The organism is Pseudoalteromonas sp. A757 (genome assembly GCF_004103285.1).
Taxonomy (GTDB): Bacteria; Pseudomonadota; Gammaproteobacteria; order Enterobacterales; family Alteromonadaceae; genus Pseudoalteromonas; species Pseudoalteromonas galatheae.
The window spans coordinates 115,344-173,014 of sequence record NZ_QNQN01000069.1; the positions used below are offsets into that span (position 1 = coordinate 115,344).

Genomic DNA, 57,671 nt, shown 5'->3' on the forward strand with positions numbered 1-57,671 from the left:
TAACGCGTTTTATCAGCAGCTTCGACTAATCGATACTGCTGTGCATTCTCTGGTTTGCCTTGTGCCATCAACTTTTTATATCGCGCCTCCATGGCGATGATTGCAGCGCGTGAGTGACCAGGCATATCTAATGAGGGTAACACCTCAATATGATGCGCCTTGGCATAGCGCAGGATCTCAATATAATCCTCAGCAGAGTAAAAGCCATTCACTTGCGCGTTTTTATCATTTCCTGCGCCTAATTGCGGCAATAGGCAGCGAGTTTCGGTCAAATCAAAACAGCGATAAGCGCCGACAGAGGTGAGTTCATCAAGACCGTCGATGGCTAAGCGCCAGCCTTCATCATCCGCTAAATGAAGGTGCAGTTTATTTAGCTTATACGCCGCCATCTGTTCAATGGTTTGTAAAATAAAGGCTTTGGAGCGGAAGTTGCGGGCAACATCGACGTGTAAACCACGAAAGTCATACCTTGGTGTATCAATAATATCCACCATGGGAATACTTAAATCATTAATATCCAACAGTCCCGCAAGGCTTTGTAGCGCATAAAATGCAGCAGCGCTGTTATTGGCTTGGATTGAGATATTATTTTCGGCGACCGTCAGTTGATAATGTGGGCTTGATTGCTGATTTGGCTTTACAGCGACATTAACTACAAGTCCGTCCTTGGTGCTTTTTACCCCGAGAGTATTGAGTCGCTGTTGTGCCATGGCGATAGCATCTGCTGAAACGCCTGAAAGTTGCAGATTAATACCGGCCGCTAGATTGAGTCGTTTATCGGACAGCACTGTCAGTTGTTTAGGTTTTGGTATCAGCCCAATTGCAGCATCAAGCGTTGGCTTCACTTGATGTTGATATAAGTATTCACTGCCCATCCACGGCGTGTCATCTTTACTGCTGGTTTGCAGCTGATTGAGCGTATCAAATGGCACCAGATAAGGTTGTAGCTCAAGTCCTGTGTCGTTATCGCGCTGGGTTTGCGTGCTTTTGATCACTTGTGGGGTGAGCTTAAGCTGCGCGTCCGTTACAACATAATTTGGCATAAATTCCGAGCGCGTAACCTGAGAATCCTTGGTATAAAAGCGCACTGTAGTGGGGACGCTTGAAAACCCGCTAAACCCCGCCGCAGGCGTGATTTTGTGAATATCACCATTGATATGGGTGATGGCAAAGTTATCGCCCTCAACATGGTAAATCGGCATCAGTTGGCTAAAAAAGATAGCAAAGTCATTATTTGCCTTGGTATTTTCTTTAGCTACGCTAAAACTCAGCGCCGAGTAATAACACTTTTGTTGTGCCTTGGGGCAGGTGCTTGGCTTGCTATCAAGTAAGGTGTACTTTACATCAAGATTTTGGCCTAACCAGTTTACTGCGGTTTGGTCGAGCGCATAAAGGGGTGACGACACCCCAAAAAGTAGGGCCATAAGCCTATTAAACTTCATTGGCTAGTTCCTTGTAATCATAGTTAATTTTATTGTGTTGAAACAATCCGTATACCCCTAAAAGTGGCGCGTGATTTAAGGTGCTTGGAATGACACGAACGGATTGATATAAAGCATTGCCAAGCAACTGCTGCATCTTGGCTTCAAGTGCAGCGTTAAAATAGTCATATGAATGCGTCACGGAGCCGCCAAGTACAATGACATCTGGATTCAGCACCATGACTACTTGCGCGAGTGCATGACCAACGTGACTGCCAAAAGTCTCAAATTGTTGTAGTGCAAATGGGTCGCCACTACGTGCTTGCTCGGCCAACCACCTCCCTTCAACTCCTTGTCGCCCAAAGAACTGTCCTGAAGCATAATCTTCAATAATTCCATCAAGATAGCTTAAGTTGCCCAGCTCTCCAGCAGCACTATGGTTACCCGTATATAAACTACCGTTAAGCACAATACCGGCACCAATGCCTGTGCCAAGGCATACGCCAATTAGGTTGTTGGCATGGTGCTCACCATATAAGTATTCACCAAATGCAAAGCAGTTTGCGTCATTATGGACGACAACTGGCAATGAAAAGCGCTGTTCTAACAATCCCTTCAGAGGCACATTTTGCCAATTTGGAATATTTTGTGTTGTCAGCACCGTGCCGCTGTATACATCCAGTGTGCTTGGTACGCCAATCGCAATACCGGTTGTTTCGGCCGTTAGGTTTTCTTCGATTAAACGAATAACAAAGGCATTAACTTGGTTCAAGTTGGCCTGACTAGGCACCGCATATTGGCGTACCTGCTCGACCTGAGTGTGTGCAACCGAAGCCACAAGCGCTTTGGTGCCACCCAAGTCAATACATAACAAAGAGTGATTCATCGTAATTTAACTATTTTCATTTAGAGGTTGAGACAGCGTCTTTCGGCTATTGCCAAAAGTCTTATTTTTAATCAAAGGATTAGCCCATACACCAACACTCAGAATATAGCTAAGTGGCAGTAGGAGTAGCAGGGCAGCAAGCTGTAAGTTGTTACTCAATTCAGCCGCAAAACCTATGATGGGAGACATAAATGCACCGCCAATGATCCCGGTACATAAAATCCCCGTGATTGCGCCATGGCCGGTTTTGAATGAATTTAATGCCAGAGCAAAGATGACCGACCACATAATGGAGAGAAAGAATCCCACAACTGGAAAAGCAATAAGCGCCACGGTAGTGTTACCGAATAACGCACTTAACAGTGCGATAGCGGCGCCAGAGCTGAATAAAATCAAAAGCTTTTGTGCATCAATGAGTTTAAGTAGTGCCAGCCCAAGTAAACAACCTAAGGTTAGGCATAACCAGAATTCGCTCACCACTTTTGCGCCTTCGGTGGTTGGATCTAGGCCATGATACTGCTGCAAAAAGACGGAAATCAGGTTAGCTACACCTTGTTCTAGCGCGACATAAGCGGCGATGGCGGCAAAAAATTTCAGTACGGTTTTATCTTTAAAAAAGCCGATACTTTGTGACCAGCTCAGCTGCTGCTGTTTCTGCTCGGGTACCGCGCTAAATGGTGTAAATTGCGACAGCAATAGCATCACGACGCTCAGGGTAGCGAATACCGCATAGATACTTAGCCAAGTTTTATCTGCTGGGATAACACCAGACAGCGCTCCGCCAAATCCCTCTGCGGTGGTGACTTGAGACTGTAGTTTGCTATACATCAGAGGCGCGAGTGTCGCGGCAGCACCAAACATCAACTGCGCAAAAACTGAAAGTACGGCAAAGTGTTCTGAACCACCGCTAGCGCGTAATAGTGGATTGATAGCCACTTGCAGCAATGCCATGGCACTGCCGAGCATAAACAACGCAACCATGGCAATGGCAAACGTTGGCATTAGCACAAAGGTCGTTGCGCCAATTGCAGCAAGGGTAAATGCGAGCTGCATAACAGTTTTTTCTCCAAAACGTTGAACTAGTAGTCCCGCTGGAATAGACATCACACCGTAAGCGATAAAAAAGGCGAACGGGAAGAACCCCGCAAGCGTTAGACCTATGCTGTAACTTTCAATTAATGCTGGAAAAATCGCGCCTAAAATATTGGTGATAAAGGACACCGTAAAAAAGGTTGCCAATACTAAGGCAATCACCAGGTAGCTTTTTTTCATGTTGTATTTCCACCTTCATTAGAGAGCGGGTGATGGCGTGGCGATCTCGCTTGTGGGCAGACAAACAAAAAGATCAAGGGGAATCTCTCCACCACCCGCAATTGGGTTATGCACGGAATGCTTGTGCTCGCTGTAATTGTTCCAGTGCAGTTGTATGGGCAGTAAAATGCTCATCACTAAGCTTTGTAAGGTAGGCCTTAGCCGCCTGTTCAATATGCTGTGGCGCTTGATCAAAGGGCATTTGGCAGGTGCTATCGCGATGATCCATGCCGCCAAGTAAGCAATACCAACTGGGACGAATATAGGGAGAGTGCTTCTTGTGTTGGTTGAGCCAAGCATCAAAATCAGCACCGCTACGCCAGTGTGTGAGCAGCTCATCAAGCTCGTTTAAGCTCAATGCTGCGACTTTCGCATCTTGCCAATACGGTGAATCTGCGCGATTGCTGGTGGCGTAATGTGCCAGTACATACTCTTTAATACCGAGCACCAGTTCTGACAGTTGTTGATTGATGGCTTGTGCCTCAAGCTGTTGCGAAAGCAGCCTACTCAATAACTCAATGCTATAACCTGTGACCATCAGCGCGGTGGCTTCGAGTGGTTCAATAAAGCTCTGCGCGAGGCCAATAGCAAACACATTGCCTTCAACACTGCGTGCCATCATGCCCACTTTCATGGTGAGATGTTTGGCTTGTCCTTTATCGAGTTGCGCGGCTTGACGCAGTTGAGCCTCAGCCTCTTCGGGGGTGGTATGAGCGCTGCTGTATACGTAACCATGTCCGGTTCTGCCTTGTAGCGGGATCTGCCAGCGCCAGCCGCACGGCATCGCGATAGCAGAAGTGCTTGAAGGTAGCGGGTTTGTTTTAGCGCCAGCAATCGCGACCGCTGAATCATTGAGTAACTGATCGGCGAAGGAAATAAAGGGTACTTCGAGCGTTTTCTCTATCAGTAGGGCGTTAAACCCTGAGGCATCGACGTAAAAATCGCTTTTCACCTGCTCACCCGACTCAAGTGTCAGTGCCATAATTTCCCGTGCATGATGCTGTACGCTACTCACCGTACTTTGAATATGTTTTACGCCTCGCGCTAGGCTAAATGCTCTTAACCAATCTGCGAGTTTTTGCGCATCAAAGTGATAGCCGTACTCAAGCGCCCTTGGTAATGGGCGCTGTGGCAGTGGTGCTTGTTGCTTGCCGGCCAGTACTGCCGCTAAAAAGTAATGTTCGGGCTTATCTATATATTCGTTACCACGACGTCTGGCGTTGGCGTTGACAAAGTAGACTTCCGCTGTTTTGGCATCCATTTCAGAGAAGAAAGGATGGAAGTAGCTACCATTGTCGCCATTCCAGTTATCAAAGTAGATCCCGGTTTTATAGCTTGCTTGGCATGCGGGCATCCAATCGCGTTCTTTCACACCAAGACTTTGCATAAAAAGCTGCAAATGCGGCGTTGAGCCCTCGCCAACGCCAATTCTGCCAATCTTTGATGACTCAATCACCGTAATTGATAAATTGGGTTGATGCTTTGCAAGGTAGGCTGCGCACATCCAACCGGCTGTACCACCACCAAGGATGGTGAGTGACTGTATTGTTTTCATAGGCACATGACCCCAGTCGCAAGGGACTGGGGCTCCGAGGTTAGAACTTATAGCTGACGCCAAGGTAATAGCGCGTACCAAATTCGATGGTGTTTTGCGTTAAGTTATATTTGGTGTCGTAAGATTGAATAACCTCATTGGTCAGGTTAACACCCTCTAAGCTGACATCCAGATTTTCCATCGCATGCCACACCAAAGATGCATCCCATTGTTGGTAGCTGTCGTTGCGTACGGCTTGTGCTGCACCTAGGCCAACCCACTCACTACGCCAGTTGTAGGCAAGACGTGCACTAAATTGCTCGTTTTCGAAAAATAGTGAGCCGTTAAATGAGTTTTCAGATACACCTGGCACCATTTCTTTTGCATTATCTGGTGTGGTGGTTTCACTATCCACGTAGGTGTAGTTAGTAATAAAGCCAAAGCCATTATCAAAGCTATGTTGAAGCTGCAGTTCTATCCCTGTTACGTCACCGTCTCCGTTACTACGTGGGCGTGTGACTCGGCATTGATCATATTTAGAAGGGTCGGTACCGCATCCGTCTACATATTCGATCGCTTCGGTAGAAAAGACAACGTTGTCAATTTTCTTCACAAAAATGGCTGCTGAGAACAAGGAAGCTTCGGTAAAGTAATATTCGACGCCAATATCCGCTTGGTCTGCTTCATATGGTTTAAGATTCGGGTTACCACCGGTGGCAGAACCAAAGTTGGCATCAATCGCTAGACCTGGCTTTAAGTCGTTGTAGTTAACTCGAGACATCACGCTAGAGGCGGCCGCACGGATGATAATATCGTCGCTGTAGTCATAAGCGAAGTTGATGCTCGGTAGCCAGTTGTCGTAGTCAACCGTTTCATCGAATACCGTGTTATCGACATAACCGGTGGACTGTTGCTCTGTATCCACATAACGCAAGCCGATATTACCGCGGAAGTTTTCACCACTGAAGTCACTTTGCACATAAATAGCGAGCATATCTTCTTCAACATTGTAAGTCTTACCAAGATCTTGTTGCTCGATTAATTCACCCGCCTCATATTTGCCAGTGATAAAATCCCACCATTTGTCTTCATCGATCTTGGCGTATGAGTTAAGGATATGTCCGCCCGTTTGCGAATGAAGATTGGTAAAAATACCATCACTCCAATTAGCTAAGCTGTTACCATCAGGAACAAAACCAATTACATCTGCTGGATTTCTTTGGAGTGCGATACGTGAAAATTCGTTTTTGTTTACTTTCACACCCGCTTTGATGTTCTTGAAGTAATCGTGTTCTAACATCCACTTGATATCGGCTTGTGCATAACTTACTTCATGCTCTTGAACTGTCGTTTGGAAGTTTGATTCATGAGCAAATTTGAGCTGGGAGGCATCGGTCGGATCTAACGAGTCAAACCAAATTTGATAAGGGCCTGTGGCATCATAAGTAAAGCCACCATCGGTACTATTTTGACCATTAGGGAAAGCTGGATCGCCAATTTTGTCTCCTTCATCGGTTGCTGGGATCCACCAACTTGAGGAGCCAAACTGCGTACCACCATCAGATGTAGATCGACCAATAACACCGCTTACCTCGAAAGTATCGCCGACGTATTTACCACTGAAGTTTAAGACATCGACTTCCATATTTACGGCGTTACGAATAGTAGGGTTGTAGATAATTGATGCGTAAGCAGGTAATACTCTGGCACGCTGAGCGCCGCCTGCATCATTGGTTGCCACATCAGTCGTCCCTGCGCCACGACCAGTAACGGTAAGAAAGTTATGGTTAACATGTGGGTTGTCGAATTCAAAGTTGAAATAATCTACCGCAAATTCGATGTTATCACTTGGCGCAAATTGTGCGGTGAGCTGTGCGCTGGTGCGCTCTCGCTCAGCTCTAAATGCTTGTGAACCAATGGCCCATGCAGAAATATGATCGACTTGATTGGTATCAGGGTTAGCTTCAAACTGCTTAGTATATGAACCGATGGATTCTATTACATGGCGACCAGACGTTAACCGCTCAAGTGAGTAAGCGGCCAAAACACCAAACTTTTCATCGTCACTCTTCCAACTACCTAAAAACGATCCGCTTAAATCATTTTCATCATACAAGGTAGAGCGGCCCATCTCTGCCGACACCATGTAAGTGTGTGCATCTAGGTCCAGTGGTTTACGCGTGACGAGGTTTACCGTGCCACCCAGCGCACCTTCTTCAATGTTTGCTTCAGGTGTTTTGTAGACGTTAACTGCCGAAACTTGCTCTGCAGACAGCAACTCCATGTTAAAAGTACGTGTGGATGGCCCCAAATCATACCAGTCGGTACTGGCAACGGATTGGCCATTTAACAAAATGCGCGACTGCTCTGGTGCTGTACCACGAATAGTAACGCCGCTGACTTCGCCATATTGGCGGTCTACCGTGACCCCTGAAATACGTTGTAGCGCATCACCAATGTTTTTGTCGGGAAACTTACCAATATCTTCCGAGGTGATAGCATCAACAATACCGTCTGCAAAGCGCTTGGTATTCATTGAAGCTTCAAGCGAGCGGCGAATGCCTCTTACTTCAATCACTTCGACTTTTTCTGTTGCGCTTTGTTCTTCGGCTAATGCTGATGGTGCAGCGGTGAGTAATAGGGGTGAGAAGGTACTTGCTGTCACGATGGCGGCAAGTTTATTCAATTTAAATTGCTTCAACTTAGTTGTTTTCATTGTTCTGCCCATTGTTCCTATTTGTTGTTGGCAGAAGCTAGGGTATCGTCTTGAGTGTTTTTTAAGCGGTATATTTCTATCTACTAGTGATACTTTTCACGCTTAAATGAGCGTAATTTGACAAAAATACTTCACTGTACTCTAGGCAATCGCTATATTTCGATAGATTAGTATTGTTGAATGATTGAATTTGCATGATGTGCAATTAGGTGTAATGAACGGTGGTTATAAAAATTTATAACATACCGATTTTAAATAAGTTTATTAATGTAAAAGGAAATTGCTATGCGCGCGATGTACGAGAAAGTTCTGCCATCCCCTGGATGCTCATGGCGTTATTGTCTGTATCAATTGCCCGAAATTCCCTTTAATTGGCACTATCATCCGGAATATGAGATTTGTTTGACGCTCAACAGTGTCGGTGTATGTCATGTGGGTGATCATATTGCCCCTTACGAAGACTTGGATTTGGTTATCCTAGGGCCTGACTTACCACATACTTGGCAGTCAAAACCGAATCCCGATCACTCCGCTCATGTTGTCCATGTTGCACAAATACCTGCGCACTGGTTGGAGTCTTTAGTGGCTCAGCACCCTGAATTACAAGGCTTATCTGAATTGTTAAATGCTGCGCGCCGTGGCGTCAAATTTCCTGTGGAAGTCGCAAGACAAGCGAAAAAGTGGTTCGAGCAAATCGCGGATGCCGAGCCGTTAATGCGCTTTGTGCTTTTGCTCGAAATGCTAACGCGGATGACGACATCGAACTATCAACATTTAGCCAGTAGCGGCTTTCGCTTTGACGCCCGCCATGATCCTGCGAAAGACAAGTTCGACCGGGTCATTGCCTATATCTATGACAATTACACCGACAAATTAAGCGCCGATGAGCTTGCACAGCAAGTGCACATGAGCACCAATCACTTTCATCGTTTCTTTAAAAAGCGCACGGAGCGTACTGTGACGGAATTTATCAATCAGCTGCGTATTGCCAAGGCCTGTAAACTATTAATTAGCTCAGCTTCTCCCATTAGTGTGATATCGGATCAATGTGGTTTTAATAATATTTCTAACTTTAATCGTCGTTTTCAAGCGTTGAAGGCGTGCACGCCTAGTGAGTTTCGCGCACGGCTGCACCAAAAGGCATTGTATTGATCTGAACGTGGGCTTGTTTATTATACGTTTTAATCAAAACTCCAATTCAAACCATGAATATTTCGTAATGCTATGATATTCATGCTTATTCCTGAATATTCAACTTGGTATTTATCAAGGAATTGCCAAGAATGTGCCGGGTCACAACAACAATAAACGAGGATGACCGTGATGACACTAGGACACTTTATAAAACAGATCCGGACACAAAAAGGCTTGAGCCAACCCCAGTTAGCGGAGCAAATGTGTGTTGAGCAAAGCTATTTATCTAAACTAGAAAACGACAAGTCTGTGCCTTCTAACGAGGTATTTAGAAAGTTACTAACGGCGCTGAATTTATCTTTAGACGAGTGTATGCAAACCCTTTCAACACAAGGAAAGCGTGAAGAACTAAGTCAAATACCAGACATCGAATATTGGTATAAGCAACACCAACAATCAAAACAAAAGCAATATAAGCAACTTGCGGTATTAGCTATTTTGCTAGTGTCTCTTGGTGTCGGGTTATTTTGGAGTGGCTACAAACAGATATTTTTTAGTGAAAAACTGTTTGAGTATGAATCTCAGGGTGTATTGCAAGCTGGCGAGCCCGTTGAGTTATACAACAAATGGCACGCATATCTCGTTCCTCATAGTAAGAATGGTGACCGTGAGTTTTTTGAGCAAGTTCAGCTTGCCATGGCGAAACGTTTAGACAAAAAAACGGTATTTTTCTCAGACTATAAAGGGGGCGCTTATACCGAATCGTTAACCGATGGTAGAAGGCACTATCGTTTTCAAGGCCCTAAATTTAGTGAGCGTGTAGAAAACGCCTGGTTGCAATTTGTTGGCTTATTATGCTTCTCTGCTGGGGTTATGCTAACTTTAGTAGGGAAACGGTTAGTTAAGCCTTAGTTTATTAAGCCTTAAGGTAAAGGTGTAAGATGCAAAAGCGATTATTTTTTGGTATTGGCATGGATGACGACACTCGAGCACATATCGGTCAGTGGCTGGTGGATAGCGTGAGTGCCAGTAAAGCCAATACACAACCAAGTAATTGGCATCTTACACTGGCGTTTCTTGCCATGGTGGAGGAATCAAAAGTTGCTGAGCTTTGTGATTTTGCCAGTAGTTTATCTGTGCCTAAATTTGCACTCACCTTTAGTGACTATGGCTACTGGCAACACAATGGCATTTTTTACTTTAAGCCCGAACAAAAACCACAAGCTTTGCTTGATCTCGCCAATCCATTACGGGCTTTTGGAGAAAAATGCGACCTCTATCATAACCCGCATCCGTTCTCTCCACATATCACGCTATTTAGAAATTGTAAGCCAGAGCCGACTGTGGCAAAGCCAATAGAGCCCTTTTCGCTGACGGTAAAAAAATTTCACCTCTATCACTCTCACCGCAATGAGCATGGCTTGATTTACGACCCTATTGAGTCCTTTTTTCTGAACTGACCTTTAAGATAACCAACGCTTTAGCCTTTTAACCAAAGTTTCGAACCAAGTCAGTTGATAGCGTTTGTATTTATCGCACTTGAGGAATAGCTTTTTGGTGGCTTCGTTTCGTGCTGGGCTAATATGTAGACGGCTACACTCTTTACTTGCGCTGTGCCAATCTTGTGCGCTGACGGCTTTAATCAAATTAGGAAAGGCCAAAAATAACTTACTGGTACCAAGGTTATAAGCCATATCCAGCAACGCAATCTTAGCGGGCGTCGGTAATAGTTGATAAGGAATGCTGCCAGCATCTTGCTTGGCAAAAAAATGGATTAAGTGCCGCTCAAATTCTTTAATCTGCTCTATGAGGTACTTTTTAGAGGCCTTGGGCGACAACGTTAGCTCGGTATGTTGAGCATACCAAGAAGCTTTGTAGCCGCTTGGCTTGTACTTTATATTGCGATATTCATCGCGCTTTTGTTGTAGTGTTGCAGAGCGTTTGGAGCGCCTATCTCGCATTGGTAATTGGCAGAATTGCTCAACACTTTGCATGTGAAAGCCAACACCAATCGTTGGATTGGCATTCACATCTAGGTACAAATGTAGCACTTCACCTTCAAACTGCATGAGGTGCGTGATTACTCGCTGATAGAATTTATCGGTGTCATTGAACAACTAGGTACCTCAGTGATCACTGCTTTTTCATTTGTGGTATAGCACTGTTTTAGTATAGAACAGTAGCAGGCCTCTGCCTTAAAATTCATTTTATGGGCATCTATTTTATCCCATAAGCCACGGTTAAAATTACTTTTTGGCATAGTGAAGATGTTGAAAGTGTCACCATCTGCTAGCAAGATTTTTTGTGGTGCACTGGAAACATACCAACCAAACTTTTTTAGATAATTGATATTTGATTCTTCGTCTTGGGCATCTCTAAGCGCTGCTTGATAGGCGTTAAGGTTGCAGCAAGCGTCCATAAGCTCGGTTACATCAAAGTAATTTTCGCCATCAAACTCGTACTTAATGTAGTGGATTATGGCAGGCCCGGTCCCCGAGTTACGGATGTCTACTCTAATCGTTGCTTGAGTGGAGTCTAGATCAAAGTTGCTATAGCTAAACTGTAGCCAAGGCCAGGTTTCAGTTTTTAGCTGCTTTTCGGCCGCGGAAACCTGCTCTTGAGCAGCCTTGGCTTGCAGATAAGTGGCATAAAACGACGCTGCTGAGATAAACATAGCGCATAAGGCTAAAATGGTGTTCATTTTAGAGCGAGAGAGTTTAAAACTACCTCTCGCTTGTCTTGAGCTCGGTGCTGGCGGGCGCACTCGCTCCGTGAGTCTCTCTTCGGTAACATCTTCAGAGTGAGAGTTATTATTATGGTCTGACATATTTATCCAAATGATATTACGCTTTAAGGCGACAGAAATACCAGTAACGTATCTCCAATTTTCAATCTATCTGTCGATAGCTGATTCCATTGCTTTAGCTTTGTGACGCTGACATTAAATTGTTTCGCAATGCGCCATAAACTATCGCCGTGTTTTATCTTATAGTCTAGTTGTTTGTCAGCTAGTATGGGCAAAATTAGCTTTTTCCCTGCACGAATACGGTCACTCTTTAATTGATTAAAGGCTTTTAACTCGGCGACGGTTAGCGAGTAGCGCTTTGCAATAGTGCTGAGAGAGTCTCCGCGGCGAATTGTATAATGTTGCCATGTATCTGCGGGCATTTTTGGTAAGTCTGTGAGCATGGTTTGCCACTCTGATACGCGCGCGGTGGGGACGACAATATGCTCAGGACCACCGAGTAATGCAGGAAAACGTGCATAGCCTGGGTTCAATACTTCGACCTCTTTCCAGCCTTTAAGATCAGATAAAATGGCTTGCTGTTCGAGTTTAATAACGCTGATTAGCGAGCGATTAGGGATCTTAGGAAACTTCATCAAGTCATGCTTTAGCAGCTGTGATGCCGCAAGTAGCTTTGGTACGTAGTGGCTTGTTTGGCGCGGTAACTTCAAATGAAAAAAGTCAGTTGGTTTACCTGCTTTTTTATTACGTTCAATAGCCGCAAGCACTCTACCTTCACCCGTGTTGTAAGCGGCAATGGCATGATACCAATCGCCATCAAAACGTTTGTGGAGATATTGCAAAAAGTCCAATGCGACGCGAGTCGAGTCTACGATATCTTGGCGACCATCATACCAAGCGTTGATCTTGGCGCCATAATGCTTAGCAATTAGCGGCGTTAGTTGCCACAAGCCTGAAGCGTGCTTGTGAGAGTAGGCGTGGGTATTAAAATCGCTTTCAATTAGTGGCATCAACGCAAGTTCAATTGGCATATCACGCTTTTCGACTTCTTCCACTAAGTAATAAAGTAGCGGCGCTGCTCGTTCACTGATGGTATCCATATAATTTGGATGCTTGAGATACCAATCAATCCGTTGTTTTACACGCTTATCGTTGGAGTCGGCAAAGCTGAGCTGATCTTTAATACGTAGCCACAAATCATCTGTAGCGAGTGGATCATACGATGCTTTAACTACGGTTTCAGCTTCGTCTTTGACTGTATTTTTTGGTTTGTTTACGACAGGTCGCACGGAGTTATCTGGCGTAGGTTCATCCTGTTGAGGTTGCTGTATTTGGCTACAGCCATTTAGAAGCAAAATTGCTGCAAGTAATGGAGTGATGAGGTTTTTCATAGAGCCTTTTTTATTATCCTTTTATTATGCAGTCCAATGAGGCATCTGAACCGCATAAGATTGTATATAAATTCGGTGCAAATGCAAAAATAGGCACCTTACCTGTTGCGGCTGTGTAGTGTAGAGCGATGAAATGGATACAAAATGAACTTTAGCGTTACAGCATTTAGCATTGATTAATGGAATTAACGCAATAACACTCGGTTACTTGGTAATTGCGTCTGCTCACTTACTCAAGGCGTAGTTGTTGCTTAAATCGTGTTTTATAGGTTCTCGAGAGTGTTAATACTTTCTCACTTTGCAATGCGATTTCACTGTCACCACTGGCGAGCGGCGTAATACTCACAACCTTAGAGACATTAATGGTATTTCATCTTCATCGCTTCGTTGTGTTATTGGGCGTGCTTCGCCAAGTATATGAGAAATACTAAATCGATAACCAGTTATAACGGCAATAAAGAACACCAAGCTCAAAGCATCTTTTTGATATTCATAGATAAGTTCAAACCAAGAAAGATGAAAGTTGTAATCTAGTTGCAAACTAAAATAAATCGTTTCACGTAATAACACCATGATGTCTAACACGGCCAAAACAAAATAACAGTGAGGCAATAAAAGTGGGGCTAATAGGCACGATTAGTATCTGCCTACCAACTACCACTGAGCGTAAACGCAAACTCCGGTGGCACACGCTCACGAATCGTTTCCACGGCGCTTACGCTACCCGCCCGTGAGGCGTTGTGATACAGGCGTCGATATTCGTATCTAGACGTTAGTGGCGAAGCTTCTAGGTTGAGCTTAACTCGCTGGCTTACTTGAAGTTGCGCTTGCAAAGTCAATTGCAATGAGCCTGATTCAATAAATTGCTCGTCTGGGTAATATTCGCGATAACTATCCCCACTGGAAATCTCTATGCTCCAAGAAAAACGGCTAAAACCTTGTCGAAATTGCATGCTAGCCCTATGTGGAACAGTTCCGTTAATCGCACGCTTGCCTGTGAGTATGTCACGGTATGATGCGTCTCGATAACTATAATCAAGATTGATCTGGCTGTTGTTGATCCAGCTTGATAAGTCTAGATTAACTGCACCATCTAGCCCCCAAAGTGTGGCATCCCCGGCATTTGCAATTATGCTTTCACCTCGATTATCTTGCTGATATTCATGCACATCTTTTTGCCACTGATAAAAAGGTTTAACGTTAAAACGCCATATTTCACCTTCTTCAATATCAATTTGCAGCGCAAGTTCAGTGTACTGCATAGGCTTTATTTCAAGGTTGCCAAACTGTAAGCGGCCAAATCCTGCGTTGAGCTCAGGTAAAAAAAGTGAAAAATCGAGCTGTTCCACCTCATGCTTTAAGGTGGTTGTAAACTGAGTGCTTTTTGTCGCGTCATAATTTAATCGCACCAGCGGCTTGGCGATGAGGTGCTGAATATCTTCACTCTTACTGCTATTGGTCGAAAGTGTAGCCTGCTCGGCTGCCAGTTTGCTGTATAACCGCCATTTGGGTGAAAGCGACCAAGTAAAAGCAGCAAAGGGCTCAAGACTTAGCTCTTTTATCGTGCTGTGTAACTGCTCCTTGGGTAATAGTGTGTTGGCATTTACTCGATTAATACTGGCCTCAAGACCATACTCCGAGACAGTGTCGTTTACCATCAGGCGAATTACTCGCTCGTCAGTACGCTTATACTGTGTAAAGCTCGGTGTTGAAAGTTGCGCAGAGAGACCATCAAGCATGTGTAACTCATTCTTTTGTTTTGAGTAGTAGCCTGTAAGCTGTGTGCTCCAGCGCTGACCTTGCCACTGTCTATCGATAGACATTTCGGTTGTGTCTGTTTTATCGCGCTCTTGCGAAAACGCAGATTCAATATCGCTGGATGAAGTTGGTGTGCGGTACAGCCATTCGTATTGCGACTGCAAGTTGTCTTTTACAGCCTGAACATTGAGCGTTAGGGCGCCATCCTGCATGGTTTTGTGGCTGGTAAGTGAGAGTGTTATTCGCTCACTTTGCTCTCTAAATGTTTCTTCGCTCTTTTCCTCGAGAGTATTACTAGACGCAAACAGTTGACCTTTATTGGTACTTTTAAATGGCTCATCCTGAGCTTGAATATGGCCACTATGCGTCCACTGCCCTTTAGGTAAGATAAACCCTGCCATTGCCGTGATGCCAATCGAGGAGCTGGCGTTGAGTGTGCTACCTAGTTGCCAATTATAGGCATTGGTTTTTTCATCACGAATGACGTTAACAACTTGATTATATTGCTTAAGTGAAGGGAATGGGTGGTGGCTTAGATAAACTTCTAGCGCAGTAATTTGATCAACGGGAAGTTGTTTTAGATACTCCGAGACCGACCCGGACTTTACGCGGATCTCCATACCATTTAATAAAATATTGGCTGAACTACCACCGAGACCGCGCTCACCATTTTGCTCTAAGAGTGTGAATGACGGTAAGCGCTCTATGACTGCAAGTACATCTTGTGCAGCAAATTGTTGCAAAGAATTTCCAGTGTAAACACTCGGTTTTAAGTTATCCATATTGGCGTAAACGCTGCTACTTATGACGCTCATTAAAGCGTAATAGGCCGCCGTGGAGGGATGAAATCGTGTCATTGTTCCTCTGTGAATAAAAAGCTCTCCATTGCGCTATTAAAAATAAAAAAGCAGATAAAACAAATTATTAGGTACGTAAGGTGGTTCTATGGGACGGATCGACGGGACACCGTAAGCGGGTTCACGTCGCTCGCTGGTGTTATGCAGCCTGAGAAAGCGTATCAAAGCGTGACTTCAAAGCCTTCTTATAGCCTTTACTCAAGCTAATTTGCGCGCCCGTTGATAACTTGATGATGGCATTACCTGACGCTTTGGTGATGATACGCTCAACATAGGCCAGATTAACTAAATAAGAGCGGTGGGTGCGCACAAATAGATCGGTGGGCAGCATGGCTTCAAACTGAGATAGGGTTGCTCGTTTGAGGTATTGGTGTGACTCGGTATGAATTTCAACATAGTTTTTAGCAGCCACTATGTGCACTATGTCTTTGATCTGTACAAATGACTTATCGCCGCCTAAATCCACAAGCAAACGTTGATTTATCGCGATGCTATTGTTTTCTTCGTTGCTTTCAATACGGATAAACTTGTGCCAAATCATAAAGCAGACGTAGATCACCAGCGGATGTAATGGCGCAAAATAATACAAGGTATAGGGAATATCATCGCGATAAACGAGATAGTCGAACCCAGCTTGTATAGACATGCTCAGTACGAATAAAACCGAGCAGCAAACAAGGTAATTGCGCCAATATACCTTATTCTGTTGGCTGAGTTTATTTAGCCATAAGAAGAGAATTGGCGTGTAAATATACCAAAGCCCCCATTCCTGCAAGGCCCACCAGATCGGGTTATTCAGCCGCTCACTTTCTATCTCAACCCAATCGTGCAGTAAGTCGATTGCGGTTAAAAATATGATGACGGCGGTCCAGCCAACTCCAGTAATAGTAAGAATAGGTTTATATACGGTGTGCACGAACTTTTCCCTAAATTAGATACTGTTAGTTTACCGACTTTTTATAAGTTCACAAATCCTCAAGGATGATTTGGCCTGTCGTCTTATTTACCTTGAACTAAAGGTAAGCTGTGCCTTACCCATGGCTCAGGTTAGTTAACCAAATACACATCTAAAGCAGGCGCCTTGCTCGCGCTGAAGGTAAATTAAGTCGCCGCCATGATTAATCATGATTTGTCTCGAGAGGCTTAAACCGATCCCAGAGCCTTGCTGTTTAGTGGTAAAAAACGGTACGAAAATCATGTCGACGACATGCTCGGCAATGCCAGGGCCATTATCGCTTATTTCTATATAGTGCTGGCCTGCGTTATTTGCTCCAGTTTTCAACACCACTTGGCGCGCGTTTTGCTGACTTGAGTCATTGTTTTGCCGGACCGCCTCAATGGCATTTTTGGTTAAGTTAATAAGCACTTGCTCAATCTGAGCTGTATCTAACATCACCAGTTGAGAGTGGCTAATATCAAGCTGTAAGTCTATGTTTGCTTGATGACAGCTTTGTTGATGTAACTGATAAATACCCTCTACAAGCGGCGCAAGCTGGGCAGGTTGCAACACTGGGCTTGGTAAGTTGCTGACTTTTCGGAAACGGGCGATAAATGCACCTAAATATTCAGTGCGTTTTGCCAGCGTTTGCAACGCTAAAGCTAGGTCTTGTTTGTCTTCTTCATCGTCAAAACTTAGTGTGCTGGGCAGTAGCCCTTCACAGGTTTGGGCAATGGATGACAGAGGGGTGATAGAGTTAGCGACTTCGTGCGTAAGCACTTTGGTGAGGCGTTTATAGGCTTGCTGCTCTTTATTTTGTAAAGCATCTCGAATAGATTGTAAGGTGACAATTTTACGAATTTGCCCTTGGATCTGCGCTGATGTTATTTGTATAGACAAGTTATCTTGTTGTTCGCCATACTGCCAATTTGCTATCGTTTTCAAACTGTTATCGCATTCATTAACCAGTGGTGCGATATCTTCTAAATCTTCGCTGTGATTAATGGGTTTACCGAGTAGCCGGGTTACCGCTGGATTTGACTCTATAACCTTCCCCTCGCTGTCGAGCACCAAAACCGCTAAGTCGATATGCACTAACAAGGTTTGTAAAAAGTGAGCCTGCTGCTCGGCGCTCAACCGTGCGCTTTGGATCCGCGTTTTTATCTCTTCTAAGTGCTGCCGCATGGGGTGATGTTGGCTTAATCCTAAGGAGCTATCGCCATTGGCTAAAGACTTAAGTACAAAACCCATATGCTTGTTTTGCTTGTTAAATTGGAAGTATAAGGTTGAAATAAACGCGATGGTAATAAGGGTGAACAGCAGCCAAGTTGCCGAAAATCCACCTTGTATATACAAATATAGCGAGAGGCTACTGGAAATTACTAGGCCAATGATAGTAAAGAAAAAAACAAGAGTGGGGTGGTGAGCGAGGCGGGTCATTTCTTTCCTTCCTACAAATCGTACTTTTCTAAGCGACGATACATTGCCCCTCGGTTAACCCGAGCGCTTTGGCTGCGTTTGAGACATTGCCTTGATAATGCTTGAGCGCTGCACGCACCGTACGTTGCTCAATCTCTTCAAGGTTGAAAGTACCCTCAAAAATGAGTGCATTGGGGTCCGAGGTATCCTCCTTACCGGCTTGCGCCGCCGAGTGGTTAGTACCAATTACAGTACTGATATCTAAAAACTCGGTTTCACTTAAGATCACCGCACGCTCGATAGCATGTGCGAGCTCTCTGACATTACCCGGCCACGGATAGGTTTGTAAACACTGCATGTCGCTGCTATTTACCTCAAGCTGCCTTTTATACTTGTGGCAAAAGTGCTCTAGGTAGTAGTTTACGAGCAGTGGAATATCGTCGGCACGTTCGCGAAGCGGTGGCAGACGGATCTCTATGGTATTGATCCGATATAATAAATCTTGCCTAAAACGACCTTCATCAACCGCTTGTTGCAGATTGTCGTTGGTGGCACAGATAAGTCGTATGTCCACTGAAATGGGCTTATTGCCGCCCACAGGAGTGACTTGTCGATTTTGTAGCGCTGCAAGTAGCGTTGTTTGTTGGTTCATTGGTAGGTTGCCCAATTCGTCCAAAAACAAACTCCCTTCGTGTGCAAGCTCAAAGCGACCGACCTTATCGCTTTTCGCATCGGTAAACGCCCCTTTTTTATGACCAAATAGTTCGCTTTCAAACAAACTTTCGGAGATAGCGCCCATGTCTAAGCTGATAAAGGTCTTGTCGTGGCGCATACTCGCCTGATGAATGGCGTGGGCTGCAAGCTCTTTGCCCGTGCCACTTTCGCCAGTGATCAAAATGTTGGCATCAGTGAGTGCTGCGCGTTCTATAGTACTAAACACCTTTTGCATTACCTGGCTTTGGCCTAGAAAGGCAAATTGATGGCTACCACTAGATTGATTGAGTGCCTGATTTAACCCTTGTGCCTGACGAGTGAGCTTACCAACTTGCTGCTTGTCTTTGGCATGGGCAAATGCGGCGGCAACCGCACCGAGTAGTTGGTCATTTTGCCACGGCTTAGCGATAAAGTCGGCGGCACCTGCTTTTATCGCATCGACAGCAAGTTGAATATCGCCATAAGCGGTCATTAACAGCACCACGATACTTGGGTCTTGTTTGACAATTTTCTTTAACCAATAAAAGCCCTCTTTGCCACTAATGGCATCTTGGCTAAAGTTCATGTCGAGCAAGATCACATCTATTTGCTGCGATGTAATCTGCGCTTCTATATCAAAGGGGTTATCTGTGGTGATGATGGTTTGATAATGCTTTTTTAGCAAAAGCTTTGCTGCAATTAATATATCGCTGTTGTCGTCGACAATTAATATGGTGCCTTCCTGCTTCATATCCTGATCGCTTTATTTTTCTTTTAGCGTACCGCAATCGTTTACACTTCGTCTACGAAAAGTGTTCATTTATGGACACTTTGTGATTTTTGATGTGTTCTATTTCCGGACACTGACTATTCTTGAAATATAAGATTTTATATTTAACTTATTGTATTTTAATGAAAAACAAATCTTGGCACGGTGCTTGATATTAGTTACGCATATTCGATAAAACGATTTAACTGACTAAGAACAAGAGGCGTGATTATGGATAAGAAAATAGAGCGTTCAGGATTACAAAAACATCTTAAAAAAGCGGTGGCAGGTGGTGTACTACTGAGCATTGCTGCAGCGGCATTGGCATTCAATAACACTGCCTCTTCAGGTCGTAGTCAAAATCTCGTGCTGAGTAGCCTAACGGTGAGTACTGTAAGCAAGGGAGCGTTTGTGGACGCACTAAGCTTGCGTGGTCAAGTCGTACCAAAAACCACTATTTACTTAGATACCATCGCGGGTGGCCAAGTAGAAGAGCGTTTGGTGGAGCAGGGTGAGTTTGTTGAGGCAGGTCAGCCATTAGTGAGATTGAGTAACACCAGTTTACAGTTAGACGTGATGAGCCGTGAGGCACAAGTAACAGAGCAACTTAACTTCCTGAGAAACACCCAAATGACGATGGAAACCAGTCGGCTTAATCTACGCCGTGACTTGCTGGAGATTGACCTACAAATTAGCCATTTGGAACGCCGTTATAAGCAATCTAAACCACTCGTTGAGAAAGGCGTACTGGCAACCGACAGACTATCTGAAATTGAGGACGATTTACAGTATTACAAGGCCCGAAAGGAGCTGACGTTAGAGCGCCAAACGCAGGAAAACTCTATTCGTAAAGTGCAAGTCGAACAGCTAGAAGACAGTGCTGAGATGCTACAGAAAAACTTGCAATTTGCCCGTAAAAACCTTGAAAACCTACTGATCAAAGCGCCGGTATCGGGTTATTTGAGTGAGTTGGATGTTGAAATTGGTGAGTCAAAGAGTAAAGGAGCGCGGTTAGGCCAAATTGACATTCCGAATGAATACAAGTTGATCGTGCGCCTTGATGAGTTTTATTTAAATCAAGTACAACCGGATATGGCAGTGAATGTGATGTTAGACAGCGGCTTAGTCAGTGCCAAGGTGAGCAAAATTGATAGCCGTGTAACACAATCTCAATTTCAGGTAGAAGTGGCGCTACCAAGCGGTCTTAGCGACATCAAACGCGGCCAAAGCCTAGATGTAGAACTTATGCTTGGTGGTAACAAAGAAAATGCCTTATTGCTAAAGCGAGGTGCCTTTTTTACAAGCTCTGGCGGTAATTGGGTATACGTGTTGGCAAGTGATGGCAAAACCGCCGAGCGCCGTGACATTCGCTTAGGCAAGAAGAATCAAGATTATTACGAAGTGTTAGATGGGCTATCGCAAGGTGAGCAAGTGATCACCTCAAGCTACAGTAACTTCGACAAAGCGCAACAACTCAATTTCTAAGGATATAACAATGATAAAACTAACTAACCTAAACCGTGTATTTCGTACTCAAGACGTTGAAACTACTGCGCTAAACGATATTAACCTAACCGTCAATGAAGGCGAGTTTGTCGCCATCATGGGCCCGTCTGGGTGTGGTAAGTCTACTTTATTATCCATCTTAGGGATGTTGGATTCACCGTCATCTGGGCAGTTTGAGTTTGCGGGCACGGACATTGCGGGCTATAGCGAAAAACAGCTCTCACAGCTACGTAAAGCGTCTATTGGTTTTGTATTTCAAAGTTTTAACCTGATTGATGAGCTAACGGTGTTTGAAAATGTTGAGCTACCGCTGCAATACCAAAATATCTCAAAAAGTGAACGTAAGCAGCGTGTAGAGCAGATTTTAAAGCGCGTTGCCATCGATCATCGCGCCGATCATCTACCACAGCAGCTTTCTGGTGGTCAGCAGCAGCGTGTGGCGGTTGCAAGAGCGCTGGTTATTAACCCTAAACTTATCTTAGCGGATGAGCCAACGGGTAACTTGGACTCCAAAAACGGCGAAGAAGTCATGGCGATGTTACGCGAGCTAAACCGCGAAGGTACAACCGTGATCATGGTAACGCACTCAGAAAAAGAAGGGTCATACGCGGATAGGCTTGTACGCCTTCTCGATGGCCAAGTAATGCTCGATAAAGCCAATTTGGTGAGGCAACCGCCAAAAGTAGAGGTAGCATAATGATAACGAATTACCTAATCACGGCATTGCGTACATTTAAGCAGCAAAAACAGCATTTTATTTTAAATGTCGTTGGGCTTAGTGTGGGCTTAGCTGCGGCAATTTTGGTCGCACTGTTTGCAAAAAATGAACTGTCTTACGATAGCCAGCAACCTCATGCTGAGCGTATTTACCGTATCGGACAGGACTATTCAAAGCTGGGGCTGGCTGTAATACCGATTTCTAACTTCCCCCGCGCTAAAGAGATGGAGCAATATAGTCAGATCGAGTCTGTTTTTGCACTCACAAAAGTTGACTGGACAAATCAAGCTGAAACCGATGTTCAGCATAATGGCCAAGGCTACAAGCTAACAGAAGTGTTAGGGGCTACCCCAAATATCCAAGACTTTATTGAGGTTGATATATTAACTGGTGACTTGAGCAACGCTTTGAGTGTGCCAAATAGTATTGCGTTAAATGAGTCTGAAGCGTTGCGAATTTTCGGTACGATTAATATTGAAGGGGAAACACTTGAATTCAAAGACGGCCAATATACCGTGAGGGCTGTATTTAAGGATTTGCCTGAAAATACGCACTTTTCCTTCAAAAGCTTAGTTTATATTGAGCACGACTTATCTAATTTAGATATCAACTCAAGTTATGTATATCTTAAGCTCACCGAAAATACAGACGTACCTGAGCTTGCGCAAATATTTACCGATAGATACTTTGATGGCCCGATGAAAGGCAAGCTTGCTATTGAGCTACACCCATTACGTGATCTTCACCTCACTGCTAAATCACCATTCGAGATGAAATCAGGAGGAACTGAGCAGGTTGTCGTTATCTGTGCAGGGTTGAGCGTACTTCTTATTCTTATCGCAGGTTTTAACTTTATTAATATGACCATTGCGCAGTCTGCAAAGCGTGCTAAAGAAGTTGGTGTGCGCAAGGCACTCGGTGCAAGCAAGTTGCAACTGGTTATTCAGTTTTTGGCTGAGTCTGTGTTGGTGTCATTATTGTCAATGATTATTGCATGCGTTCTAGTTGAGCTATGTTTACCGAGCTTTAATCAACTTGTGGATCGCGCATTAGTTGTCGATTACATGTCAATGTTGAGCGTTGCAGTCATTGCTGTGGCGATTGCTGTTGGTGTTGGTGCAGGGCTATATCCAGCACTATTTATTTCATCTTTCAGTGCAAAGCGTGTACTCAGTGGTGATTTGCAAAGAGGAAATACGGCAATCTTTGTGCGTAAAAGTCTACTGACCTTTCAGGCTGCATTATCAATTGCTTTGATCATCGCCTCTGTAACGCTACAACAGCAGCTAAAACACCTGCAAGGTTTACCGCTGGGATACGAAACAGCGCAACGCGTTGTGGTCTCAGATTTACCGAAACAGTCTATTTTTTCGAAAGAACCCACTGTGTTAATGAATAGACTTACAGCAATCGATGGTGTTGAAGCATTGAATTTCATCGATACGAAACTGACTGTATCAATCAATAGCAGTGTTTCACCAACGTGGCCAAATGGAGAACAATCAGAGGGGATCACGCCGACTATTGGCGCTGGTTTTAATTTGGTTGAAGGATTAGGGCTGACATTACTCGCAGGGCGTGACTTTAGCCGTACATACGCTGCAGATTGGGCATCTCAAGATGGTAACGGTACTAACGTTGGGGCGATCATAACTGAAACGGTTGCAAAGCAAGCTGGTTTCTCAAACTACCAAGATATTATAGGCCAGACTATTTTGGACAAAGGTCGCGGTTTGAATATGCGAGTTGTGGGCGTTGTGGCTGATGTAAAAGTGGGGAACGCCCAGGACGCAAGCTCTAATATCATTTTTCTGTGCGGATTTAGTCAAAGTACGGTGGGTGAAATCATCATGACGGTAAGCGCTCAAAACATAGCCTATGTGCAAGATCAAGTGATAGAGATTCTTGCTAAGAGCGCCAACCTTTATGAGCCGAATATCAGTCTCATGTCAGATAATTATAAAGCGATTTTGCGTGATGATGAGCGAGTTTCTCTAGTTGTATTGATTTTTACTGGTCTTGCGGTATTCCTGACGTGTTTAGGAACCTTTGGACTGGCATCCTTTGCGACTGCTCGCCGCCAAAAGGAAGTGGCTGTGCGCAAAGTCTTGGGCGCATCACGCTTGAGCATTGTGAATATCCTAGCGAAAGAGTTTCTTTCATTAGTGGCAGTCAGTATCGCGATTGCGTACCCAGTAACCTATTGGTTAGTGGGTGACTGGCTCGCAAACTTTAACGATAGGATAGAGCAGGCGATGTGGGTATACGGTATTGCAGCTTTAGTCGTTGCTGGGATCACTTGGTTAACCGTCGCTACCCTTGCTTTTAAAGCGGCGAGTACGCGTCCGTCACTAATTCTACGATATGAATAGTACACCTTTTGCGCGGCCTAGTGAGGCCGCTTCTTGCGTTTAAGGAAGAAGAATGTTGATTGTCAACTTAAGTACTGCGTTACGAGTAGCGAAGAAACAAAAACTCCACTTTGCCCTCAATGTTTTGGGTTTCTCATTGGGCGTGTCCGCTGCATTTTTGATATTACTTTACACCTTGCATGAGCTATCCTTCGATCGATTTCAGCCAAGTGCTGAACGCGTATATCGCGCCGAGGTAGACTTTTCACCACTAGGCCTTGGCACTATTCCAACCGTTAACTATCCCCGTTTACTAAAAGCGAAAGGCCTTGCACAAGTAGACGACGTGTTTGCGTTATTTCGTGCAAAAAATTATGACCCTGCGCTAGGGTATGTCCGCTTTGGTGAAACGTCTTTTCAGTTAAATAATTTATATGTTGCTTCAAGTAATATCATGAGTTTCATAGACCTCGACGTCTTGGAGGGCAATATTGAACAGGCGTTGAGTACACCGGAGCAACTGGTATTGAGTCGCTCCGAAGCCATGCGTTTGTTTGGGCACCTTGATGTAGTCGGACAACGTTTAGATTATAAAGGGGGTGTATACACAGTTGCTGCAGTTTTTGAAGATCTGCCCCCTAATACTCATTTTGCATTCGATAGTCTGATTTACACCAACAAGACCAGCGAAAACTTATATATGCACATGCATTATGTGTACTTACGTCTCAATAACACCAGTAATATTCCAGAGCTGGAGCAGACTGTTACGGATTTATTTGTGCTAGGGGATGAAAAAGATGTGTTATCGATTAATTTAACGCCCCTTGTGGATCTGCACCTATATCATGATGAGCTATCTGAGATGCGCGCTGGCGGAAATGTTCAAGCCATCACTGTGAGTGTAATACTCAGTTTTGCTTTATTGAGCGTCGCTGCCATCAACTTTATTAACTTGAGCATTGCGCAAAGTGGTTGTCGTATTAAAGAAGTAGGGATCCGCAAGTCACTTGGTGCTTCAAGAGCACAGTTATTCTGGCAATTTATTTGCGAATTTTTGGTAGTTGCTTTAGTAACACTCATTGTTAGTGCAGCAATGATTGAGTTGAGCTTACCTAATTTTAATCATCTGGTTGATAGAACGCTTCATTTTACTTTTTTCAGTTGGCAAGGAGGGCTTCTGGTGGTGTTATCACTAATTGTCAGTTTGCTAGCTGGAATTTATCCTGCCCTCTATCTCTCAAAATTAAATCCGAAATTAATGTTGTCGGGCCAATCTTCGTTATCTGGCGGTGCAATATGGCTGCGAAAGATATTGCTTATGTCTCAGTTTATTGTCGCCATCGCGTTAATCATTGGTGCAATAACACTACCTCGGCAACTCAGCTTTTTACAAACCTTATCACCAGGTTATAACGTGGAAAATCGTTTATACATAAGAGAGTTACCGAAAGAAGCTATCTTGGCTGGTCCACACTCACCTTTTCTAGATGCAGTGCGAAATATTGACGGAGTGAAACAGGCAGGCCCTCTTGATACGGATTTAACCCATGATATTCAATACAGTTTCAACCCCATATTACCAAATGGTGAAGAGTCAGCAGAGGCTATCGCAGGTATAGGTGTTGGTTTTAATGCCGTATCGCAACTCGGCTTGGAGTTGATCGCAGGACGGGATTTTGCACCAAAGTACGCATCAGATTGGTATACACAACGAGGAAATGAGCGCTTTATTAGTATTATCGTCACTGAATCTGTTACTAAGTTAGCAGGTTTCACTTCACCTCAGCACATCGTAGGAGAAACCATGCGTCGTGGAAAGTTAAATATGACGGTGGTGGGAGTGGTGAAGGATATACAAATTGGCGATGCTAAGCGCAATAACTCTGTGGCGATGCTGTTACCAGGGTACAGCCTAGTGCCAACCGCCGCTATTTTGATAGAAGTCGATAAATCAAAACAACAACATGTGACGCAACAGCTTACCCAGCTGCTCGCTTCAAGGTTGGGTATTTATGAGCCTGATATTGAGGATTTAGGGGCGAACTTTAGCGCAAACTTTAACGAAGATGTTCGTTTTATTCAGATTGTGCAAACATTTAGCTTACTCACATTGTGTCTTGCGATATTAGGTGTGGTTGGTCTCACGTCTTTTACTGTGTTAAAGAAGCAAAAAGAGGTAGCTGTGCGTAAAGTGCTAGGAGCATCAAGCCTGAGCATCGTCAATATGTTAGCAAGAGACTTTCTGACTTTAGTTGCTGTGAGCATGACCATTGCGTACCCACTTGCCTATTGGCTTGTTGGTGAGTGGCTTGCGAACTTCAATGACCGAATCGATCAAGCGATGTGGATATATGGCATTGCTGCACTGATAGTTGTTGGGATCACTTGGCTTACAGTGGCAGCTCTAGCCCTTAGAGCTGCAGGCATGCGACCAGCATTGATACTACGATATGAGTAGAAAAGAGCCGCTGATGAAAACCGTCAGCATGGAGTTACTGTCAATTTAGTGTCAAAAACCATAGTTACACTGGGGCTAATTCAGGCTTGAATAACAAGGTGTAACTATGGCTAAGGTTAAGGCAACCTCTCGTCTTCGTAGAAGATCAGCTAATTCACTTTGGATTGGTGTTTATAACAGTATCCTATTGTTATGTTTACCTTTGATTGCGCTGATCTTATTAAAAAAATGGCTACGTAAACCGGGTTATAAAAAGCACTTTTTACAGCGCTTGGGTGTCTACGATTGTAAGCGGTTACCCGCCTGCATTCATTTACACGGCGTTTCTGTCGGCGAATGCGCCGCTATTGCTAAACTTATTCCTGAGCTGCGTAAACAGCATCCTCATTTACCCATTGTTTTTACTTGCACCACGGTTGCAGGTTCCGACTATATTGAGCGCAACTGGGGGGAGCAAGTCATTCACACCTATTTGCCATTGGACTTTCAATTGACGGTTGGTGCGTTTTTGGCGCATTTTAATCCGCTATTGACCATGTCGGTTGAGATGGAGTGGTGGCCGAACCTTATCCGTCAGTCGCGCAACCAAGGCAGTCGAGTGATGCTGGTAAATGCCCGCATGACCGACAGATCAAAGAATCGTTATGCCAAAATGTTAGGTCTTTTTACCTTTATGGTTTCCAAGGTGCATAAAATCCTGCCGCAAAGTGAGCTAAGTTATCAAGCTTTTCGCGAGTTGGGTGTACCACCTGAAAAACTGATGCTGTGCGGTAATATCAAGTACGATTGGCCGGAACTGAAACATGCCGACCCAACGCAAAAACCCTCTCAGCTGACATGGATTGCGGGGAGCACGCATGACACCGAAGAAATAGCGGTGGTCGCAGCGCACAAACAGTTGTTACAGCAAAATCCAGCTGCTCAGCTAATTATCGCACCGCGTCATCCTGAAAGATTTGATGAGGTATGGCAGCTGCTGCAAGCAAGTGGGCTGAGTTGTCAGCGTTACTCGCACGCGCCAACACTAACTGCAAATACACAAGTGTACCTGCTCGATACGATGGGTAAATTATTTGCATTTTATCGTGATGCCCATGTTGCCTTTATCGGTGGCTCGTTAGTTAAGCTTGGTGGTCATAATCCTGCCGAAGCCATTGTCCAAGGGGCTGCCGTCGTAATGGGAAGTAGTCGACGAAATTGTGAAGATATATGTGCGCCGCTGAGTCAAGCTGGCGCACTTGTTGAGGGTAATGAGCCACAGCAAATAGCCAGAGAAGTCATCGGCTTTTGGCAAAATAGTGCAGCAACAGCACAACAAATACAGGTTGGGCAAGCCACTATCGCAGAGCATAATGGCGCACTACACAAAACCACATCGCAAGTTTTATATCAGTTAAAACAAGCGCAACGGCCAGTCCATAGTACCCGATTACATCCAATGGTGATCAGATAACAATGCAATACAACAATATCCTTATTGTCCGACTCAGTGCTATTGGTGACATCGTGATGGCGTCAGGTCTTATTTCTGCACTAAAGGCACGTTATCCAGAAGCAAAACTGAGCTGGTTAGCAGAGCCAGCTGGCGCGACCTTGCTACAACAAAATCCAGTGCTAGATGAGGTGATCCTGTGGCCTCGGAATGAGTGGCAAAAAGTGCGAAAAGCACAGGGGATCATAGCGCTACTGAAGCACGTTAATAGCTTTAAAAAGCAGTTGGCTAGTCGACAATTTGACCTAGTGCTCGACGCCCAAGGACTCCTTAAAAGTGGCTTGCTAGCTTGGCTTAGCGGCGCTCAATACAAGGTTGGGATCAATAGTCGCGAAGGCAGTCAGTGGCTTATGAATAAGGTAGTGACCTCGCCTTGGTCTGCTGATATCAGCTCGGAATACAGAGCTGCAGCGAAATTTTTTGGTGCGCCTGAAATGGCGTTTCAATACTCGCTCATTGCCTCAAAAGAGACACAACAACACGCAGAAGCACTGTTATTTGAGCATACTCAAGATCAACCTTATGTGGTGTTTTGTCCGTTTACAACGAGAGCACAGAAACATTGGGTAGATGGGCATTGGCGTGAGTTGTATAAACAAGTAAAGCAGTCTATTTGTGCGCATATTATTATGTTGGGTGGACCAAGCGATATTACTCATAGCGAGCGCTTAGAAAAACAGATGCCGGAGATCATTAATCTAACTGGGAGAACGACATTGCTTGAGTGCAGTGAGATCATTCGGGGGGCAAAAGGTGTGATAGGTGTTGATACTGGGCTAACTCACATGGCGATGGCGCATCATACCCCGGTTATTGCATTGTTTGGCTCAACCTTACCGTATGAAAACACCTTCAATCCAAATGGTCGTGTGCTGAGTGATAAACTTGCTTGCTCACCATGCAAACGTCGGCCAACCTGTGAGGCTCGTTTTGATTGTATGGTGGGGCTCACGCCACAAAGAGTTTCGAACGCACTAGGAGAAGTGCTATGAAAGTTCTGCATATTGAAGCGGGTCGTCACTTATATGGCGGCGCACAACAAGTGGTGTATTTAACCCAAGCGTTACAGCAAAAGGGCATTGAGAACGTGCTGGTTTGCCCGCCTAATAGTGAAATGATTGGTGCAGTTGATAAGCAAGTTGTTGTGGAGCCTGTGAAAATAGCAGGCGATCTCGATGTCATGCAATGTTTGCGTTTACGAAGGGCTATTGCCCATCATCGGCCTGATTGTGTTCATATTCACAGCCGTCGAGGGGTTGATACTTGGGGATTACTTGCCGCGAAGTCGCTTAATGTTCCTGTTATTTTATCGAGACGAGTCGACAACACCGAGCCGCGCTGGTGGTCAAAATTAAAATACCCAGCCTACGATAAAGTTATCGCTATTTCAGAAGGGATCCGCCAAGTATTACTCTCGCAAGGTATTGCTCCTGAGCAAGTAAAGTTAGTCCACAGTGCAGTTGATACCCAGCGCTTTACACCAAGTAGCGCGGAGCGGCAATGGTTGCTTGATGAGTTTGCGCTGCCACAAAATGCCTTGGTCGTGGCTAATTTTGCGCAGCTGATAGAGCGCAAAGGGCAGGATGTGATCATGCGTGCAGCCAAAAAACTCATTGTTGAGCACCCTAATTTGCGCGTATTACTGTTTGGCCGAGGGCCAAAGCTGCAACAATATCAAGCGCGTATAGATGAGCTGGGGCTGCAAAAAATTGTTCAGCTGGTGGGATTTCGACAAGACGTAGCACGTATTTTACCGGCGGTTGATATTGTTGCACATCCAGCATCGATGGAAGGGCTAGGTGTCGCGTTATTACAAAGTAGCGCATCTGGCGTGCCTGTCGTGGGCTTTGCTGCCGGTGGCATTCCCGAAGCGGTTGCGCACAATGAAACCGGATTACTCGCTCCGGTTGGTAATCAAGTTCAGTTTACCCTAGATCTTAATCGCTTGCTTAAGGACTCGATTTTACGAGAGCAAATGGGCCGTAAAGGCCGCGCTAAAATGTGCAGTGAATTTGCCATTGAGGTGATGGCAGAAGGTAACTTGTCAGTGTATAGAAGCGTGTTAAGCGAGTTGGGAAGAGAGCCTTTAACCAGTCAATCACAGAATGTGTGAGTTCCAATAAGGATACTCACCAATGTGGCTTACTAGCTTGGTTCTTAGTGCGTTTGCGGCAATATACCGGGCAATGGTATGCCTATCTTCTGTGATCCTGAGCTGATGATCGTAATACGCGCTTTGCCAAATTCTGTATTTTGAATCCAATTGTTTATTTAGCAGGTAAGCTGTTCTGCCTTTTAACTCTCCAACAACCTTACCAAGTTGCGTATTTCCAAGTGTCAGTAAGCCATGAAAGTGATCTGGCATTAACACCCATGTTTGCCAGCGGCACTCAAACTTTTGTTCATTATGTGAGATAGATTGGCAAAACAATCGTGCCAGCCGATAATCCGTAAAATAGGGCGTGCGTTTATGGCAGTTAAACGTAATGAAGTATTCCGCGTACGGGATTGATATCCTGCCTTTTCTCAGGTCATTCCAGCTCATGTGCATTCCTTGCAATTGAGAGATGAATTTTAAAGATAATCCCTTTGATTAAATCTGTCGAGGTAAACCTCGACCTACGGTTGGGTGGTAGGTCGTGATTTATCACGACAACAGGTTTGCGAATGGGTAAATGATTATCCTACCGAGGTAAACCTCGACCAACGTTTGGGTGGTAGGTCGTGATTTATCACGACAGGTTTGCGAATGGATAAATGATTATCCCGTCGAGGTAAACCTCGACCTACGGTTGGATGGTAGGTCGTGATTTATCACGACAGGTTTGCGAATGGATAAAATGATTATCCCGTCGAGGTAAACCTCGACCTACGAATGGATGGTAGGTCGTGATTTAGCACGACAACAGGTTCGCGACAAAACATTCACGACAGTCAAGGTGAACCAAACACGCACATGGGCCGTTTAATAATTAGTCGGTTAATCGAGGAGAGCACTATGCTTGCTGCCACACTCAAAGAAAAAATCGCTAATAAAGAACTCCATGCCATCGTGCTTAGCTACGCGGATTCAAATCACTACCTTGCGGGTGGTCAAGATAGTGATGGAAACTTACACATCTTGATGCATGCAGAGGGTAAACTCACACCATTTAACTCGTTGCGAGAAGCCGAGAAAAAGCTGTCTGAGCTCGGCGCAACACAAGCCTTCTTTAGGGTTGAGTCAGCCTATGACGAGTGCGGTCCTACTAATTCACAAAGCAATGGTGTGGATACAATGGAAATAAGAAATCTCTAGGGCCTGTTGACCTTTGCTGTTTGATTTTTGTTCTTCTGAGTGTGTTTTGGTCGCGACGCTCGACTTGCCGCCTAGTAATCTAGGCAAAAGTTGAGCAACAATGAACAAAGCGCACTCAGATGAACCCAAAGGGCAGCGCTTGATTAGCATTTTCTCTGTGTTGCCCCACAAGGATGTGGGGTAAGGTGACTTTGCAGGAGCACAAAGTCTTTATCGCCAGACTTACATAGAATGACTATGCTACGCTGGCTCTGCCTTGTATAAATACCAATCAAACTGCTGCAAAAACAAACTTGAAAGATCAACAGGCCCTAGGATATATGGCAAACAAAGAGGCGGCGCGAGCTAAGCGCCACCTCGAACCTTACTTGACGACAAATGTAATGCGTTGATGTCCTGAGTAAGGGGATATGTTATCCCTAGCGTAAACAAGTACCTGATAGGTGCCTGCGGTAGTTAAAGGCAATGCGGCAGTGTTACTTGTTTCAGTTCCGATGGGGGCGACCGTACCATTTGGCAATATCACCAGCCAAGTGAAGGTAATGGGGTTGGCTTCTTTGTCATAAGCGTTCGCTTTAAGGGTTAAACGGCTACCTTTGATTTTGTTCCCATCTACTTCTATGTCGGTAATGATTGGCGCATAGTTTGCCGGATCTTCGACCTTTATGGCGACAAGTCGACTGGTGGTATGTTCCCCATCAGATGCATCAGCTTGTACAACATATAGCCCTGCGACATCAAAGCGGGTGCTAGCGCGATTATTGGCTTCAGTAACAATGGTTGCTTGGCTAGCGGCAGGTTTATTTAGCCACTTCCAGTGTAGCTCTACTTGTGCGCCTTCTGGATCTTGGACTTCGGCGATGAATTCTTGCTCTGTTAGGGTAAATTTGTTGAGCAGTGGGCCCGGCGTTATATTCAGTACCGGAGGTGCATTTCGGTCACGGTTAAATGAAGTCGAAATTTGACCTGTTTTTGCCTGTTTCTCTGAGACCGTAATCGTTTTTACTACTGACTCTGTTCGGTCGCTATTTCTATCTTTGAGCGTAAAGCGAACTTTGTATTCTCCAGCGACATCAGGGGTGAAGAAGGAGAGATATGCCATAGTATGGGCCAGTTTTGCCTGACTGCCAGCAGGAATACTGTCGAAGCTAAACATCGGAGTCGCAAAATTGTATTGCATGCTGTCTCTAGCATTTAGGGTAACAAGATCGTTCACTTTGGCGGTGTCAGGTGCATCCAACAATGCTTTAAGCTCTGGCCTGTCGTCATACACTTCTATCTGTTGGGTGACTGTATCTGAATAGGTTTTGCCATCATGTACCGTTAAACTAATCGTGAATATGCCATAGTCTCTCCCTACAAAAACGGCATATTCCCCTTCTGGATTGATAAGATGGAAGTCTAACGCATTATTAGCACTGGTCACTTGCCACTTATAATTAAGGCGGTCGCCGTCGGGATCTGAGCTGTCTTTCGCGCTTAGTGTTATTTGCTCACTTTTAAGCGCTCGTTCTTTAAAAGGGGTAATTACCGCCGTGGGGGCGCTATTGGTGGGTTCAACGGGTTTATCTGTGACTTTTACTGACACTTTGGCAATTGATTCTTGTGAATCAGATTTAATGGTCAGCTGAGCCTCATAATTACCCGCTACATCTGCAATAAACTCACTCAACAAGCTGCTCTTATCGGCTATTTGCGCCTTACTATTTTCTGGTTTTGTGGTGAGTGACCATGTCACTTTGGCGTTAGCAGAAACTACGCTGCTAGTTCCTACAAGTCTGACTGTTGCACCTGTATAAACCGATTGAATTGGGCTTATTTTTGCCTCAAGTTGGGTGTTATCTGTGCCGGAGTTATCGGAGCCGGTTGAGTTATCCGTGCCAGTATTATTATTGCTATCACTACTGTTATTGTTGTTATCGGTAGCGCTTGACCCTCCTGAGCCGCCACATGCTGTTAATGTCGCGCCAAGGAATAAAGCCAATAATATTAATCGTTTGTTCATTTAAATGTCCCTTTATTATATCCAGTTAGACAAAATACCCGCTTTAGAATATTTAATCTAGTTAAAATTTGCTCTGCACAAAAATTAGCTTGTCCAAATATAAAAGTTTCGACTATAATCGCCTTAAATTTCGAAACGAAACTTATTTGATGACAAAACGAAATACTCAACAGCGCAGACATACCATCCTTGCATGGGTAAATGAATACGGTGAAGTCAGCGTAGAATCACTCGCGGCTGAGTTTGAAACATCAGAAGTTACGATTCGTAAGGATTTAACGGCATTAGAAAAAAGTGGCTTATTACTGCGCCGCTATGGCGGTGCGATTGCCCTCCCTAAAGAGATCACGGCATCGGGTAAAGACGAGCAAGATTCAGCACGTAAAACAGCCATCGCGAAAGCCGCCGCAGCGCTTATTAAAGATCACAATCGCATTATTATTGATAGTGGCAGAACCACCGAAACCTTAATCCCAGAGCTTGCGCAAAAGCGTGGCTTAGTCGTCATGACGAATGCGATGAATATTGCCAACCGCTTGTTATCGCTTGAAAATGAGCCAACGTTATTGATGACCGGCGGGACGTGGGATCCACATTCTGAATCATTTCAAGGGCAAGTAGCAGAACAAGTACTACAATCCTACGACTTTGATCAGCTTTTTATTGGAGCCGATGGCATTGATGTAGAACGTGGCACAACCACATTCAACGAATTAATTGGGCTGAGCCGTGTGATGGCAAAGTCAGCCCGTGAAGTGATTGTGATGGTCGAATCCGACAAGATTGGCCGTAAAATTCCGAATTTAGAAATACCTTGGGCACAGATCACCACTTTGATCACCGACAACAACTTGGCAGATGATCTTCGCCAAGCGATCAAAGCACGTGGCATACAGCTTATCTGTGCTGAATTACACACAACGTGCAAATAAAATGGAGAGATTATGTGTGGAATTGTAGGCGCTGTTGCTGAGCGTCCAGTAAACAAAATTCTTATCGAAGGCCTAAAACGCCTTGAATACCGTGGTTATGACTCTGCGGGTGTAGCACTTTGCGAAGGCGGCGCACTCAACAGTGTGAAAGCCGTAGGTAAAGTGGTAAACCTAGAATCTGCGCTTGAAAATGCAGAAGTAAAAGGCACGACCGGTATCGCGCATACGCGCTGGGCAACACACGGCGGCGTAACAGAGGCTAACGCGCACCCGCATATTTCTAACAGCGAAATTGCGTTAGTACACAACGGCATTATTGAAAACCATGAAGGTTTGCGCAGTGCACTCAAAGAAGACGGCTATGAGTTTTTATCTGACACTGACACCGAAGTAATGGTGCACCTGATCCATCAACTCAGACAGCAACACACTACATTACTTGCTGCCGTGCAAGCAGCGGTAAAACAGCTTGAAGGTGCATACGGCACGGTATTGTTTGACAAAGCAAACCAAGATGAAATCATCGTGGCACGCTCAGGCAGCCCACTGGTTATCGGCCTTGGCCTTGGTGAAAACTTTATTGCCTCTGATCAACTTGCACTATTACCAGTAACACGCAGCTTTATCTTCCTAGAAGAAGGTGATGTAGCACGCATTACTCGCGAAACGGTAGAAATCTTCGACATTAACGGCAATCCTGTAGAGCGCGAAGTGGTTGAGTCTAACATTACTCAAGATGTGTCGGGCAAAGGCGAATATCGCCACTACATGCTAAAAGAAATCTACGAGCAGCCAATGGCCGTACGTAACACACTTGAAGGCCGTTTAGATAACGATCGCGTCAGTATCGACGCATTTGGCGACAAAGCCAACGAAATTTTTAAAGATGTAAAACACGTACAGATCATCGCGTGTGGTACGTCTTACCACTCAGGCATGGTGGCGCGCTACTGGCTAGAGCAATTTGCAGGCGTAAGCTGTAACGTTGAAATCGCCTCAGAATTTCGCTACCGCGACTCATTCGTTCACGAAAACAGCCTATTGGTAACCATTTCACAATCGGGCGAAACCGCAGACACGCTTGCGGCACTACGTCTTGCCAAAGAGCAAGGCTATATGGCGTCGATGACCATCTGTAACGTACCTGGCTCATCGCTAGTACGTGAGTCAGATCTTGCCTTTATGACCAAAGCCGGCGCTGAAATTGGGGTGGCATCAACCAAAGCATTTACAACTCAATTAGTCGGCTTATTGATGCTAACGGCATCGATCGCGCAGGAAAAAGGCCGTGACCAAAGTGCAATCGTCAACGCCATCAAAACCCTACCAACCAAGCTTGAAGAAACCCTAACGATGGCCGATGGCATTGAGCTACTGGCAGAAGAATTCGCCGACAAACATCACTCATTGTTCCTTGGCCGTGGTTCACAATACCCAATCGCAATGGAAGGTGCACTTAAGCTTAAAGAGATCTCCTACATCCACGCAGAAGCTTATGCGGCAGGCGAGCTAAAACACGGCCCGCTAGCGCTTATCGACGCAGATATGCCTATTATCGTCGTTGCACCAAACAACGAGCTGCTTGAAAAGCTCAAATCAAACGTTGAAGAAGTACGCGCACGCGGCGGTATCATCTATGTATTTGCAGACAAAGACTCAAACTTTGCCTCAGACGACACCATGCGAGTAATGAACGTCAACCACGTAGAAAACATCATCGCCCCAGTGGTTTACACCATCCCACTACAGCTACTTTCATACTATGTAGCCGTGATCAAAGGCACCGATGTTGACCAACCGAGAAACCTCGCAAAGAGTGTAACGGTAGAATAAGAAAAGGCGCGCAAGCGCCTTTTTTGTGGGAGAGTAATAAAGTCTCATACCAAGCAATAAAGTATCATACTGAGTATTAAAGTATCATACTAAAATGAGCAGCGCTCACATAGTTACGCTGCCATTTCCAAATCGTGCCCCAAAATCACTTAGATTAAATACTCTACACAATTCAGAGGCCGTGCCTTTTCCTAACTAAAACTTATCCGATCGCGTTGGTAACTGTTCATTCTGGCCATTAGGCGACATCTTGCAGCCTAACTTACCCTCATGTGCCATAACTTATCGATTATCAGTTGAGTTAATATGAAAACGACAGAGTAAACAAATTCATTTAATTTTCCTAAACAAACTTGTTTACATTAAGTGTTCGTGACGCTATGCTATCAACACGTTAAACAGCAGAGCGAGATTTACTCATGGCAAGAAAAGATCAGACACCGACCGATCCTCTTGAAAAAGTTATGGAAGCAATGGTTACAGGTTTTAAGCATACATCAGAAGCAATTCAGAACCTTCGTGATCAACAGGCAGATTTAGAAAAACGTCAGAAACAACAGGCTAAAGCTGCATACCAAGGAATGACTGGTAGTGGCAAGTCACGATATGTAGCAGAGTTAGTTGAAATTGAAAAAGAGAACGGAGAAAGAGGTGCTCAAGCTAGAGTTGCAGAAACCCTAGAAATAACCCCTGGGCGCGTGACTCAACTTCTAAAATCTGATAAAAACCGAAAAAATGGAAAGTAGGCTTATTCCAGTCAACAAACATTTAAGGCTTCAAGATACTTTTTTCTAATCCAGTTTTGGCACGTTAGAATCCATACTCTAACGTGCTTCTGTCCTGAAACGTGTTTCAGCGGGTGGTAAGGCCGCAGCTGATCAAGACAACCAGTATGATACTTTAATACTCAGTTGTGGCGCGATTGAGACTTGGTAGTAGCAATTAGTATGAATCTTTATTTTTGGTTGCGTATTATTGAGAACGGTACGAACAGGGTTGCTTGGTCGTTTAGTATGAGACTTTATTACTCTCCTACATTTTTTTGTGGGAGAGTAACCTCACGTGATTTATATGTTGGCTTGCGGTGGAGTTATTTTTGATTTAATTTCTTAATTTACTGAGTTTTACAACAGCACTTAGTTCAGTATAATCCAGCACCTTGTCAGTATCAGAAAATAGCCTTATGTCCAAATTAACAGCAATTGACTTATTCGCGGGAGCGGGTGGGTTTTCACTAGCAGCCCATGAGGCGGGTTTTAATTTGCTAGCAGCTGTTGAGTTTGATGATCATGCTGCTAATACATACCAAGAAAATATCGTAAAGCGACTAAAAACGAGCGCGCGAGTTTATGCTCAAGATATTAATCAGCTTGATATCATGTCGTTTATGAGTGAGTTGGGGCTGAGTAGCGGTGAACTTGACTTGCTATTAGGTGGCCCTCCTTGTCAGGGATTTTCGACTCACAGAATAAAAAATAGCGGTGGCAATGATCCAAGAAATAGACTTTTGGTTAAGTACTTTGATTTTGTTGAGCATCTAAGACCAAAAGTGTTTTTGGTCGAAAATGTACCGGGTTTGTTATGGCCTAGACATGAAAAACATCTCAATAAGTTTCTCAAATTAGCTAGAGAGCACCGATATAGAGTTATCTCCGATGGTCCTTTGATTATTAATGCTAGAGATTATGGAGTTCCTCAAAATAGGCGGAGAGCTTTTATTTTAGCTGTTAGGGATGATATTGCGATTGATGGCTTTATGTGGCCGCCGATACCTTCTCATGTAAAGCCAGATTTTGATAAGCCTTTAGCTAAAAATGTGTGGAAAAGTGCGTCGACGGTTTTTGAAAAACCACCAAAAAAAGTGTTGAATAAATTGATTCCAAGAATGCAAAAAGTACTTGATTGGGATAAAGATAAGTCAACGAGAGTCATTGAATCACTAACATTTGGAGCTCCACTGCCTGATGGAGACTGGTGTAACCGCCATATGGTGCATAAACCTTTTATGGTTGAGCGTTTTAAAGATACTGAACTTATGGGTAGTCGAGATGAGCATCCATATACGCTCAAGTGTCATGAAAATGGCTACGCTGGTCATAAAGATGTATACGGTCGAATGTTCTTCCATACACCATCTAATACGATTACAACGGGCTGCCACAATCCTTCAAAAGGGCGTTTCCTTCACCCTTGGGAGAACCATGGCATAACGTTGAGGCACGCTGCTCGTTTACAGACTTTCCCCGACGAGTTTCAATTTATAGGCGGTGTGATGGCTGCTTCTAGACAGATTGGTAATGCTGTACCTGTTTTGCTAGGTAAAGCTTTAATAACACCGATAAAAGAGTCTTTGTTAAGCAGAAAACAATAAGCTGCAAGCGTCACTGTTTTCTACTGGGTTAGTTGTTATTCCGGCTCTGAACCAGAAATATTTAGAGTGGCGAAGTCTACGCCTATCCTTCCTTCATAATGACTTTGAATGTTTTGGAATCTAGCAGCATAAGCTGGCTTTAGCAGAGCTATGGGGTAAATTTTTTTCTTAACTTCCTTGAGCTGTGGACAGTTATTATGAGTCCTATTTCTGTTTATTTTTAGAGATATAAACTCTTTATGATCGCCATTAGTCCAACTTTCGCTGTCATGATCTAAAATCACAACCTTTACCAGATTCGGTAATTTGGAATTTAGGTTGACTACTGAGAAAGCTAAAGCTTCCTTATCTGGGGAGGTAACAAAAATGAAAGATGATAAATGAGCTTCATGTAACGCATCCTGAAAATTATCAATCTTCTTTAATTTGGCTAAAGTTAATTGCCTATGCGGTGCCAAGTCTTTAGTTGCTTGGTCTGTGCATTGCATAGGGACAGTGTTGCAGCTCGGAGTAACACATACATACCATGAATTGTTTTCATCCCTTAGAATACTTCCCGTTGTTATATAGCGGTGAAAGTGTTTTGTAGTAGACAGTTTTTCGTTAAAGGCATGAGCTATTTTATATTTTAGCTCCATCTCTGTTGGCTGATACTTGTTAGTATTAACATACGATAACTCGAGTATCTCATTTTGAAAACTCTTATGCTTCTCTTCGTTATCCTTATTTCTTGCCACGTAATCAGGTGGGCTTAAAGCGGATGAAGTGTTAATGACGCTCTCTATGAGATTTGATTTATATAAAATATGTTCCAGTGCCTCAAAGGCAACATTCCCAAGAAGCTCTCTTGAAATCCTACTTTTGTGATCGTCTGGTGCTTGTAAAATACCCCATAGGAAAGCCATTTGCTCTTCTACACTAATTGAAAGTGACTTTTCCATCGACAAATTAGCTTCTTCTATATGATTTTGCAGCTCAGAAGTTATAACGCGATAAAAACTTGGTTTCCAATTAACTAATGCCTGCTCAATGCAATTCCATACTCCATTTGGCGTTGTTTTATCATCCTTTGAGCATATAGCAATGAAAATATTTCCTGCTTGAAGCCATAATGGTGTTTCACCATGGATATCTAAATTTGAATGAGGAAATTTGTTTTTATTCCAATTCTCTAATGATTTTTCAATGAGTTGCTGTATGTGCTCACCTTTAGGAAGTTCTATTTCTTGCTTTTCACATTGTTCAGTAAAGTTATTTGTGATTGCTTCAATAGTCATTGTACCTAATAAGTATTTATGAATCGTAGGCACATCAAAAAATAGCTTCCACTGATCCCACCACTCGTCACTTTCTAGATCCCAGCTTTCTTTTAGGTTTGGTTGACAAAGAGCTTTTTCAGGTGAATAGGAGCTTCCTCTTAAAGTAGCGGCAATCTCAAGCCATACATTTTCGGTTGGCTCGCCAGTATAAACAACAACAACATTCATATGTGGGCTGGAGCTAAGCTCATGCAGTAACTTTAGAGATGACTCTGCCCTATTTCCATCCGCACTTAGGAAATAATCTAAAATTATTAGATCACTTTTCCTGATTTTGTCATGCTCTAAATTTTCAGTGTTACTTTCAACATCACAAATCAGCTTTTTTTCATGAAAAAACGATACAAACTCACTCGCAACATCACTTCTTTGAATATCACTAGTTAAGTCAAAGAGCTCCTGTAGTTTTTGTTGAACATCGTCAAAGGAAGAATCTGCATACTTTTCTTGGATCTGTTGTATTTTCTCTGAAATATCTTTTTTGTTGTTAATTGCGCTTTGATAAGAGTGATATTCATCATCTATCAATAAAACTGAACGAATTGCATTGTCTCTAAACGCTTCCACTACTTTTGTTTGATATTGTTCTGTCATTATCTGATTTCCATACCACGAAATTGAATTACAAAGTTTGCGCCGTCCTTGATGAGTTTTTCATTTTCATCGACTGCATACCAAATTTTATGATGTGCTACTGCAAGGTTTTGCTGTGAAAGGTAAAGACCAACACCATTACCGCCAGAGCGTCGGCTATAAAACAGCTCAAATAGTCTCTCAATATCATCTTGGTCCACTGCTGGACCAGTGTTTGCGATTACTACTAAGTCATTGGCTATATCTATTTTTATTTCTCGGTGGTCAGAGAGTCCAACCCAATAAATTGCGTTGTTTAAGATGTTGATGAAAACCGGGATAATTCGAGATTTAACATCAACGACATTCATTCGCTTAAAGCGATCGCTAATTATCAGATCGATATGTTGCTTTTCAAACCGATCTCTAAAAAAGACTTCGATATTTTTTACAATTTCTGAGCCGCTAATATCGTCTCTAGGTTGGTACCCAGATAGTTTTAATGGTGATAAGAACCTAAGATATTCAGTAAATTGTTTATGTGCTCTTAGCGCATTTTGGAAGCCGATTTGTTGTTTGGCATCCGAGCTCATAGAGTTAAGAGAGCGAGTGACAAGCTGGTCTTGAGCACTTAATTCATGCGCGATTACTTCAAAGCTGATACCAAGTTGTGCAAGGCTGCGGATTTGGTTTACTTCTCGCTCGGCCTTTGCATGTTCCTCTTCTGCAATGATGAATGCAGAGTCAAGATCAATGCCGTTTTCTAGCTTTTCCAAAGCACGTAAAAAGGCATCGTATTTATAAGCAAAGTCATCCGCTAGGGTTACAGCTATTTTGTCTAAGGCATTTAAAGTTTGTGTAACATCTGAGTCATTTGTAACGTTATCTAATAGCTCAAGCGATTGAGATTCAAATAGTTTTTTATCCTCACGAGCCTGCTGTCTCCAAAACTCAAACAGGCGCTCAAATGTTTTCTCGATGTTGTTGGTATATTTTGAAAGTTGCTTATTTAGTGTGGTTTCACAGCTCTTATACTTCTTTTCAGCACTTTCTATTGGCGAAATGAATTTGCCTTTAGCTTCAAGTTCATTTAAACGTGTTTTACAGGTACTAAGTAGCTCACTCAGCTCGGCAAACATATCCCTGTATGTTCTATATCTATCTTCAAGGTCATCGTCAATTTTTGCAGGTTTATTGGGGACGTTAATATCAGCTCTTAACTGTTCAGCTTGCTCTATTTTTTTTACCAACTCATCTAAATGGCTCAACGTGACCGATACACCAGAGTCTAAATCAGAATGCAGTTCTTTTATTTCTTTAAGCTTGGAATTTAAAACAGGCTCATTTTTAGAAAGGGTTGTAATAAACGTTTTTTTATTAATTTTTGCCGAAGCTTTCTGTGCTTTTTTTTGTTTTTTCTTATTCTTTGATAACTGAGCTAACATTTCTTGGCGGTTGTCTGACTTTGCACCAAAGAAGCTATCTGCAAGTATATTAAGCAAGTTTCTTACTAATGACTTAAATTCTATAGCCGTTTGGTTCCTGATAAACCCTTCTCTACCTGCTTTATCTCTCAATTTTCCATTGTTTGTTTGATTCAAAGATATTAGGCCAAAAAGTCTCCGGCTCGAAAAAAAGTACCGTCCTGCGCTTAAAGATCTTCTTTCTTCAATTTCAAAAAAGTCATTATCAATTCTACCATAAGGGAGAACTCTTAAATTATCCCTAAAAATCATCAGGCCAGAGTATTTTTTTGCTTGTTCTGTTATAAAATCAAATTCATCTTTATTGTGAGTAGACTTCGCTGGTTCAGCTTCAAAAGCACCAAGTTGGATTTTAAACTCACCTGTGCTAGTGAACTCATTCATTCCAGAGCTACGACACGAAAATCTTATATTTTTAAAATCGACACCAAAAGCTGTAACACTACCTCTAAACCAACCTTTTTCATCGATAACACCTTCAACCTTATGTTCTAACTTTTGAAACTCGTGATATCGAAAGTTGTCATGGTAATCTAGAATTGTTTTGTCTCGGTTGGTTATCCAAAATTCTTTATCAAATTGTTTGATTTCATAATTAAAATTCAGTTCTTTCTCATTTTGAGAGTCATCTTCTTTTGAGATTTCGGCAGTTTCCGTACGATTAAGTGTAGCCTGTTCGTTTTCTTCGTTTAAATATGGGTTGACGAAAGCGCGCAAAGTATCAACGAGGTTTTCCTCAATAGCTCTGTATTCATCGGCATTTCGATCCAAGTCACCTCGATTAGTCAACACTTCTAAGTCACGATTTAAATCAAGTAAAAATAGAGCTGTACCATGCGTTTCACCGTCGAGTTCACTCACGTTTTTTAATAATGTTTTCCACTGTCTTAGGTAGTATTGGTTGAAACGGAATGACTCACAGAAGGTTTGGATTTTGTCTTCAGTTGACTGGAATTGGTCATGCTTATCAACTGCTTTTTGGGCATTAAATGCCTTAAACTCATCCTTAGAAAATTTTTCCCATGCTTTTCGGAGTAATAGTGCCTCAGTGTCATCTGTTTTGGGTTCTACAGCTAAGTTATTGAGCATATCTTTTTGCAACTCTTTACAAAGGGCTGGGAGATCTTCAAGTCGCTCAAACTCACTCATAGGCACTTTTACATCGTTTAAACTTAAATACATATTCTCAAACAAGCGCCAATCAATCAGTGCTGCTGAATAACGAGAATTTATTTTCTTGGTAACGATTAATGTGACTGGTGCAAGGAAAGCGGTTGAAAGGCGGCCGATTCCTTTTTCACCTTGCGTAAAGCGCTCATTTAAGCCAAATCGATCTGCTTCTGGGAGTAATGATTTTTTGGTTTTAGACTCGGTGCCGATGGTTATCCAGCTGTCACTGAGCTGATCAAATGTCATACCGCAACCATCGTCGATAATGGCCCCACATTTTATATCGTCATCATAAAGGTGAAGGGCTACGTTCCGTGCGTAGGCGTCATATGAGTTCTTCCATAGCTCGCTTATCGCAGTTGGAGCATCGGCGATTTGACCTTTGCCTAAGTGGTCGATTGTTCTAGCCCGAGCTTTAAAAGAAACAGACTGTATTGAAGGTATTGAATTCATAACAAATGCTTACGTCCGTGATTTGTATAATGATTCTATAAATATTTAGTATGAGAATCTAGCATATTTAACTTTATTTTAACGGTGTCTCACGCTAAATTGGCAGTGCTTCTACTCAGGCGAGTAAATTTGACACTCTGCATTCGCAATTAGGGCTTTATTAAAGGGCTATGCACACGACTGATAAGCACATAAACAACGCTGACGCCCACTGTTATTTGCTTACCATAGTTATGACAGTTTCGACTTAGGGTTGCACAAAATTGTTCATTATTGGTATCAAAAGCGCTTCTAAAATAAGGTAGCTGTTTACGTATTTCTCTCAACACTAAAACTAGTACATCGCTCACGGCAAGGGGCCTGTGATTTGTATAGCTTGGCTAAAGGCTTTATTTGGTTAAGCCAGGGGTGTTATAAAAGGGGTTATAAAGACACCCATAATTATTTGTCATCAAAGCTGCACCATCCAAACACCAACCTAATACGATTTGCATTGGCTTAATCGAAAAACGAAAATGATTTCTGTCCAGAAGTGAGTTACAACGAGTATGAGACTTTAATACTCAGTTGTAGCTTGATTCGGACTTGATAGTAGCAATTAGTATAAAACTTTATTCATCTCCTACATTTTTTTGTGACTTAGATGAAGCTATATTCCTAAGTCACACACTAATTGCAACGGCTTTTTTGCCTAATAGTGTCTAATTTGGATAGCCGTCTAACCTAATGCGTCGCGAACTTTGGGCATGATCCTGCGACTAACTGGGACTTCGTCACCAGTCGATAAATGTAAAATGCCGGTTCCTGATGCGCTTCTGGATAATGATGTTATGAACTGAGAATTCACTATGTACGAGCGATGAACCCGTAAAAAAGTGGCAGGAAGTGTACTTTCGAGTTCAGACAAGCTGTTGTGGTGCAATACACTTCCCCTATTATTTATAACCAGCTCAACATAATCTCTTGCCCCCTTACAAAAACAAATTTCTTCGCAAGATATAAAGTCTGTTTTTCCAGCATGGCTGATTTTTATTTTAGTTGGTTGTTCCCGTTCTTTCTGTTCGTCCAATATGCGCTGTAATCGATCTGCCCGATTTTGCTCAAACCGCTTTTTTTCCTGCTCTTTCTTATAATCAATAGCATGTTGAGCAAAAAAGAAGACGAAAAGCAAAGCGATGCAATAGTAGTAATAAATATCTAAAAACTGGTTTGGGCTACTAGCAGTCAATAGAACAAACGCAAACAGTGCAACGCTATGTGGCAGCGCGTTGCGGGCTTTCTTTATCGCAGCATACCCGGTAATTAATGTGCCTATTCCCATAGGCAGCAGTACTGATACAAGCGTTTTTGATTCAAAATGATCCAGTAACAAGACAAATATGAGGGTTGTTACACAAGCAACGGTTAAGGCTGTTTTTCTCCTTTTTGTTAAAAAGCGTTTACATACATAACTCAATAAAAAGAATGAAACTATTAAGCTTGAGCAAAGAATAGTTAGCATCCTGATCCCATTGTATGGATAACTATAATCAAACAATCCGCGTGATACTTCAGCAATTAATTGGATAACTGCGAAAAGCGATGCAATAGGGATGAATAGATTTTGCTTGGTGTTATTACTTTGCAAGGCTAATACAGATGAATAGATAAAACCGATAATTAAAATACCAAGCGGGATAAACACGGGTAGGTAGTGGTTTGTAAGGTAGTCCTTGGGTGTTTGATAATCGGTGATAAGCAACCTTTGTATAGGCGGATCAATCTGTAATAGCCTGTTATGTGAAGATAACTCGATGACTAAAGTATTGTCTTGTTTTATAAGGAGGTTGTCGGGTAAATAGAAGCTTTTATCTATGCGGCCGGCAACTTCATTTTTTGCTTCCTCAGCTGGCGAGCCATTGCGGCCGATCTTTACTCCATTAAGATAAACCGTCGTAGATGCTTCGGCTGACAAAACCAGTCCAAGAGGGCGCTCCCTAGGTTGCCCTGCGTTTGCCACATCGAAATGAACTTGTATCCAAACTAATGATTGCTTTGGGTTGACCTGATTGATTGACACCGACCTACAGTTTTCGACTTTTGTCAGCCTTCCCTGTGTATTTTTAGATACATCCCGACAAACAGATACTGATGAGATATGAACGGGAGAGGTTGAGGTGGCGTTTACCATTATTGAATAAAAGAGACTTATCAGCACACAAAAGCGTAAAACGTGGCCAGCACAAATTGAAGCATGTCTGGAAAAAAGACAGGTGACACCCTGAAAAAACCCTACCGTTAGCATAAAAAAACCGACCGTTAGCATAAAAAAGCGAGCAAAAAGGAATTTCGTAGATATATTCAAACGCACATTCTATATAACTTTCAGACACATGACAGCACAACCACTGCGGTCTGCACATTTATTAAGAGGAAAAGCAGTTTTATGAAGCTTTTAAGGTGTTTATTTTTATTGTTTGCTTTGTTTTCAGTTGCGGCATCAGCAAAGCAACCTGTTAATTTCGCGAACGTGGACTTCGAAGCATTACTCAAGCAGCACAATTTGCCCGGGCTAAGTGTTGCGGTAGTGGAGAATTACGAAGTGGCATTTATTGGTTCGTATGGGAAAAAGGAATATGGTGCTGAAGCGGACATAAATCAGCATACCGCTTTTGGCGCAGCTTCTATTTCTAAAGTGATAACTGCCATTATTGCAACTCAATTATCGGAACAAAACAGACTGAATTTAGATGTGCCTGTAAACAATTATCTGCGGAGGTGGAAACTCCCTGAAAACAAATATACAACCGAACAACCCGTTACGTTACGCCACTTGCTCAGTCATAGCGGTGGGGTGAATCAGAGCGGATATTCTGCTTATTTTACGGGAGATGATATACCTACTCTGGTTGAAAGTTTAAACGGTAAAAAATTAAAGAAACCTGCGGACCCTATTACTGTTCAATCCCCTCCTGGAAGCCGCTTTAGCTATAGCGGAGGCGGTTTTGTTATTGCGCAGATGGTTATTGAGGATGTGGTAGGGCAACCCATAGCTCAGATAGCGCAGGATATGATTTTTGAGCCAATTGGAATGACCAATAGCACCTTGCAGCAATACGGTAGTCCAAATTTCCCAAAGAATGTCGCAAAAGCGCACAATTTTGACGGTACACTTGCCGGTGGGACAGGGCTTCCTATCTATCCGCAAGTGGCTGCTGCGGGGATGTGGACGACTCCGACAGATATGGCAAAACTGATAATTGATTTTCAACGTGCGTTACGGCACGAGTCTGGAACAGTAATTTCATCAAAAGTTGCAAGAGAAACAACTAAAATTCAGACACTAAAAAAGGCCGGTGGATGGGGATTGGGTTGGATGAGGTATATGGCTGACGGAAACCTCGAGTGGTTTTCTCATTCAGGCTACGGATCGGGGTTTGGCGGACAAGTGATGGCGACGATGGAGGGAGGGCAAGCAATTATCATTTTTGGCAACGGAGCACACAAAAGCCGTATCCCTGTTATTGAATCCGTAATTAGCTCCATAATTAGTGAGCGCAACTGGGGACGAGAAATCAATGGCGCTAAAATTGCGTCAAATAAATCTCAGCATTCGGATATGGTGGGGCATTATTACAATATCAATAGAGGCTTTTTTTCGCCGTTTAATGAAACAGTAACCGTCTTTGTAAAAAATGGAAGGTTACTTTTAGATAACTCATTTGGTACTAGAATGCCATACGAGCTCTTACCAACAGAGAATGGCCGTTATCGAATAGATCAGTTTGTTAGTGCCGAGATTGGCTTATACAAAGGCAATATCGCATTTTTTCACAAAGATGCTGACCAACCTGCAACTGCGCTCACACGTATTACCAAGGACATCCAACCTCCTTTTTTGCATGCTAGGAACGGCGGATATAAAGTAGGCTTAAATGCATATAAAAGCTGGGTCGCAGCATACCCGAATACGCTATTAACGCGAGCAGCGACGTTTGAAAGGCTTGCTACCCATGCCCGAGACGAAGGGCGAAAACAAGAAGCGATAACGTTTTATCAGTTAGGTTTACACTTCAACCCTGATAACGAGACTTTCCAAGCAGGGTTGAGCGAACTGAAAGTGAAAAAACAACACTGATTTATATGGACGCGCTGCTGCTGTCAAGTAATACTCATCCAACAAGGTTGTTTTAACAGCCTTGTTACTTACACATGTTACTTACACAGACACCCACTGTTATTTATTCGCTTCTATTAAACTAATGGTGAGTTCTCACTCACCTATTGATTATTTCTCATAAGCATTCAGCTCAGCCACATATCGGTGGTAGCCGTTTTCTTCTAGTGCTTCGATTATATCGGCAACGGGAAATACAGCGCCGCGGGCTATTAATGCGGTAATAGTGTCTGCATGTGCTTGTTCAAACTCCCCTTCACAGACTAAGAAGTTCCAATCGATCGCGCTAAGGAGTTCTGGGGTGGGAATATAGTCTTTAGCGATCTCTGGTAAGGCTAATAAAAGCGCTGGATTACATTGTAAAAAAGCACCAAACAGGCTGCGATAATCGGTGTGCCAAGATGACCAATTAGTGTCGTTGTTGAAGCATGTGTTGAGGTTGGCACCGCGCTCAAGAAGAGTTTGGATCACTGCTATGTATTGGGTTTCTTCAGGGTTATGTTGAAGGCAACACAGCACAGTTGCGCAAGTAGCACTGAGTGCTTGTTGTGAAAAGTCAGGGAATTGTGAAATCAGCAGAGTAAACAACTTAAATTCAGTATCGTGTTCGCCTGCAAAGGTTGTGGCTAATAAGGCGTTGTGATCTAGCTGAACGCCAGACTCTATAAATGCAGCGATTAATGGTAGAGAATAGTCGTTGGCTAAACGCCAAATATGTTCGCTGTTTTCAATGACGAGGCTGCCATCACGCGGAAATTGATTTAGCAGCGTAAATACTTTGCCTAGTTTGCCACCGTTAGGCTGTTCATCTAACTCTGGTGCATCCTGTATGTTTATAAAGTTTAGATAAATATCACTATCGGTTATTACCCCTTCGGCTCTTAGGCGTATTATCATTTCATGGTGTTCTTCAAAATTGTCGCAACCAAACCAATGACTCGCATGATGGTCTTTTAAGTACTCAAAATTACCTTGCGCAAAGTAAGTTTGTATATCAGCGATACCCCTAATGGTCATAAATGTTTCCTTTTAATTTGTACGACACGGTTATTATCGCTTAGCAAGTCATTTGTATTCAATGATTTAGCTTGTCTTATTGTTCACTAAATATTGCTCACATGATTTTTTGGTAGAGAAGATAGAGAGCATATTGAAACGATTTTATCCTCAACGAGGGGCATATAAATTCAAGTTTTAAACTTATTGTGTATACATGTTAAAAATTATTTTAACTTGTTTTGTTTTATTTAAAATTGTTATGTGCTAGTTTTGCAATGCCTTAAATTTCAAGGGCTTTTCAATTTAATAAATGTATAAAGGACTAATATACAATGAAAGTATTAAACAAAGTTTTGGGTGCGACAGTTTTAGCGCTAGGTGTATCTGCTGGTTCGGCTTCTGCTGCTGAAGTAAAAATCACAGAAGTAGATTATGGTAGCGTGGTCATCCAAACTGCTGAAGTTGTGTTAAACCACAGCCAAGCAGGCACTTTCTCTATGAATGTGAGCGAAAACCATTTAACTGTAAATGCTCAAGACTCTAATGGACGTAAGTTCCGCTGTGTAATGAATGGTGCTGTAAGCTACAGCGATCCTACTATTCTTGAAAGAGTAACGAACATCGCAGCGACAATCTCTGAAGGCGACAGAGTACAATTTGAGGTGCAAAAAAATGTAATACCTCAAGTTTGTCATGTTAAAAAAATGCTAAGCTTCTAAGCTTTGCTATTTGCAATGGAAAGTGTGCGCACCTTCCATTGCTTTAGGTACTCAGCTGCAATTCAATTGCCGTGAGCAAACACAACATCTAAATAGCAACAGCCGTTAAGCCCCATATTGGAATTAGCATATGTTCTAGTTGCTTACCTCTTTCTTGTTCAAACTTCAGGATTGATATTTCCTTATTCTGCAGGGACAATCTCCCAATCAGTGACATCAAGGTGCGTTTCAGTTGCTTTGCACAGGGCCGACCAAATCGTCACAAAATGCACTTTTTGAATATCGCTGCCACTGTGCATGATGCTGTTAGAAATTGCTTCTGTGCTTGGGGGCGCATAAAGTCTGGGATGTGAGTCTTTATACTTCTTATAGGCCCAACTATTTTGACCAAAGGTATCTTTTAACTGTTGCTTACGTCGAGTGATTTGGTCATTTTTGTCTTGTATTTCTTGATACGTTTGTTCAGCCTCAGGCCGTTTGACTATGGTGGTCTTTAAAATCAAGTTAGGTAAAGACACATTGGCTTGTGTGGCCATTTGTGTAAAGCCGTCTTGCATCTCTCTGAGGCGTTTGTTCCCTGTCGCTACCCTTTGTGAGCGTATTGTGCTTGGCCAAACGTTATCTAGCCTTAGCTTTGCCATGGTGGAGTTGCTGTGTACACCAAAATATTCGTCAGGCAGTCCTAGCATGTGTCCAAACTCATGAGTCATCACGATATATTTATGCGGTACGGTGCGATCAACATTATGGGGTGTGCGAATAACAATAAGTACACCCCCATCTTGGCCGGAAACTGTGTGGTTACGAGTGCGAGTTTTTAAGAAGGCTACCGCGTCTTTGGCCCATTGCTGTGATGTGTCGGCAACAATAGCAAAGTTGTCGCCGACAATGCGCTGGTTAATGTAATTAGCGACAGAGTTTGCTCGGCGTGATTCTAAATTGTACGTAAAGGTGCTGTCATTTTTACCTTTGAGACCAATAATATAAGCTTTAATACCAAGTACATCGGGCGTTCTGCGTGCTCTTACAATCGTTAAAAAACGGTCTAAGTAGCTCTTCATGTCGCTGGTTAGAATACGTTGATCCGATGAAAAAGTAATATAGTCGCCATCGCCCGCAGGTAGCAACCCCCTCAATCCTGAGCGCAGCAAACCCTCTTTGTAATTGAAGATCCGCTCTTGGTTTTTGGTGATGTCAATTTCATTGGCAAAATTGTTGACATCGCAGACATGTGGAACCACGCCATGATTGATGCCGCCGCTAGACTTATACCGCGCAAGCTTTTTTACTTCTACGACATAACGACAGTACGCTGAGTTGTTCACCTCTGCAATGACAAAGTTAATGTCCATCACAAATTCTTCCCAGTTCTGCTTGGTACAGCGGATCTTATAATTGTTTTTCCACTTTTCTAAAATTACGCGTCTTGCATTACGTTTAAACTCATTTTTTTCATGCATTGACCACGAGAGTTGATCTTCGGTGTTGTCGATAAATCGATAAAAGATTTTAACAATTACGGTGATTTTCTTTTTGTGTGGTTCTACTTTGAGATCAAACTTGCCGATTTTTGTGGCAGGCACAAAGTCTTTAACAACTAAGTTGCCTCTAATGCCATCCCTGATGAAATTGTCTTTCATTTAAACCTCTTTGTATGACGCCAACTTGGCGCAACTATAGTGGAATGTAAAAGTTGAATCAAAGTTAAAAAACTATAATTAAAGTGTTTTTTAATTTTTTTGAAAAATGGCCAAAACTCTGACTAAATTCATTTTTTGTCCATAGTTTCTTGATATTTTCTCGTTATTTAGGGCTGTTCACTTTGGTGCTTGTAGCAAAAATAACGGTTTTTCCTGTGTGGATTAACGGTTTTTTGATCTAACCCTATAATTTAACAAGGTATTAATATCTTGACTTTGGATCATTCTGCTCCACAATGGAATGAAGAATAAATAATAATGCGTATAGGGTTTAAATTAGCCGCCTATGTTACTTTTTTCTCCAAATGCTGAGCTTGATGCCGGTATATTCCTTAAAGAAGAGCGAACAAAGTTTCGGGAACTACGTAATTTACTCAATATTGCGCAATCTAGCCTACGTAAGCTGCTAGAAACACCATCGTCAGCGCAAGACCAAGAACTTCAGCGCCAAAACGCCGAGGATTGGTATCAACTGCAACAGTCGACTGGTGATACGTTAAAAAATGACTCACGAGATATTGAAGTCTTTGTGTGGTGGTTATCCTCGCTAGCATACAAAAAAGAAGATCTATCCTTATTTAATGCAGGGTTAGACGACTTTTTGTTTGCGCTAAAACAGCTCGGTGAGTCAATTCATCCTAAACTACCTGAAAAAAAAGTAGCGAAACTTGATGACGCTGAAGCTGCGCAAAAACACTGTGATAATCAAACCAAACCGCTTGAGCAATTGACGGGCGATAGCCCAAGTTCAGGGCTGTTAAATGTGCCACTAATGCGCTATCCGTTTATTGATGACTACACCTTCAGTGATTATGTTTCGGCTCAGAAAGACGGTAGTCTCGAAGCCAAAAAAGCTGAGTTTTCCGCGGTTTTACAATCCAGAAAAACAGAGCTGGTCTCACGCTTTGATATCTTGAGTGAGATTGAAAACAAGCTTAAAGAGATTGATTTATTCGTTAACGGATACCGCAATAAGCACGGACTTGCATTGCTCGGTTTTCGTTTTGTTCGCGATGCGATAAAGCAAATTAAGCTGATGTACCAGCACTTCTTTCCCGATGTTGTAAAACAACAAGAAGCAACTGAAGTTTTGGTACAGAAGGAAGAGAATCAAGTGGTTGTTGAAGCAAGTAAAGAGCCCGCGCCACAACCACAAGCCACGGTAAGTGCAGCTGTCGCAGAAGCGACCATCACCCAGCCTGTGATTGCCAAAGCGGCGTATACCCGTGAGCATGCACTGGAAGACTTAAATAAAATTGCGGTTTTCTTTAAGAAGACGGAGCCGCATAGCCCCATTCCCTATTTGCTCGCCAGAGCCATACGTTGGGGCAACATGTCATTCTCCGATTTGATGGGAGAATTGATTGCAAAAGATTCACCTGCGCTTGCCGAGATAAGCAAGTTAACAGGCGTTGACAATGACTTAGGCGAGTTGTTGTCGGAAGAGAGTGTAGCAGTATCTAGTCCGAACCCCGCGGTTGTAGAAACGGTAGTGCCTGAAGTTGCGCAACCGATTCAAACAGACGCAGAGCCAGTACCAGAAGTTAAGCCTGTAACCAAAGATAGTTCCTCGTCAGGGCCACTCTGGTAATTAATAAAGATTAAATTTATGCCTACACTTTGTAGGGAAAAATAACATAGCTATGGAGAATACAAATGGCGTCAATTTTCATGAGAATCGACGGCAATGACAGCATCAAAGGGGCTGCAACAGTTGCCGATTTAAACAGCAAAAAAGGTTGGTTTGCGGTAGATAGCCTATCTTGGGGCGCTATGCGTGGCGTTTCTGTAGATATTGGTAATGCAAACAACCAAGATAACGGTATGGTAGCACTTGGCGAGATCAGTATCTCAAAGAGCTATGACGGTGCAACACCGTACCTACTTACCTATTTATTCCAGCCAGGTGCAGACGGTAAAACCGTTGAGCTAGTAATGACTAAGCCATCTCGTGATGGTAAAGGAATTGTACCTTACTACGTTATTTCTCTAGAAGAAGCACGTATGGCGAACTTTAGTATCTCTGGCAGTGATGGTGGTCAGCCATCTGAGTCATTCTCGCTTACTTATACTAAAATTGAGCAAATCTTCTTCGTTGAGGATGAGGGCGGTAAGCTAGAGAAAGCAGCATCTGTTAAATATGATGCAACGACTAACCAGCTTACTTCTGCTGCAGATCTTAAGTAAGGTAAATCACTATGGCACTTAATTCGCAACATAAGCGCGTTAGTAAAAACCGCGTAAGTATTACCTACGATGTTGAAACTAATGGCGCAACTGAGAAAAAAGAGCTGCCGTTTGTATCAGCGGTACTCGGTAATTTCTCTGGAGACAGAGAAGACCCAAAAGAAGTTGAAGATCGTGAATTTATTCAAGTAGATCAAGACAACTTTGATGACGTACTGGGCCGTATCCAACCTTCATTGACATTAAAAGTCGACAATGTGATTGAAGCTGATGACAGTCAGTTTGAAGTTAATTTAGACTTTGACTCAATGAAAGACTTTGAGCCCGATGCGTTGGTTCAACGTATTGAGCCTTTGAAAAAGCTACTTGAAACGCGTAATCAGCTGAATGAATTGCTGAGCAAAGCAGATCGCTCTCGTGACTTTGAAAAGTTACTAAAAGACATTCTACAAAGCGCAGACTCTTTGAGCGCGCTGTCTGATGAACTTGGCGTTAAAGGAGAGGAATAATGTCTGAAGAATTACAGCAAGATGGTGGTGCAGCTGGTGAAAGCGGTTCGTTTTTAGACCGTGCAATCAGTGCGACAAGTCAAACTGCGCCAGACAGAACCAAAGAGCTACTTACTTCTTTAACCAAAGAAGCGATGTCAGGCACAGTGACTTGGGATAAAAACTTAACAGATACCATCGCGAATGCGGTGGCTGAAATTGATAAGAAAATGTCCCAACAGCTTTCAGCAATTATGCAACAAGATAGCTTTCAAGAGTTAGAAGGTTCGTGGTTAGGTTTGCAAAAACTTATCCGCAACAGTGCACTGGGTACATCTCAAAAGGTGAAGTTACTCAATATCACAAAAGATGAGTTACTTGAGCAGTTTGAAGACGCACCGGCAGTCGACCGCAGTCCGCTATTCAATACGCTATATCAGCATGAATATGGCACTGCAGGCGGTGAACCTTACGGCCTAATTTTAGGTGATTACGAGTTTTCTCAAAAAGATGAAGACGTTGCGCTTTTGCGTTACATGGGTGAAGTGGCTGCAGCCAGTCATGCACCATTTATCGCAGCAGCAGCGCCTGAAATGTTCGAATTAAGTAGCTTCTCAACATTTAGTGAAGGAAAGCCAATCGCGCCGGCATTTGACTCGCCAAGCTATGCGTCTTGGAACTCATTTAGAGAAAGCGATGATGCACGTTATGTGGCATTAACTATGCCTCGCACGATGGCGCGTTTACCGTACGGTGGTAAAGGCAAAAAAATCAAATCATTTGAGTTTGAAGAGCTAGCGACAGATACCGCAGGCAATCCAAAACCAGCGAGCAATGACGAGATCGTTTGGTCTAATGCTGCGTATGAAATGGCGCTGAAAATGAACCAAGCTTTTGAAGCATACGGTTGGTGTACTGCGATCCGTGGTATGGACAATGGCGGTAAAGTAGAAGCTTTGCCTAACCTAACTTATCTAACTGATTCTGGTGATATCACGCAGCAGTGTCCGACTGAAGTTAACTTAACGGATGAGCGCGAGAAAGAACTGAGTGATTTAGGTTTCCTTCCGTTAGTTCACTATAAGAACACCGATTATGCCGTGTTCTTAGGCGGACAAACAACGCAAAAACCTAAAGAGTATACCGATCCGGATGCGACAGCGAATGCTGCAATCTCAGCGCGTTTGCCGTATATCATGGCGAGTAGTCGCATTGCGCATTATCTCAAAGTAATGGGTCGTGACAATATTGGTTCTAATATGGAAGCGGCTGATATCCAGAAGGAAATGAGTGAGTGGATTGCAATGTACACAAACTCAGGTGCGATGGGTAATGCAGAGCGTGCAAAAACCCCACTTGCTGAAGCACAAATCTCAGTGATTGAGCAACCAGGCCGTCCTGGTGCTTACTCGGCAGTTGCGCATTTACGTCCTTGGCTACAAATGGAAGAACTAACAACTTCTGTGCGTATGGTTGCAAGCCTACCGGGCTAAGTTTACAACGCCTAATTCAAGCGTTAAAAACACTCAGTGAAGCGAGGTATGCGATACCTCGTTTCACTTCTGCGTATTAACCGACTGATCGCTGGAACACTATTCCTCATGTCTAGGACTGAACACCATTCAAACAATGTTGCGCTGGTAAAGCACCTAATTGCTGATATTGACCGTTTGATCAGTGAGCAGTTGTCTTTGGTTATGGCCCATCGCAAATTTACGGCATTAGAGGCGCGCTGGCGGGCATTACATGAATTAGTTAATTTACCGGTCAACTATAAAACCGTCCGAGTAAAAATCTTAAATATTGCTTGGTCAGAAATTTCCCAAGATCTCAATATTTCTCCATCAGTCAAACAGGCTAAATTATACAACCTCATTGCGAATCGAGAGTTCAATACGATGGGGGGAGAGCCTTATGGATTGGTTGTGATAGATCACAACATTAGCCTTGATATCGATTATGCCAATGAATTTGACGATATTTACACGTTAGAGTTACTTGCTGAATTGGGAGAGAAAAGCCTCTGTCCTATCGTCTTGGATGCTGATGAAGCTTTCCTCGGGGCGATAGGAGAGTCTTTTTTATGTGATACCGCGAAGATCAAGCGGGTGTTGGCGGCGCACGATTTTGAGAGCTGGCATCGCTTGCGGGCTAAAGACAATAGTCACTTTATTGGTCTCGTTTTCAATAAAATAGGTTATCGCCGTATTTACCGATTTCATCCTGCGGGGTTTGTGTTCGACGAAGAAGCCGATGACAATTTTCGCTGGGGAAACACAGCCACAACCTTTTTGAAAAACGTGATGATTGAGTTCAATCGCGTGCGCTGGTTTGGCTTTTTGAAATCTCGCAAGCTAGACGGCTCTGGTGGCAGTGCTATTAGCTACTATGGCGCAAAGAAAGATGACCTGCCGGTGGTTTTTAAAACTCGTATCTCAGCGAGTAATGCTGCCTTTATTTCTCAGCTTGGTTTGATCCCTATTTTTCATAACCCTTTAAATGAAAGATACTTTTTTCAATCGAATAGCTCAATCAAAGTGGAAAATGACACCGAAAATCGCTACCTGCTCCAAACCACATTGATGGTCAGCCGAATAGCACATTATCTCAAAGTACAACTTAGGGAGATGATTGGTTCGTCAATGGAAGCGCATGATTGTGAAAATAGGCTTACCCATTGGCTTGAACAATACTGCTCGAACTCAATTGTTTCTGATGAAATGACGCTAGCGAAAATGCCACTCAAATCTGCGAAAGTCAGCGTTGTTGAAGAGCCCGGCGAATTTAAACGTTATGGCTGTCATGTTGACCTTGTGCCGCAATATCAATTCGACAGAGTGGCAAGTACAGTAAGTTTATCAACGGCGGTGGAACGATGAGCTTTTTTAGTGCGTTTTACATGGATAGAGAAGACGTATCGGTCGATCAAGGTAACGAAGTGGTGCAGTCCATCCACCACAATATTGGCCTTATTTTAAAAACCGAAGCGGCATTTTTACACGACAATGAGAGTGAGCTGGTGAACCAATCGAGTATCTGCTTTGGCCTCGAAGATATCGCGCTATTTAGTCGGCTCAATAGCGGTGAGCAAATAGCGATGCGGATCAAAAATAAAATTAGCCAATTTGAGCCAAGGTTACACAGTGTTGAGGTCAATTATTTAGCGCAAGATGAAGAAAAGCATATCACTAATACGATGCGTTTCGAGGTTTCCGCGATGTTGTCGTTTGAGGGAAAAGAAGAGTTATTGCAGTTTGATACGGACATCGACTTAACCCGCCTCACTGTGTTGATAGAAAACGAGAGCCAATATGATTAGCCGCATGTTAAAGCACTTTGAAGATGAATTAGCGAGCATTCGTTATGGCCTTGAGGGGTTCCGTAAGCGTTTTCGTAGAGAAGCTGAGCATATTAACCTCAATGACAAGGGGCAAGAAGACCCGAACGTAACCCGCCTCATCGACAGTTTCGCATGGGTGGCAGCGAAAAATGCGATGGAAATAGATGCCCTACGTACACGTCATGTGGAAGAGTTTGCTGATATTGTCTCCCCAAATTTATTCAAATCACTGCCTATGGTGGTGCAAGCGCATTTTCAACCTAATGCGGATGACTTTAATAAGCCTGTGTTTTTGGATAAACAGGTAGAGGTTGAGCTTGATGTCATTAATAAAGGCGATGACAACACAACCGTGAAGTTGTGTAATTCTCTGCCCGTCACCTTTACGCCGATGACCGTTTCTCGTTTTAAGTTGGAGCAAACGCCGTTTCAACATGCTATCCCTGAAAACTTTGATAGCAAAGAGGCACCTTATTGTCTGCGCGTCGAACTATCACCGCTAAGTGGTGATGTTGATGTTCAGCAGGCGCTGACGCAACCAATC

Annotated in this window: 44 protein-coding genes and 1 pseudogene (2 of these 45 cut by a window edge); 24 read left to right on the forward strand and 21 right to left on the reverse strand. The window is 43.3% G+C overall.

Annotated elements, in window-relative coordinates:
- The 5 genes from DRB05_RS12345 to DRB05_RS12365 form a co-directional block, all read right to left on the reverse strand.
- A protein-coding gene (locus tag DRB05_RS12345; RefSeq protein ID WP_128727212.1) for a family 20 glycosylhydrolase crosses the window boundary here: on the reverse strand, positions 1–1,442 show its 5' portion. It extends 1,105 nt beyond the left edge of the window; only the first 1,442 of its 2,547 coding nucleotides appear in the window; the start codon lies at positions 1,440–1,442; its stop codon lies beyond the left edge, outside the window.
- Entirely contained in the window at positions 1,432–2,307 is an 876-nt protein-coding gene (locus DRB05_RS12350; RefSeq protein WP_128727213.1) for an ROK family protein, read from the reverse strand. Before DRB05_RS12350 ends, DRB05_RS12345 begins: the two co-directional genes overlap by 11 nt.
- 6 nt (positions 2,308–2,313) lie before the next feature.
- Complete coding sequence (locus DRB05_RS12355; protein ID WP_128727214.1) at positions 2,314–3,579, reverse strand: MFS transporter; 1,266 nt, start codon at positions 3,577–3,579, stop codon at positions 2,314–2,316.
- Positions 3,580–3,685: 106 nt separating this feature from the next.
- Positions 3,686–5,173 (reverse strand): tryptophan halogenase family protein, encoded by a 1,488-nt coding sequence (locus tag DRB05_RS12360; RefSeq protein ID WP_128727215.1) that lies wholly within the window; start codon positions 5,171–5,173, stop codon positions 3,686–3,688.
- A gap of 40 nt (positions 5,174–5,213) precedes the next feature.
- The gene (locus DRB05_RS12365) at positions 5,214–7,868 is read right to left on the reverse strand and encodes a TonB-dependent receptor (RefSeq protein WP_128727216.1); all 2,655 of its coding nucleotides are present in this window, start codon (positions 7,866–7,868) and stop codon (positions 5,214–5,216) included.
- A gap of 285 nt (positions 7,869–8,153) precedes the next feature.
- On the opposite strand from DRB05_RS12365, the gene DRB05_RS12370 reads away from it, so the two are divergent.
- The 3 genes from DRB05_RS12370 to thpR all read left to right on the forward strand — a co-directional run bounded on the left by DRB05_RS12370 (position 8,154) and on the right by thpR (position 10,462).
- On the forward strand, positions 8,154–9,020 hold the full coding sequence (locus DRB05_RS12370; protein WP_128727217.1) for an AraC family transcriptional regulator: 867 nt from the start codon (positions 8,154–8,156) through the stop codon (positions 9,018–9,020).
- Between the two features lie 171 nt (positions 9,021–9,191).
- The gene (locus DRB05_RS12375) at positions 9,192–9,914 is read left to right on the forward strand and encodes a helix-turn-helix domain-containing protein (RefSeq protein WP_128727218.1); all 723 of its coding nucleotides are present in this window, start codon (positions 9,192–9,194) and stop codon (positions 9,912–9,914) included.
- Between the two features lie 29 nt (positions 9,915–9,943).
- On the forward strand, positions 9,944–10,462 hold the full coding sequence (thpR, locus tag DRB05_RS12380; protein WP_128727219.1) for an RNA 2',3'-cyclic phosphodiesterase: 519 nt from the start codon (positions 9,944–9,946) through the stop codon (positions 10,460–10,462).
- 3 nt (positions 10,463–10,465) lie between these two features.
- On the opposite strand, the gene DRB05_RS12385 is transcribed toward thpR, so the two are convergent.
- The 8 genes and pseudogenes from DRB05_RS12385 to DRB05_RS12420 form a co-directional block, all read right to left on the reverse strand.
- Positions 10,466–11,071 (reverse strand): hypothetical protein, encoded by a 606-nt coding sequence (locus DRB05_RS12385; protein WP_128727220.1) that lies wholly within the window; start codon positions 11,069–11,071, stop codon positions 10,466–10,468.
- Positions 11,072–11,082: 11 nt separating this feature from the next.
- Positions 11,083–11,829 carry a hypothetical protein gene (locus DRB05_RS12390; protein ID WP_128727221.1) on the reverse strand — a complete coding sequence of 249 codons (747 nt, stop codon included), beginning with the start codon at positions 11,827–11,829 and terminating at the stop codon, positions 11,083–11,085.
- Positions 11,830–11,852: 23 nt separating this feature from the next.
- Positions 11,853–13,139: a LysM peptidoglycan-binding domain-containing protein gene (locus tag DRB05_RS12395; protein WP_128727222.1), complete on the reverse strand. Its 1,287-nt coding sequence runs from the start codon at positions 13,137–13,139 to the stop codon at positions 11,853–11,855.
- Between the two features lie 342 nt (positions 13,140–13,481).
- The gene (locus DRB05_RS22985; RefSeq protein ID WP_239966072.1) at positions 13,482–13,730 is read right to left on the reverse strand and encodes a hypothetical protein; all 249 of its coding nucleotides are present in this window, start codon (positions 13,728–13,730) and stop codon (positions 13,482–13,484) included.
- Positions 13,731–13,786: 56 nt separating this feature from the next.
- On the reverse strand, positions 13,787–15,712 hold the full coding sequence (locus tag DRB05_RS12405) for a TonB-dependent receptor (protein WP_240036241.1): 1,926 nt from the start codon (positions 15,710–15,712) through the stop codon (positions 13,787–13,789).
- Between the two features lie 181 nt (positions 15,713–15,893).
- Complete coding sequence (locus tag DRB05_RS12410) at positions 15,894–16,670, reverse strand: LytTR family DNA-binding domain-containing protein (RefSeq protein ID WP_128727224.1); 777 nt, start codon at positions 16,668–16,670, stop codon at positions 15,894–15,896.
- A gap of 135 nt (positions 16,671–16,805) precedes the next feature.
- A complete protein-coding gene (locus DRB05_RS12415; RefSeq protein ID WP_128727225.1) occupies positions 16,806–18,131 on the reverse strand; it encodes an ATP-binding protein in 1,326 nt (441 codons plus the stop codon).
- An 11-nt stretch (positions 18,132–18,142) separates the two neighbouring features.
- Positions 18,143–19,554, reverse strand: a pseudogene (locus tag DRB05_RS12420) (sigma-54 dependent transcriptional regulator).
- Between the two features lie 249 nt (positions 19,555–19,803).
- Here DRB05_RS12420 and DRB05_RS12425 point away from each other — a divergent pair.
- From DRB05_RS12425 to DRB05_RS12455, 7 genes are all read left to right on the forward strand, one after another.
- Positions 19,804–21,057 (forward strand): efflux RND transporter periplasmic adaptor subunit, encoded by a 1,254-nt coding sequence (locus tag DRB05_RS12425; protein WP_128727226.1) that lies wholly within the window; start codon positions 19,804–19,806, stop codon positions 21,055–21,057.
- A 10-nt stretch (positions 21,058–21,067) separates the two neighbouring features.
- Positions 21,068–21,775 carry an ABC transporter ATP-binding protein gene (locus DRB05_RS12430; protein ID WP_128727227.1) on the forward strand — a complete coding sequence of 236 codons (708 nt, stop codon included), beginning with the start codon at positions 21,068–21,070 and terminating at the stop codon, positions 21,773–21,775.
- Positions 21,775–24,168, forward strand: coding sequence for an ABC transporter permease (locus DRB05_RS12435; RefSeq protein ID WP_128727228.1), 2,394 nt, complete (start codon positions 21,775–21,777; stop codon positions 24,166–24,168). Before DRB05_RS12430 ends, DRB05_RS12435 begins: the two co-directional genes overlap by 1 nt.
- Before the next feature lie 52 nt (positions 24,169–24,220).
- Positions 24,221–26,608 carry an ABC transporter permease gene (locus DRB05_RS12440; RefSeq protein ID WP_128727229.1) on the forward strand — a complete coding sequence of 796 codons (2,388 nt, stop codon included), beginning with the start codon at positions 24,221–24,223 and terminating at the stop codon, positions 26,606–26,608.
- A gap of 106 nt (positions 26,609–26,714) precedes the next feature.
- Positions 26,715–28,061 carry a 3-deoxy-D-manno-octulosonic acid transferase gene (locus DRB05_RS12445; protein WP_128727230.1) on the forward strand — a complete coding sequence of 449 codons (1,347 nt, stop codon included), beginning with the start codon at positions 26,715–26,717 and terminating at the stop codon, positions 28,059–28,061.
- A 2-nt stretch (positions 28,062–28,063) separates the two neighbouring features.
- Positions 28,064–29,092, forward strand: coding sequence for a glycosyltransferase family 9 protein (locus tag DRB05_RS12450; protein WP_128727231.1), 1,029 nt, complete (start codon positions 28,064–28,066; stop codon positions 29,090–29,092).
- Positions 29,089–30,213 carry a glycosyltransferase gene (locus DRB05_RS12455; RefSeq protein ID WP_128727232.1) on the forward strand — a complete coding sequence of 375 codons (1,125 nt, stop codon included), beginning with the start codon at positions 29,089–29,091 and terminating at the stop codon, positions 30,211–30,213. The genes DRB05_RS12450 and DRB05_RS12455 overlap by 4 nt, the downstream gene beginning before the upstream one ends.
- On the opposite strand, the gene DRB05_RS12460 is transcribed toward DRB05_RS12455, so the two are convergent.
- Positions 30,199–30,645, reverse strand: a complete 447-nt coding sequence (locus DRB05_RS12460; RefSeq protein WP_128727233.1) for a transposase — start codon at positions 30,643–30,645, stop codon at positions 30,199–30,201. The genes DRB05_RS12455 and DRB05_RS12460 overlap by 15 nt on opposite strands.
- 453 nt (positions 30,646–31,098) lie before the next feature.
- Here DRB05_RS12460 and DRB05_RS12465 point away from each other — a divergent pair, with 453 nt between their 5' ends.
- Positions 31,099–31,398 (forward strand): DUF6482 family protein, encoded by a 300-nt coding sequence (locus DRB05_RS12465; RefSeq protein WP_128727234.1) that lies wholly within the window; start codon positions 31,099–31,101, stop codon positions 31,396–31,398.
- Here DRB05_RS12465 and DRB05_RS23130 read toward each other — a convergent pair.
- Both DRB05_RS23130 and DRB05_RS12475 read right to left on the reverse strand, forming a co-directional pair.
- On the reverse strand, positions 31,354–31,548 hold the full coding sequence (locus DRB05_RS23130; RefSeq protein ID WP_128727235.1) for a hypothetical protein: 195 nt from the start codon (positions 31,546–31,548) through the stop codon (positions 31,354–31,356). The two genes, DRB05_RS12465 and DRB05_RS23130, sit on opposite strands and share 45 nt — an antisense overlap.
- 214 nt (positions 31,549–31,762) lie before the next feature.
- A complete protein-coding gene (locus tag DRB05_RS12475) occupies positions 31,763–33,403 on the reverse strand; it encodes a hypothetical protein (RefSeq protein WP_128727236.1) in 1,641 nt (546 codons plus the stop codon).
- Positions 33,404–33,552: 149 nt separating this feature from the next.
- Between DRB05_RS12475 and DRB05_RS12480 the strand changes: the two genes are divergently transcribed.
- From DRB05_RS12480 to DRB05_RS12495, 4 genes are all read left to right on the forward strand, one after another.
- The gene (locus DRB05_RS12480) at positions 33,553–34,335 is read left to right on the forward strand and encodes a DeoR family transcriptional regulator (RefSeq protein WP_128727237.1); all 783 of its coding nucleotides are present in this window, start codon (positions 33,553–33,555) and stop codon (positions 34,333–34,335) included.
- A 12-nt stretch (positions 34,336–34,347) separates the two neighbouring features.
- Positions 34,348–36,168 carry a glutamine--fructose-6-phosphate transaminase (isomerizing) gene (gene glmS, locus DRB05_RS12485; RefSeq protein WP_128727238.1) on the forward strand — a complete coding sequence of 607 codons (1,821 nt, stop codon included), beginning with the start codon at positions 34,348–34,350 and terminating at the stop codon, positions 36,166–36,168.
- Positions 36,169–36,587: 419 nt separating this feature from the next.
- Positions 36,588–36,914, forward strand: coding sequence for a hypothetical protein (locus DRB05_RS12490; RefSeq protein WP_205125733.1), 327 nt, complete (start codon positions 36,588–36,590; stop codon positions 36,912–36,914).
- Between the two features lie 437 nt (positions 36,915–37,351).
- Positions 37,352–38,539, forward strand: coding sequence for a DNA cytosine methyltransferase (locus tag DRB05_RS12495; RefSeq protein ID WP_128727239.1), 1,188 nt, complete (start codon positions 37,352–37,354; stop codon positions 38,537–38,539).
- 35 nt (positions 38,540–38,574) lie between these two features.
- On the opposite strand, the gene DRB05_RS12500 is transcribed toward DRB05_RS12495, so the two are convergent.
- From DRB05_RS12500 to DRB05_RS12510, 3 genes are all read right to left on the reverse strand, one after another.
- Positions 38,575–40,452 (reverse strand): response regulator receiver domain, encoded by a 1,878-nt coding sequence (locus tag DRB05_RS12500; protein WP_128727240.1) that lies wholly within the window; start codon positions 40,450–40,452, stop codon positions 38,575–38,577.
- Positions 40,452–43,538, reverse strand: a complete 3,087-nt coding sequence (locus DRB05_RS12505) for a sensor histidine kinase (RefSeq protein WP_128727241.1) — start codon at positions 43,536–43,538, stop codon at positions 40,452–40,454. The genes DRB05_RS12500 and DRB05_RS12505 overlap by 1 nt, the downstream gene beginning before the upstream one ends.
- Before the next feature lie 718 nt (positions 43,539–44,256).
- Positions 44,257–45,882 (reverse strand): LytTR family DNA-binding domain-containing protein, encoded by a 1,626-nt coding sequence (locus DRB05_RS12510; RefSeq protein ID WP_128727242.1) that lies wholly within the window; start codon positions 45,880–45,882, stop codon positions 44,257–44,259.
- Positions 45,883–45,990: 108 nt separating this feature from the next.
- On the opposite strand from DRB05_RS12510, the gene DRB05_RS12515 reads away from it, so the two are divergent.
- Positions 45,991–47,655 (forward strand): serine hydrolase domain-containing protein, encoded by a 1,665-nt coding sequence (locus tag DRB05_RS12515; protein ID WP_161568688.1) that lies wholly within the window; start codon positions 45,991–45,993, stop codon positions 47,653–47,655.
- A gap of 150 nt (positions 47,656–47,805) precedes the next feature.
- Here DRB05_RS12515 and DRB05_RS12520 read toward each other — a convergent pair whose 3' ends face one another.
- The gene (locus DRB05_RS12520) at positions 47,806–48,711 is read right to left on the reverse strand and encodes a hypothetical protein (RefSeq protein ID WP_128727244.1); all 906 of its coding nucleotides are present in this window, start codon (positions 48,709–48,711) and stop codon (positions 47,806–47,808) included.
- 314 nt (positions 48,712–49,025) lie between these two features.
- On the opposite strand from DRB05_RS12520, the gene DRB05_RS12525 reads away from it, so the two are divergent.
- A complete protein-coding gene (locus tag DRB05_RS12525) occupies positions 49,026–49,412 on the forward strand; it encodes a hypothetical protein (protein WP_128727245.1) in 387 nt (128 codons plus the stop codon).
- 182 nt (positions 49,413–49,594) lie between these two features.
- Here the strand turns inward: DRB05_RS12525 and DRB05_RS12530 are convergent, their stop codons facing one another.
- Complete coding sequence (locus tag DRB05_RS12530; RefSeq protein ID WP_128727246.1) at positions 49,595–51,052, reverse strand: hypothetical protein; 1,458 nt, start codon at positions 51,050–51,052, stop codon at positions 49,595–49,597.
- Positions 51,053–51,398: 346 nt separating this feature from the next.
- Between DRB05_RS12530 and DRB05_RS12535 the strand changes: the two genes are divergently transcribed.
- The 7 genes from DRB05_RS12535 to DRB05_RS12565 all read left to right on the forward strand — a co-directional run.
- The gene (locus DRB05_RS12535; RefSeq protein ID WP_128727247.1) at positions 51,399–52,703 is read left to right on the forward strand and encodes a type VI secretion system ImpA family N-terminal domain-containing protein; all 1,305 of its coding nucleotides are present in this window, start codon (positions 51,399–51,401) and stop codon (positions 52,701–52,703) included.
- Between the two features lie 65 nt (positions 52,704–52,768).
- Positions 52,769–53,299, forward strand: a complete 531-nt coding sequence (locus DRB05_RS12540) for a type VI secretion system tube protein Hcp (RefSeq protein ID WP_045989241.1) — start codon at positions 52,769–52,771, stop codon at positions 53,297–53,299.
- 11 nt (positions 53,300–53,310) lie between these two features.
- Entirely contained in the window at positions 53,311–53,808 is a 498-nt protein-coding gene (gene tssB / locus DRB05_RS12545; RefSeq protein ID WP_045989242.1) for a type VI secretion system contractile sheath small subunit, read from the forward strand.
- Positions 53,808–55,280 (forward strand): type VI secretion system contractile sheath large subunit, encoded by a 1,473-nt coding sequence (gene tssC / locus DRB05_RS12550; RefSeq protein WP_128727248.1) that lies wholly within the window; start codon positions 53,808–53,810, stop codon positions 55,278–55,280. Before tssB ends, tssC begins: the two co-directional genes overlap by 1 nt.
- A 108-nt stretch (positions 55,281–55,388) precedes the next feature.
- Positions 55,389–56,666: a type VI secretion system contractile sheath large subunit gene (locus tag DRB05_RS12555; RefSeq protein WP_128727249.1), complete on the forward strand. Its 1,278-nt coding sequence runs from the start codon at positions 55,389–55,391 to the stop codon at positions 56,664–56,666.
- On the forward strand, positions 56,663–57,106 hold the full coding sequence (gene tssE / locus DRB05_RS12560; RefSeq protein WP_128727250.1) for a type VI secretion system baseplate subunit TssE: 444 nt from the start codon (positions 56,663–56,665) through the stop codon (positions 57,104–57,106). Before DRB05_RS12555 ends, tssE begins: the two co-directional genes overlap by 4 nt.
- Positions 57,099–57,671, forward strand: the 5' end (the start) of a protein-coding gene (locus DRB05_RS12565) for a type VI secretion system baseplate subunit TssF (protein ID WP_128727251.1). Its footprint extends 1,245 nt past the window's final position; the window shows 573 of its 1,818 coding nt (coding positions 1–573); it begins with the start codon at positions 57,099–57,101; its stop codon lies beyond the right edge, outside the window. The genes tssE and DRB05_RS12565 overlap by 8 nt, the downstream gene beginning before the upstream one ends.

What these genes read in the sequence shown, in the direction of transcription:
- DRB05_RS12350 (WP_128727213.1), bottom strand. Translation starts at nt 2,307, where the DNA reads ATGAATCACTCTTTGTTATGTATTGACTTGGGTGGCACCAAAGCGCTT.
- DRB05_RS12355 (WP_128727214.1), bottom strand. Translation starts at nt 3,579, where the DNA reads ATGAAAAAAAGCTACCTGGTGATTGCCTTAGTATTGGCAACCTTTTTT.
- DRB05_RS12360 (WP_128727215.1), bottom strand. Translation starts at nt 5,173, where the DNA reads ATGAAAACAATACAGTCACTCACCATCCTTGGTGGTGGTACAGCCGGT.
- DRB05_RS12365 (WP_128727216.1), bottom strand. Translation starts at nt 7,868, where the DNA reads ATGAAAACAACTAAGTTGAAGCAATTTAAATTGAATAAACTTGCCGCC.
- DRB05_RS12370 (WP_128727217.1), top strand. Translation starts at nt 8,154, where the DNA reads ATGCGCGCGATGTACGAGAAAGTTCTGCCATCCCCTGGATGCTCATGG.
- DRB05_RS12375 (WP_128727218.1), top strand. Translation starts at nt 9,192, where the DNA reads ATGACACTAGGACACTTTATAAAACAGATCCGGACACAAAAAGGCTTG.
- thpR (WP_128727219.1), top strand. Translation starts at nt 9,944, where the DNA reads ATGCAAAAGCGATTATTTTTTGGTATTGGCATGGATGACGACACTCGA.
- DRB05_RS12385 (WP_128727220.1), bottom strand. Translation starts at nt 11,071, where the DNA reads ATGCAGTTTGAAGGTGAAGTGCTACATTTGTACCTAGATGTGAATGCC.
- DRB05_RS12390 (WP_128727221.1), bottom strand. Translation starts at nt 11,829, where the DNA reads ATGTCAGACCATAATAATAACTCTCACTCTGAAGATGTTACCGAAGAG.
- DRB05_RS12395 (WP_128727222.1), bottom strand. Translation starts at nt 13,139, where the DNA reads ATGAAAAACCTCATCACTCCATTACTTGCAGCAATTTTGCTTCTAAAT.
- DRB05_RS12405 (WP_240036241.1), bottom strand. Translation starts at nt 15,712, where the DNA reads ATGAGCGTCATAAGTAGCAGCGTTTACGCCAATATGGATAACTTAAAA.
- DRB05_RS12415 (WP_128727225.1), bottom strand. Translation starts at nt 18,131, where the DNA reads ATGACCCGCCTCGCTCACCACCCCACTCTTGTTTTTTTCTTTACTATC.
- DRB05_RS12425 (WP_128727226.1), top strand. Translation starts at nt 19,804, where the DNA reads ATGGATAAGAAAATAGAGCGTTCAGGATTACAAAAACATCTTAAAAAA.
- DRB05_RS12430 (WP_128727227.1), top strand. Translation starts at nt 21,068, where the DNA reads ATGATAAAACTAACTAACCTAAACCGTGTATTTCGTACTCAAGACGTT.
- DRB05_RS12435 (WP_128727228.1), top strand. Translation starts at nt 21,775, where the DNA reads ATGATAACGAATTACCTAATCACGGCATTGCGTACATTTAAGCAGCAA.
- DRB05_RS12440 (WP_128727229.1), top strand. Translation starts at nt 24,221, where the DNA reads ATGTTGATTGTCAACTTAAGTACTGCGTTACGAGTAGCGAAGAAACAA.
- DRB05_RS12445 (WP_128727230.1), top strand. Translation starts at nt 26,715, where the DNA reads ATGGCTAAGGTTAAGGCAACCTCTCGTCTTCGTAGAAGATCAGCTAAT.
- DRB05_RS12450 (WP_128727231.1), top strand. Translation starts at nt 28,064, where the DNA reads ATGCAATACAACAATATCCTTATTGTCCGACTCAGTGCTATTGGTGAC.
- DRB05_RS12455 (WP_128727232.1), top strand. Translation starts at nt 29,089, where the DNA reads ATGAAAGTTCTGCATATTGAAGCGGGTCGTCACTTATATGGCGGCGCA.
- DRB05_RS12460 (WP_128727233.1), bottom strand. Translation starts at nt 30,645, where the DNA reads ATGAGCTGGAATGACCTGAGAAAAGGCAGGATATCAATCCCGTACGCG.
- DRB05_RS12465 (WP_128727234.1), top strand. Translation starts at nt 31,099, where the DNA reads ATGCTTGCTGCCACACTCAAAGAAAAAATCGCTAATAAAGAACTCCAT.
- DRB05_RS23130 (WP_128727235.1), bottom strand. Translation starts at nt 31,548, where the DNA reads ATGCTAATCAAGCGCTGCCCTTTGGGTTCATCTGAGTGCGCTTTGTTC.
- DRB05_RS12475 (WP_128727236.1), bottom strand. Translation starts at nt 33,403, where the DNA reads ATGAACAAACGATTAATATTATTGGCTTTATTCCTTGGCGCGACATTA.
- DRB05_RS12480 (WP_128727237.1), top strand. Translation starts at nt 33,553, where the DNA reads ATGACAAAACGAAATACTCAACAGCGCAGACATACCATCCTTGCATGG.
- glmS (WP_128727238.1), top strand. Translation starts at nt 34,348, where the DNA reads ATGTGTGGAATTGTAGGCGCTGTTGCTGAGCGTCCAGTAAACAAAATT.
- DRB05_RS12490 (WP_205125733.1), top strand. Translation starts at nt 36,588, where the DNA reads ATGGCAAGAAAAGATCAGACACCGACCGATCCTCTTGAAAAAGTTATG.
- DRB05_RS12495 (WP_128727239.1), top strand. Translation starts at nt 37,352, where the DNA reads ATGTCCAAATTAACAGCAATTGACTTATTCGCGGGAGCGGGTGGGTTT.
- DRB05_RS12500 (WP_128727240.1), bottom strand. Translation starts at nt 40,452, where the DNA reads ATGACAGAACAATATCAAACAAAAGTAGTGGAAGCGTTTAGAGACAAT.
- DRB05_RS12505 (WP_128727241.1), bottom strand. Translation starts at nt 43,538, where the DNA reads ATGAATTCAATACCTTCAATACAGTCTGTTTCTTTTAAAGCTCGGGCT.
- DRB05_RS12520 (WP_128727244.1), bottom strand. Translation starts at nt 48,711, where the DNA reads ATGACCATTAGGGGTATCGCTGATATACAAACTTACTTTGCGCAAGGT.
- DRB05_RS12525 (WP_128727245.1), top strand. Translation starts at nt 49,026, where the DNA reads ATGAAAGTATTAAACAAAGTTTTGGGTGCGACAGTTTTAGCGCTAGGT.
- DRB05_RS12530 (WP_128727246.1), bottom strand. Translation starts at nt 51,052, where the DNA reads ATGAAAGACAATTTCATCAGGGATGGCATTAGAGGCAACTTAGTTGTT.
- DRB05_RS12535 (WP_128727247.1), top strand. Translation starts at nt 51,399, where the DNA reads ATGTTACTTTTTTCTCCAAATGCTGAGCTTGATGCCGGTATATTCCTT.
- DRB05_RS12540 (WP_045989241.1), top strand. Translation starts at nt 52,769, where the DNA reads ATGGCGTCAATTTTCATGAGAATCGACGGCAATGACAGCATCAAAGGG.
- tssB (WP_045989242.1), top strand. Translation starts at nt 53,311, where the DNA reads ATGGCACTTAATTCGCAACATAAGCGCGTTAGTAAAAACCGCGTAAGT.
- tssC (WP_128727248.1), top strand. Translation starts at nt 53,808, where the DNA reads ATGTCTGAAGAATTACAGCAAGATGGTGGTGCAGCTGGTGAAAGCGGT.
- DRB05_RS12555 (WP_128727249.1), top strand. Translation starts at nt 55,389, where the DNA reads ATGTCTAGGACTGAACACCATTCAAACAATGTTGCGCTGGTAAAGCAC.
- tssE (WP_128727250.1), top strand. Translation starts at nt 56,663, where the DNA reads ATGAGCTTTTTTAGTGCGTTTTACATGGATAGAGAAGACGTATCGGTC.